Genomic DNA, 57671 nt, shown 5'->3' on the forward strand with positions numbered 1-57671 from the left:
GGCCGCACTACAATGATAACGCGCGGCCTGCCTACCGGCCGGAGCCGCAGGATGCCATTCTGCAGCACTCCGTGGTGGCAAACCAGCTGACGCTGCTTAAATACAACGCCGGTCTGGCGGATCCGAAGATCCAGACCAAAGGCGATACGCTGTACGTCACCGGCGAGCAGGTAAAATACCGCGACTCCCGGGAAGGGATCGAGCGCGCCAACCGGATCGTCATGAACGATCTGCCGGAGGGGATCCGCACGATCCGCGTGACGGAAAACCGCCTCAACCTGCCGCAGGTCACAACCGAAACGGACGTTGCCAGCCTCAAGCGCCACCTTGAAGGCGAACCGCTGGGGCATGAAACCGAGCTGGTGCAAAAACGCGTTGAGCCGATCGTGCCGGAGACCACCGAGCAGGGCTGGTATATCGACAGATCGCGCTTCGATTTCCATATCGATCCGGTGCTGAACCAGTCCGTCGGCGGGCCGGAAAACTTCTACATGTATCAGCTGGGCGTCATAGCGACGGCGGATCTGTGGCTTACCGACCACCTGCTGACCACCGGCAGCCTGTTCGGCAACATTGCTAACAACTACGACAAGTTCAACTACACCAACCCGCCAAAAGACTCGACGCTGCCGCGCGTGCGTACCCGCGTGCGTGAGTACGTGCAAAACGATGCCTACGTGAATAACCTGCAGGCCAACTACTTCCAGTACTTCGGCAACGGTTTCTACGGCCAGGCGTACGGCGGCTATCTGGAAACCATGTACGGCGGCGCGGGGGCAGAAGTGCTTTATCGCCCTGTCGACAGCAACTGGGCGTTCGGGATTGACGCCAACTACGTCAAGCAGCGCGACTGGCGCAGCGCGCAGGACATGATGAAGTTCACCGACTACAGCGTCAAAACGGGCCATCTGACCGCCTACTGGACGCCGTCGTTCGCGCCTGACGTGCTGGTGAAGGCCAGCGTCGGCCAGTATCTGGCAGGCGATAAGGGCGGCACGCTGGATATCTCCAAACACTTCGACAGCGGCGTCGTGGTGGGCGGCTACGCCACCATCACCAACGTCTCGCCGGACGAATATGGGGAAGGGGACTTCACCAAAGGGGTCTACGTGTCGATTCCGCTGGATCTCTTCTCGTCAGGCCCAACCCGCAGCCGTGCGGCGGTGGGCTGGACGCCGCTGACGCGCGACGGGGGCCAGCAGCTTGGGCGTAAGTTCCAGCTGTATGACATGACCAGCGATAAGAACGTTAACTTCCGCTGATGCCCCTCACCCTAACCCTCTCCCCAAAGGGGAGAGGGGATCGCTCGGCGCTGTCTTTTCCCCCTCGCCCCTTTGGGGTGAGGGGAATCCTCTCCGTTGCGCCAAACATAAACAAAAAATATAGATCCCCGTCACATTTTTGCGTTATACAGGAATCTCGCCCTGGAGAATGAGGTGCTGTATGACATCCCTGACTCGCCCGCGCGTTGAGTTTATCTCAACTGTCCTCCAGACCGTGCTGAACCTCGGTCTGTTGAGCCTTGGCCTGATACTGGTCGTCTTTTTGGGTAAAGAGACGGTGCATCTGGCGGATGTACTGTTCGCCCCTGAACAAACCAGCAAATATGCGCTGGTGGAAGGCCTGGTGGTCTACTTTCTCTACTTTGAATTTATCGCCCTGATTGTGAAGTATTTTCAGTCCGGCTTTCACTTCCCGCTGCGCTATTTTGTCTACATTGGGATCACCGCGATAGTGCGGCTGATCATCGTCGATCATAAATCTCCCCTCGACGTGCTGATCTACTCGGCGGCGATCCTGCTGCTGGTGATCACCCTCTGGCTGTGTAATTCGAAGCGGCTGAAGCGCGAATAAAAAATGGCGGCCCGAAGGCCGCCTAACAACAGTCACAAGTTGGGTCAATACAATACGTCTAAAGTTGAGGGTTGCAGTGGCATAACAAAATGAAACTTAACCTTTCACACCGCCCGCCGTCAGGCCGTTAACCAGCCAGCGCTGCGCCAGCAGGAACACCACGGTAATCGGGATGGCAGAGAGTACGGCCGCCGCGGCAAAGTCGCCCCACAGGTAGTTTTGCGGGTTGAGGTATTGCTGCATACCCACGGCCAGGGTGTAGCTGTTCACATCGCGCAGCAGCAGCGACGCGACGGGCACTTCGGTGATGGCGGCGATAAACGACAGGATAAACACCACCGCCAGAATTGGCACCGACAGCGGCAGAAGTACGAGGCGGAACGCCTGCCACGGCGTTGCACCGTCCAGCGCGGCCGCTTCTTCCAGCGAGCCGTCGATGGTTTCGAAATAGCCTTTAATGGTCCATACGTGCAGCGCGATACCGCCAAGATAGGCGAAGATCACGCCGCCGTGGGTGTTCAGACCGATAAACGGCACGTACTGGCCCAGGCGGTCAAACAGGGCATACAGCGCCACCAGCGACAGCACCGCCGGGAACATCTGGAAAATCAGCATCCCTTTCAGCAGCGTCGCTTTGCCCGGGAAGCGCATGCGGGCGAAGGCGTAAGCGCAGGTGGTGGACAGCGCGACGATACCCACGGCGGTAATGCCTGCGATTTTCACCGAGTTCCACAGCCACAGCAGCACCGGGAACGGCGGCGGCGTGATGCGGCCATCGGCGTGTTCCACGCTGAAGCCCAGCGCCAGCTTCCAGTGCTCCCAGGAGATTTCGTCCGGGATCAGGCTCCCGGTGGCGAAGTTACCCGAACGCAGGGAGATGGCGATAACCATCAGCAGCGGGAACATGATCGCCGCGATAAAAATCAGCAGGCCTAAGTGCGTCGCCAGGAGGCGCAGCTTTTGAGATTTGGGTTGTACCATTGCCATGATCGATGCCCTCCTTAGTCAAATTTCATACGTGTGGCTTTCAGGTTCACAATCGCCAGGGCGCCCACCAGCAGGAAGATCAGGGTGGCAATCGCCGCCGCCAGGCCGAAGTCCTGACCGCCGCCGCCTTCGAAGGCGATACGGTAGGTGTAGCTCACGAGCAGGTCGGTATAGCCCGCTGGCGTCGTGGTGCCAAGGCGGTCCGGGCCGCCGTTGGTCAACAGCTGAATCAGCACGAAGTTGTTAAAGTTAAAGGCGAAACTGGCAATCATCAGCGGCGTCAGCGGCTTGATGAGCAGCGGCAGCGTAATTTTGAAGAAGTTCTGGAACGGGCCCGCGCCGTCCATCGCCGAGGCTTCGTACAGATCGTCCGGGATAGCCTTAAGCAGCCCCATGCACAGGATCATCATGTACGGATAGCCCAGCCAGGTGTTGACGATGATAATCATCGAGCGGGCGGTGGTCGGGTCGCTGAACCAGGCCGGTTTGATACCGAACAGCGCGCTCAGCATCATGTTGATTTCACCGAAGCTCTGGTTGAACAGCCCTTTGAAAATCAGTATCGAGATAAACGACGGTACGGCATACGGCAGAATCAGCAGCACGCGGTAAATCGCTTTGCCCTTCAGGGATTCCCACTGCACCAGGCAGGCCAGCACCATGCCCACGGCCACGGTCAGTATCACCGTCAGCACCGAGAAGACCACCGTCCAGACGAAGATGGCGAAGAACGGTTTCTGAATGCCTTCGTCGGTAAAGACGCGGGTAAAGTTATCCCAGCCGATGGTGACGGTGTAGCCCGGGCTGAGCTTGTCATCACCCCATTTGCCGTCGGCGGTAATGGACTGATAGAAACCGATGTCGTTGTTCGGGCGATACTTCACGCCGCTCTGGTTATTCGTCAGCGTGCCGTCATCTGCCAGGGTATAGAGCGGCTGCGTGCCGGAGAACTGGCGCAGCGAGCTCATGGTCACTTTGCTTTCGTCTGGCAGCACGGCGGTGAGCTGGGTCAGCGCCTGGCGGTTCTGGGTAATGACGCGCAGGTTAGCACGTTCACCTTCCGGCAGGGCCGCAGCCTCTTTTAAGGCCAGCTTCTGCTCGCCGCCAAATTTGAACGCGTCAGAGACATAGTATTTGCTGCTTGCTTCGTCAGTAAGCGCTAACTTCCATTCGTTTCCTTCAGGATAAAGGCCGAAGTTATAGGTCTTGCCTGCCTGATATGAACGATCCAGCAGGACCTGCTGCGCGCGCTCTTGCGCAAGCTGGTTGGTGCTGCTGTAGTTGGTGAACGCAATGGCGATGGTGCAAATCAGCGGGAACAGGACAAACAGCCCCATCCCGGCCACGCCCGGATAGACATAGCGCCAGGCATAGGCTTTACGGTTGGCGAAAATATAGAGGCCAGCAGAGCTTAAGATCAGCGTCATGATGGCGAACAGATATTCCCCTTGTACGTACATTAAAACAACAAGGTAACCCACCAGCAGACACAGCAGACCGATCGCTGACCACTTCAGCGCGTCGCTTTGCCACCAGTGCTTCTTTTTAATGACATCCATGGGGTTCTTCCTCTACAACGTGTGATCTTTTCTCCCTCTCCTGGGGGAGAGGGCCGGGGTGAGGGCGTGCGGAAAGCGACAACCCTCACCCTAACCCTCTCCCACAGGGAGAGGGGACTACGGCATTACTTAGTAATACGACCCTGCGCATCTTTCAGCGCGGCATCAACGGTCTGACGACCGCTTGCTGCGTTGATGACCGCAGTACGGGTGGCGTACCAGAACGCTGCCATCTGTGGGATGTTCGGCATGATTTCGCCTTTCTGGGCGTTATCCATGGTGGCCGCGATACGCGGGTCTTTCGCCAGCTGATCCTGGAAGGATTTCAGCGCGACGGCGCCCAGCGGTTTGTCCTTGTTCACTTCATCCAGACCCTGATCGGTCAGCAGGTAGTTTTCCAGGAACTCTTTCGCCAGCTCTTTGTTCGGGCTGGCGGCGTTGATGCCTGCGCTCAGCACGCCAACGAACGGTTTAGACGGCTTGCCTTTGAAGGTTGGCAGCAGCGTTACGCCATAGTTGATTTTGCTCTTGTCGATGTTGGTCCAGGCCCACGGACCGTTGATGGTCATCGCGGTTTCGCCTTTGTTGAACGCCGCTTCCGCGATGGAGTAGTCGGTATCCGCGTTCATGTGTTTGTTCTTGATCAGATCGATCAGGAAGGTCAGACCCGCTTTCGCGCCCGCATTGTCTACGCCCACGTCTTTCACGTCATACTTGCCGTTTTCAAACTTGAACGCGTAACCGCCGTCGGCAGCAATCAGCGGCCAGGTGAAGTACGGCTCTTGCAGGTTGAACATCAGGGCGGATTTACCTTTCGCCTTCAGCTCTTTATCCAGTTTCGGGATCTCTTCCCAGGTTTTCGGCGGGTTTGGCACCAGGTCTTTGTTGTAAATCAGAGACAGCGCTTCAACCGCGATAGGGTAAGCGATCAGCTTGCCGTTGTAGCGCACGGCGTCCCAGGTGAACGGGAACAGCTTGTCCTGGAACGCTTTGTCTGGCGTCACTTCAGCCAGCAGGCCAGACTGCGCGTAGCCACCGAAACGGTCATGCGCCCAGAAGATGATGTCCGGGCCATCGCCGGTTGCTGCAACCTGCGGGAACTTCTCTTCCAGTTTGTCCGGATGCTCTACGGTCACTTTGATGCCGGTGTCTTTCTCGAATTTTTTGCCCACTTCGGCCAGGCCGTTATAGCCTTTGTCGCCGTTAATCCAGATAACCAGTTTGCCTTCTTCAATTTTGGCGAGCGCCGGTGCGGAAATCATCATTGCTGCGAGGGCGGACAATGCGAAAACGCGTGCGCCAGTCTTGATATTCATAGCTGCCATCCTTTTTGGTGATGTCTCGTGGTATGACTTCAGTGGTTCAACGTGTCTCAGTCTCCTTATTTGACATCCTCTTTCCATCCTCCCAATCCCTACGCCCCACCCCCCGTTTGTGTGATCTCCGTTGCATAAATTTAAGTTATGAGTGCTGGCGCACATAAAAACCCACCGAATTTTGCAGGCGGCTTCACGAATTTTGCCTCAGCCCGCCCACGGCGGTCGCAGAGCCTGCTCTCTCATCCTCCCGCCTCCTCCCCCATAAAAAAGCCGGGGGGTGGAGGATTCGGGAAAGTAATGGATACCCCATAGTGAACTTATCTTGAATGTTTCTGTCGGCGACAGGTTGTAACGAAGGGAGAAGGGCATGGCGAGCGTACAGCTGCGTAATGTAACGAAAGCCTGGGGGGACGTTGTGGTGTCGAAAGACATCAATCTGGACATCAACGAAGGCGAATTCGTGGTGTTTGTCGGCCCATCAGGCTGCGGTAAATCAACTCTGCTGCGTATGATTGCCGGTCTTGAAACGATCACCAGCGGCGACCTGCTGATCGGTGATACCCGAATGAATGACATCCCGCCCGCCGAACGCGGCGTCGGTATGGTCTTCCAGTCTTATGCACTCTACCCCCACCTTTCCGTTGCCGAAAACATGTCCTTTGGCCTGAAGCTGGCTGGCGCGAAGAAAGAGGTCATTAACCAGCGCGTGACGCAGGTGGCGGAAGTGCTGCAGCTGGCGCACCTGCTGGAGCGAAAACCAAAAGCGCTTTCCGGCGGACAGCGTCAGCGTGTGGCGATTGGCCGTACGCTGGTGGCCGAACCGCGCGTGTTCCTGCTTGATGAACCTCTCTCTAACCTGGATGCCGCCCTGCGCGTTCAGATGCGTATCGAAATCTCCCGTCTGCACAAGCGTCTTGGCCGCACGATGATTTACGTCACCCACGATCAGGTCGAAGCGATGACCCTCGCCGACAAAATCGTGGTGCTGGATGCCGGCCGCGTGGCGCAGGTCGGTAAGCCGCTGGAGCTGTACCACTACCCGGCAGACCGCTTTGTTGCGGGCTTTATTGGCTCGCCAAAGATGAATTTCCTGCCTGTCAAGGTAACCGCGACAGCCATTGAACAGGTACAGGTGGAGCTGCCCAACCGCCAGCAGGTCTGGCTGCCGGTCGACAGCGCCAACGTACAGGTGGGGGCAAATATGTCCCTCGGTATTCGTCCTGAGCATTTACTGCCGAGCCACATCGCTGATGTGACCCTGGAAGGGGAAGTTCAGGTCGTCGAACAGCTTGGTCACGAAACACAGATTCATATCCAGATCCCCGCCATCCGTCAGAACCTGGTCTACCGCCAGAACGACGTGGTGTTGGTAGAAGAGGGTGCCACATTCGCTATCGGCTTGCCGCCAGAGCGCTGCCATCTGTTCCGTGAGGATGGCACTGCATGTCGTCGGTTGCACAAAGAGCCAGGCGTTTAAGCAATCCCAAAAGAAGACACGAAGCCGACAGGTGAAGTGTTCAAAGAAAAGCAATGATCTCAGGAGATAGAATGATGATTACTCTGCGCAAACAAGTCCCTCTGGCAATCGCCGTTGCGGCAGGCATCCTGTCTGCCCAGGCGGGCGCCGTGGACTTTAAAGGTTATGCTCGTTCCGGCATTGGCTGGACCGGGAGTGGCGGTGAACAGCAGTGCTTCCAGGCAACAGGTGCTCAAAGTAAATACCGTCTCGGTAACGAATGTGAAACCTACGCCGAACTGAAGCTGGGCCAGGAAGTGTGGAAAGAGGGCGATAAGAGCTTCTACTTCGACACCAACGTCGCATATTCCGTCTCTCAGCAGAACGACTGGGAATCCACCAGCCCAGCCTTCCGTGAAGCTAACGTGCAGGGTAAAAACCTCATTGACGCACTGCCAGGTTCCACCATCTGGGCCGGTAAGCGCTTTTATCAGCGTCATGACGTTCACATGATCGACTTCTACTACTGGGATATTTCTGGTCCTGGTGCGGGTATCGAAAACATCGACCTGGGCTTCGGTAAGCTCTCTCTGGCAGCGACCCGCTCTTCTGAAGCAGGCGGCTCAGCGACCTTTGCCGATCGTGATGCGCTGGGTAACCGTATTTATGACAACCTGGTACCGAACGATGTCTTCGACGTCCGTTTAGCACAGATGCAGGTCAACGAAGGCGGTACGCTGGAGTTCGGTGTTGATTATGGTCACACCAATATTCCAGATGACTACTACCTGCAGCCTGGTGCGTCTAAAGACGGCTGGATGTTCACGGCTGAACACACTCAAAGCATGCTGAAGGGCTTTAACAAGTTCGTGCTGCAGTACGCAACTGACTCTATGACCTCCAACGGCAAGGGCCGTCCGGAAGGTGGCAGCATCAACAACAACGGCGACATGTGGCGTGTTCTGGACCACGGTGCAATCTCTCTGGGCGACTCCTGGGATCTGATGTACGTCGGTATGTACCAGGACATCAACCTGGATAACAACAACGGTACCAAATGGTGGACCGTCGGTGTCCGTCCTATGTACAAATGGACGCCAATCATGAGTACCCTGCTGGAAGTAGGCTACGACAACGTTAAGTCTCAGAAAACTGACGACACCAACAGCCAGTACAAAATTACCCTGGCACAGCAATGGCAGGCAGGCGACAGCATCTGGTCCCGTCCGGCAATCCGTGTCTTCGCAACCTATGCGAAATGGGATGAGAAATGGGGCTACGCGAACGGCGACTCCGGTGCAGGCTATGACTCTGGTATTGCGTACAGCGACACGTCCGCAAAAACCTTCAGCCGCGGCGACTCTGATGAGTGGACCTTCGGTGCCCAGATGGAAATCTGGTGGTAATTCGTTAGACCTGACGTAATGACCTAAAAGAGGGGCGCAAGCCCCTCTCTCCTTAGGGTGCTGCGCGCTATTGCCTGGCCACCGCAGTGCTCACGCTATCAGAGGTAATAACAATGAAAATGAAGAAAAGTCTCGTCGCGCTGTGCCTCTCTGCGGGGCTGATGGCCTGTGTTCCGGCGGTCACCTTTGCAGACGTGAATTTCGTACCACAAAATACCAGCGCTGCGCCGGCTATCCCGGCGGCGGCGCTTCAGCAGCTGACATGGACGCCTGTCGATCAATCTAAAACGCAGTCGACACAGCTTTCTACGGGTGGCCAGCAGCTAAACGTGCCGGGTATCACCGGACCGGTTGCCGCCTACAGCGTGCCGGCCAACATTGGTGAGCTGACCCTGACGTTGACCAGCGAAGTGAACAAGCAAACCAGCGTCTTTGCGCCGAACGTGCTGATTCTGGATCAAAACTTGACGCCATCTGCTTTCTTCCCAAGCGAGTATTTTAGTTACCAGGAACCTGGCGTCATGAGCGCCGACCGTCTGGAAGGCAAAATGCGCCTGACGCCTGCCTTGGGACAGCAGAAGATTTATGTTTTGGTTTTCACGACCGAAAAAGATCTGCAGCAGACCACGAAGCTCATCGACCCGGCAAAAGCCTACGCCAAAGGAACGGGTAACTCTGTTCCGGACATCCCGGATCCGTTAGCGCGCCACGTCACCGACGGCCTGCTTAAGCTGAAAGTCTCAACGAACAACGCGTCCAGCGTGCTGGTCGGCCCGCTGTTTGGCTCCTCCGGTACCGGCCCTGTCACCGTAGGCAACACCGCTGCACCTGCCTATACCGCACCCGCTGCCACGGCAGCCGCACCGGTAGCGACCGCAGCGCCTGCCCCGGCGAAGAAAGCGGAGCCGGTACTGAACGACACCGAAGAGTACTTCAACAACGCCATTAAGCAGGCGGTGAAGCGCGGTGATGTCGATAAGGCGCTGAAGCTGCTTGATGAAGCCGAACGTTTAGGTTCAACCACTGCCCGTTCCACCTTTATCAGCAGTGTAAAAGGCAAGGGGTAACCGTTTCCCCACAGTGCTGATTTGTCAGTAGTTTAGTGCGCCTGAGTGGGCGCACTTTTTTTCAACTCCCCCAGGCTGTTGCGCTCTTGTTGCGATCGTGATCGTTAAATAACGTTTGGCCCCCCTCAATCCGCGTTTCTGCGATACAATGCCATTACGTTATGTATCGGAGAGTCTGGCATGTCACACCCCGCGCTTTTGCGCCTGCGTGCACTGCGCTATTTCGACCAAATACCCGCGCTTGATCCTCAGCAACTGGACTGGCTGTTGCTGGAAGATTCCATGACGAAACGTTTTGAACAACAGGGTAAAACGGTCACGGTGACCCTGAGTCAGGAAGGGTTTGTCTCTGGCGAGGAGATCGCCTGCGAGCTGCCGCTGCTGCCGCAAGAGCCTCGTTACTGGCTGCGCGAAATCTTACTCTGCGCTGACGGTGAACCGTGGCTTGCCGGACGGACGGTGGTGCCTGAGTCCACCCTTTCCGGGCCAGAGCTGGCGCTGCAGCGTCTGGGGAAAACGCCGCTGGGGCGTTACCTTTTCACCTCGTCTGAGCTTACCCGGGATTTTATTGAGATTGGTCGTGATGCCGAACTCTGGGGGCGTCGTTCCCGCCTTCGCCTGAGCGGGAAACCGTTAATTCTGACGGAGCTTTTTTTACCGGCATCACCGTTGTACTAAGAGGAAGAAAAAATGGAGTGGAGCCTGTCGCAGAATAAGCTGCTGGCGTATCACCGCTTAATGCGTACCGATAAACCCATTGGCGCGTTGCTGTTGCTGTGGCCGACCCTATGGGCGCTGTGGCTCGCCACGCCGGGCGTGCCGCCGCTGTGGATCCTCGGCGTGTTCGTTGCCGGCGTCTGGCTGATGCGCGCGGCGGGCTGCGTGGTGAATGACTATGCCGATCGCAAATTCGACGGCCACGTTAAGCGTACCGCCGGTCGTCCGTTACCCAGCGGGCAGGTCACCGGGAAAGAAGCCCGCGTGCTGTTCACTATTCTGGTGCTGCTCTCTTTCCTGCTGGTGTTAACCCTCAACACCATGACCATTCTGCTTTCCGTTGCGGCGCTGGCGCTGGCCTGGGTCTATCCGTTTATGAAGCGCTATACCCACCTGCCTCAGGTGGTGCTGGGCGCGGCGTTTGGCTGGTCGATTCCGATGGCGTTTGCGGCGGTGAGTGAGTCCTTACCGCTGAGCTGCTGGCTGATGTTCCTGGCGAATATTCTCTGGGCCGTGGCCTATGACACGCAATACGCGATGGTCGACCGCGACGATGACCTGAAAATTGGTATTAAATCCACCGCCATCCTCTTTGGCCGTCAGGACAAGCTGATTATCGGTATCCTGCAGGCCGCGGTACTGGCGCTGATGGTCGCGATTGGCCGTCTCAACGGGCTGAACTGGGAGTTTTACTGGTCCGTGCTGGTGGCGGGACTGCTGTTTGCCTATCAGCAAAAGCTGATTGCGAAGCGCGAACGGGAAGCCTGCTTCAAGGCGTTTATGAACAATAACTACGTCGGTCTGGCGCTGTTTTTAGGCCTGGCGATGAGCTACTTCCTGTAAAAAAGCCGGGTGGCGGCGTTTAGCAGGACATGTAGGCCCGGTAAGCGTTAGCGCCACCGGGCGTTTTTTTACTGGCGACGCAGCAGCCGCAGCGCGTTCGCCGTTACCAGCACCGTCGCCCCGGTATCCGCCAGCACCGCCAGCCACAGCCCGGTCATGCCGAGCAGGGTGGTCACCAGGAAAATCCCCTTCAGCCCGAGCGCAATGCCGATGTTCTGACGGATATTGGCCCTCGTCGCGCGCGCCAGGCTAATCATCTGTGCCAGCCCGGTCAGCCGGTTGTGCGTCAATGCGGCATCGGCTGTTTCCAGCGCCACGTCGGTACCGCTGCCCATCGCAATACCGATGGTGGACGCTTTCATCGCCGGGGCATCGTTAATCCCGTCACCGACCATCGCCAGCGGCGCGCGTGCGTTCAGCTCCGTTACCGCGCTGACCTTATCCGCAGGCAGTAATCCAGCTTTAAACTCAAGACCCAGCTCTCCGGCAATGGCCGCCGCCGCGCGAGGGTTATCGCCGGTGAGGATCACGCCCTGCACGCCCAGCTGATGCAGCGCCGCCACGGCTTCTTTTGCGTCTTCGCGCAGGGTATCGCGGAGGGCCAGCATTCCCTTCGCCACGCCGTCCTGCATCACGGTCACGACGGTTTGTCCGGTCTGTTCTAACGCCTCAACCTCTGGACCAGAAGATTTGCCCGCCGCAGCGATCAGCACCTTGTTACCGTCAACGACGGCCTCAATCCCCGATCCTACCAGCGCCCGCTGGGCGGTTGCCGGAGGGATGCTCAGCCCGCGCGACTGCGCTTCGCGCACAATCGCCTGCGCCAGCGGGTGGGTGGAGCCCTGCTCGACGGCGGCGGCCAGTATAAGCAGCTCGTCTTCGCTGATGCCCTGCGGGTACACGCCGGTCACCTGCGGCTTGCCGACGGTCAGCGTACCGGTTTTATCGAAGGCGATATGCTGGACCTGGCTCAGCTGCTCCAGCGCCGCGCCGCCCTTAATCAGCGCCCCGCGACGTGCCGCTGCCGCCAGCCCTGAGGTAATCGCCGCCGGGGTGGAAATCACCAGCGCGCACGGGCAGCCAATCAGCAGCAGCGTCAGCCCTTTATAAATCCAGCCCTCCCAGGGCGCGCCAAAGAGCAGCGGTGGGGCAACGGTAACCAGCAGGGCCACCAGCATGATGGCAGGGGTATAAATCCGGCTGAAGCGGTCAATAAAGCGTTCGACCGGCGCGCGGCGCTCTTCGGCCTCTTCAATCAGCTTCAGGATACGGTCGATGGCGCTGTCGCCCGGCTCGGAAAGCACGGTGAGCTGTACCAGCCGGTCGACGCTGGTGGCGCCAGCTGGCACTTTTTCACCCGCGGCACGCTCAACCGGAATGGATTCCCCGGTCAGGGCACTTTCATCAAAGCTTGCGGTGGCGCTGAGCAGCGTACCGTCGGCAGGCAGGCGCCCCCCGGCGGCCACTTCAATCACGTCGCCCGGGCGCAGCGCGGTGATGGCAACCGTTTCGCGCGCGCCGTTTATCACGCGCGTGGCGGTTTCCGGCTTCAGCGCCATCAGCGCGCTGACCCCTTTACGCGCCCGGCTCGCCGCCCAGCCCTCGAGACGTTCGCCGATTAAGAACAGCAGCAGCACCATCGCCGCTTCTGCCGTCGCGCCAATGAACAGCGCGCCGATCGCCGCCACGCTCATCAGCGTTTCGATGGCAAACCAGCTGCCGCTTTTCATCAGGCGCAGCGCCTGACGGGCAATCGGGAACAGCCCGACCAGCGTGGTGGCGATAAACGCCAGGTTGCCGAACGGATGGTTAATCTGTTCCAGCCCCCAGCTCAGGGCCATCATGATGATGAGGGTGATAAGCGGCAGATTTTCCCGCAGGGATGACGTTTTTTCTGCGGGCGCGGCCTCGCTGCGCAGGCTGTAACCCGCCTTGCCTACCGCGGCTTCCACCTGCTTGCTGACGTCTTTATCGGCGCTGACCAGCAGCCTTTCGGTGGCGAACAGCACCTGAACGTGGCTTACGCCCGGCACCTGCTTCACCGCGTTTTCTACTTTGCGGGCGCAGGCCGCGCAGTCCATGCCGTTGACGACCCAGCTGTAGCGGTTGCCGCTTTCAGGAAGGGGCTGAGCTGGCGTTTCGTACGCGCCTTCGCAGCAGCAGTCGTCCTTCGACGGAGCCGGGCTGAGCTTAAGCGCCGAGAATTGAGGGACTTTTTTAGGTATTTCTGGAGTCGACATGGCAGTCTCCGGCAATGATAATTTTCTCATTAACCGCAGCATACACTCTGGAGTCGACTCCAGAGTCAAGCGCTATTTAAATATACAGCGAACGCACAATCAGGAAGTGCCCGGCAAAGTAACAGGCGGCGGCAATCGCGTTATCCGCCCGGAAGCGGCGGCGATAGTGGCTGCCCAGCCACACGATATTGCCGAGTAAGAGCAGCGCGGCGCCGAAGAACGCGGACATCGCCGGGGCGGTCGGGCGGAAGAACCACAGTTCACCGGCGAGCCACACCATTACCAGCGTCATGGCGATAAACGTACAGACCGGCAAACGCATCTCTTCCAGACGCGACCAGATCACCGCGATCAGCAGGGCGCCAATCACCAGCAGGACCAGCGGCAGCGGCCAGAAGAAGGAGAGCGTCATCTGGCTGGCAAAGTAGATGGTATACAGCAGATGCGACAGGAAAAACGCGCCAACGGCGTACAGCAGGCGCTGGCGCGGCAGCAGGGTCAAGGCATCGCCAATCAGGGAAGCGCACAGCCCGGCGAGGACCAGGTAGCTGACGGCGTTAAACATCGGCGCTTGCCAGGCAAGCAGCAGGAGCAGCAACAGCGTGACGGGTTTAAACAGCCAGCGCTGCCAGGCGGGACCACGGTACGACGCATCGACAAAGAGCCATGCGGACAAACAGACGGCGATAAATGACCAAAGCATATTAACTCCCTGTATCTGTTAAGGCTGAATTCTCAGTTTCTGATTCAGTGTAGTGACGCGTGCGGGCGTTTGGCAATGGCGGGGAAGGCAGGTATCCTGAATTCCGCAAAATCTGATGGGATTGTCGAATGAGCAAGATGCCGCTGTTTTTCATTATCGTGGTGGCGATTATCGTCATTGCCGCCTCGTTCCGTTTCGTGCAGCAGCGCCGCGAAAAGGCGGATAACGATGCCGCACCGCTGGTGCAAAAGCGCGCGGTGGTGACGAACAAACGCGAAAAACCGCTCAATGACCGCCGATCGCGCCAGCAGCAGGTGACGCCCGCGGGCGCAGCAATGCGCTATGAGGCGAGCTTTAAGCCGGAAACGGGCGGCATGGAGATGACCTTCCGCCTGGAGGCGCAGCAGTACCACCAGCTGACGGTGGGGGAGAAAGGGACGCTGAGCTACAAAGGGTCGCGGTTTGAAGGGTTTGAAGCGGAGCAGTAGTTTCCCCTCACCCTAACCCTCTCCCCAAAGGGGCGAGGGGACGATTACACCCTCTCCCCTTTGGGGAGAGGGCCGGGGTGAGGGGCATAGACCTTACTTCTTCACCTGCGCCTTAAATTTCTTCATCCACACCAGCAGCTCAAACACGCCGAAAATAAACACGCGCAGCTGCTGCCAGCCGGTCATCTGTGGGCCGTCTTTCGGCAGGCCGTTTTTCAACATCACCATCTGCAGGGCGTGCATGAACGAGGTGAAAATCAGCGCCACGTTAACGAAAATGTTCATCGGGCGCGGGAACGGGTGCACCAGATTCAGAATCAGGAACGCCCAGACGCCCAGCATCAGTAAACGTCCCAGGTTAATCAGTACCGGCATCGGAGCCTCCTTGTGCCTGACGGTGATACAGACGATAAGCAACCTGACCGGCGACCTTTTCGCGGTGCAGATCCCAGTGAGCGGGAACCGGCGGTAAACCGTTTTCCACCTCGCTTTCCACGTAAATCAATGCGTCATCCGCCAGCCAGCCGTTTTGCTCCAGCAGGGATAACGTCTCTTCCAGCAGCCCCTTGCGGAACGGCGGATCGACAAACACCACGTTATGCGGCGTGCCCTTTTGCGCGAGGAAGCTCAGCGTGTTGGTATTCACGACTTTCGCGTTGCTCGCCTTCAGCGTCGCCAGATTTTGCTGCAGCGTCTGCGCCACGCCGCGCTCCATCTCCAGCAGCGTCGCGCTGGTGGCATAGCGCGACAGCGCTTCCAGTCCGAGCGCGCCGCTTCCGGCGAAGCAGTCCAGACAGTGTGCGTCTACCATTGACGGGGCCAGCCAGTTAAACAGCGTCTCGCGCACGCGGTCGGTGGTTGGGCGTAAACCGGGGCTGTCCGGGACCGGTAATTTCCGGCCTCGCCACTGACCGCCGATAATACGAATTTGACCGGCCGGGGCGCGGTTGGGTTTCTTCATCTCAGGAAAGCTCTGTTAACAATTGGCCTGCGATTGCGGGCGGTGATGTCAATTAAGTAAAGTGTTAGACTATTTCATCATTTTTTTAGCTTCCATGTATATAGCGCCGCGAGGAGTGTAGTCGCAGATGGCAAAACAAAAAAAACGTGGCTTCTTTTCCTGGCTGGGCTTCGGTGAAAAAGAGCAAGAAACAGAACAGAAAACCGAAGAGCAACAAGCCGTTGAAGAGCAGTCACAGCCTGAAACGCCTGTAGAAACCGCCGCGGTAGTCGACGCGGAAGAAACGGCGCACAGTAAAGAAGAGATTGAATCGTTTGCTGAAGAGGTGGTTGAAGTCACGGAGCAGGTTCAGGAGAGCGAGAAGCCAGAACCGGTTGTCGTTGAAGACATTGCCGACGCGCCGCAGGCCGTTATTGAACACGAAGAGCTGCCGCTGCCGGAAGAGGTGAAAGCCGAAGCGGTGTCTGCCGAAGAGTGGCAGGCCGAAGCGGAAACCGTTGAAATCATTGAGGCGGTGGAAGAAGAGGCTGCGCTTGAGCCAGAGCTGACCGACGAAGAGCTGGAAGCCCAGGCGCTGGCGGCGGAAGCCGCGGAAGAAGCGGTCATCGTCGTGCCGGTGGAAGAAGAACCGGAAGAAGAGAGCGTTCAGGAGCAGGAAAAACCGACCAAAGAAGGTTTCTTCGCGCGCCTGAAGCGCAGCCTGCTGAAAACCAAAGAAAACTTAGGTTCCGGATTTATCAGCCTGTTCCGCGGCAAGAAGATCGACGACGATCTCTTTGAAGAACTGGAAGAACAGCTGCTGATTGCGGACGTCGGCGTGGACACCACCCGTAAGATCATCGCCAACCTGACAGAAGGAGCGAGCCGCAAACAGCTGCGCGACGCCGAAGCGCTGTACGGCCTGCTGAAAGACGAGATGGGTGAAATTCTCGCAAAAGTTGACGAACCGCTTAATATTGAAGGCAAAACGCCATTTGTTATTTTGATGGTCGGCGTGAACGGCGTGGGTAAAACCACCACCATCGGCAAGCTGGCGCGTCAGTTCGAGCAGCAGGGTAAATCGGTGATGCTGGCGGCGGGGGATACCTTCCGCGCGGCGGCGGTTGAGCAGCTGCAGGTGTGGGGCCAGCGTAACAACATCCCGGTGATTGCCCAGCATACCGGCGCGGATTCCGCATCCGTGATCTTCGACGCCATCCAGGCGGCGAAGGCGCGCAACGTGGACGTGCTGATTGCCGATACCGCAGGGCGTTTGCAGAACAAATCGCACCTGATGGAAGAGCTGAAGAAAATCGTTCGCGTCATGAAGAAGCTGGACGAAGACGCACCGCATGAAATTATGCTGACTATCGACGCCAGCACCGGACAGAACGCCATCAGCCAGGCGAAGCTGTTCCATGAAGCGGTAGGACTGACGGGGATCGCGCTGACCAAACTGGACGGCACCGCGAAAGGCGGGGTGATCTTCTCCGTGGCCGACCAGTTCGGCATTCCTATCCGCTACATCGGTGTGGGCGAGCGTATTGAGGATTTACGTCCGTTTAAGGCGGACGACTTTATTGAGGCATTATTTGCCCGAGAGGACTAACAATGATTCGCTTTGAACACGTCAGCAAGGCCTATCTCGGTGGGAGACAAGCGCTGCAGGGGGTCACTTTCCACCTGCAGCCGGGCGAGATGGCATTCCTGACCGGCCATTCCGGCGCGGGGAAAAGTACCCTGCTCAAGCTTATCTGTGGGATCGAGCGGCCAAGCGCCGGGAAAATCTTTTTCGGCGGCCATGAGATCAGCCGCCTGAAAAACCGCGAAGTGCCGTTCCTGCGTCGTCAGATCGGCATGATTTTCCAGGATCACCACCTGCTGATGGATCGCACCGTTTTCGATAACGTGGCCATTCCGCTGATTATTGCCGGTGCCAGCTATGACGATATCCGCCGCCGCGTCTCTGCGGCGCTGGATAAGGTTGGGCTGCTGGACAAAGCGAAGAACTTCCCGATCCAGCTCTCCGGCGGTGAACAGCAGCGCGTGGGCATCGCCCGCGCGGTGGTGAACAAGCCTGCCGTGCTGCTGGCGGATGAACCAACCGGTAACCTGGACGATGCCCTGTCTGAAGGGATTTTGCGTCTGTTTGAGGAGTTTAACCGCGTGGGGGTTACCGTATTGATGGCAACGCACGACATCGGGCTCATTTCCCGTCGTTCGTACCGCATGCTGACCCTGAGCGACGGTCATTTGCACGGAGGCCACGGTGAATAAGCGTGATGCAATAAACCAGATTCGGCAGTTCGGGAACCGGTTTGACCGTTTCCGCAAGCCGCAGGGCGGTGGTGACGGCAATCGTAATGCGCCGAAGCGCCAGAAGGCCGCGCCAAAACCGGCCTCCCGCAAAACCAACGTGTTTAACGAGCAGGTGCGCTACGCGTTCCACGGCGCGCTGCAGGACCTGAAAAGCAAACCGCTGGCGACGTTCCTGACGGTGATGGTGATTGCCATCTCCCTGACGCTGCCAAGCGTCTGCTATATGGTCTATAAAAACGTCAACCAGGCGGCCTCACAGTATTATCCGTCCCCGCAGATCACGGTCTATCTCGATAAAGCGCTCGACGATAACGCCGCGGCGCAGGTGGTTGGGCAAATTCAGGCCGAGCAGGGCGTGGAGAAGGTCAACTATCTCTCCCGTGAAGACGCGCTGGGCGAGTTCCGCAACTGGTCTGGCTTTGGCGGCGCGCTGGACATGCTCGAAGAGAACCCGCTGCCCGCCGTGGCGGTGGTGATCCCGAAACTGGATTTCCAGGGGACCGATTCGCTTAACACCCTGCGCGATCGTATCACGCGCATTAAGGGCATTGATGAAGTGCGCATGGACGACAGCTGGTTTGCGCGCCTTGCTGCGCTGACCGGACTGGTAGGACGCGTCGCGGCAATGATTGGCGTGCTGATGGTGGCGGCGGTCTTCCTCGTCATCGGTAACAGCGTGCGCCTGAGCATCTTTGCCCGTCGCGATACCATCAACGTGCAGAAACTGATTGGCGCGACGGATGGCTTCATCCTCCGACCGTTCCTTTACGGCGGCGCACTGCTCGGTTTTTCCGGCGCATTTCTTTCACTGATATTGTCAGAAATTTTGGTGATGCGGCTTTCATCTGCCGTGACGGAAGTGGCGCAGGTTTTCGGAACCAAGTTTGATATCAGTGGCTTAGGGTTCGACGAATGCCTGTTACTGCTGCTGGTGTGTTCGATGATTGGGTGGGTGGCAGCCTGGCTGGCAACCGTTCAACATTTACGTCACTTTACTCCCGACTAATAAAAGCGTGATATAATCTTTCCCTGCACCGAGATGTTCGCTCTGCAGGGAAAGCGTCCCTGTTGTCTCTTCCCCTGTTATCATCTCCATGTCACAATTTGTGCGTAATTTATTCACCGTTGCACCTGGAACTTGTGGATAAAATCACTGTCTGATAAAAGAGTGAATGCTAATCTCGTTGCTCAAACGCTTTGGCATGGTTGTTGCCTGACGGGGACAGCCTGGACCAGAAGAAACATTGAGAGGAATGAATGACCAAAGAAATGCAAACTTTAGCTTTAGCCCCTGTTGGTAACCTGGAATCTTACATCCGGGCTGCGAACACCTGGCCGATGTTAACGGCCGAGGAAGAAAAGGAGCTTGCTGAAAAGCTGCATTACCAGGGCGATCTGGAAGCAGCGAAAAAGCTGATCCTGTCTCACCTGCGCTTTGTTGTTCACATTGCTCGTAATTACGCGGGCTATGGCCTGCCGCAGGCGGACTTGATTCAGGAAGGTAACATCGGCCTGATGAAGGCTGTGCGTCGCTTTAACCCGGAAGTGGGTGTGCGACTCGTCTCCTTCGCCGTACACTGGATCAAAGCAGAAATTCATGAATACGTGCTGCGCAACTGGCGTATCGTGAAGGTCGCCACGACAAAAGCGCAACGCAAACTGTTCTTCAACCTGCGTAAAACCAAGCAGCGTCTGGGCTGGTTCAATCAGGATGAAGTGGAAATGGTGGCGCGCGAGCTGGGCGTATCCAGCAAAGACGTGCGTGAGATGGAATCCCGTATGGCCGCGCAGGACATGACCTTTGATATGTCCTCCGACGACGACGCATCCGACAGCCAGCCGATGGCACCGGTTCTGTATCTGCAGGATAAAACCTCTAACTTTGCCGACGGCATTGAAGAGGATAACTGGGAAGATCAGGCCGCGAACAAGCTGACCCATGCGATGGAAGGCCTCGACGAACGTAGCCAGGATATTATCCGCGCCCGCTGGCTGGACGAAGACAACAAGTCCACGCTGCAGGAGCTGGCCGACCGCTACGGCGTCTCTGCGGAACGTGTGCGTCAGCTTGAAAAGAACGCCATGAAAAAACTTCGCGCCGCTATCGAAGCGTAATTTCTGCGAAGTGCACCGATAACCCCTGGATGAGAGTCCGGGGGTTTTGTTTTTTTAGCGCCCGCTCTGGCGAATTCCCTCCCCCTGGCAAACACTTACTGATGCGCTAAGCAGGCGACATTCTCAGGGGGACAGGGTGAAAAACAACGAACTCAACGACCGGCGTTTACAGGCGACGCCGCGCGGCATTGGCGTAATGTGTAACTTCTATGCCGATAAAGCCGAAAACGCCACGGTGTGGGACGTCGAGGGGAACGAGTATATCGACTTCGCCGCGGGGATCGCGGTACTGAATACCGGGCATCGCCATCCTAAAGTTATTTCCGCCATCGAAAAACAACTCCACGCCTTTACCCATACGGCCTACCAGATTGTCCCGTACGAAGGCTATGTCTCGCTTGCCGAACGCATCAACGCACGCGTGCCAATTGACGGCCCGGCGAAAACGGCGTTCTTTTCAACGGGGGCAGAAGCGGTTGAAAACGCCGTCAAAATTGCCCGCGCGTATACCCACCGTCCCGGCCTTATCACCTTCGGCGGCGCGTTCCACGGCCGCACCTTTATGACCATGGCGCTAACCGGCAAGGTTGCGCCGTACAAGATTGGCTTCGGCCCGTTCCCCGGCTCGGTCTATCACGCGCAGTATCCGAACGATCTGCACGGCGTCAGCACGGCGGAAGCGCTAAAAAGCCTGGAGCGCATCTTTAAGGCGGATATTGCGCCGGACCAGGTCGCGGCCATTATTCTTGAACCGGTTCAGGGGGAGGGCGGCTTCAACATCGCGCCCGCTGATTTTATGCAGGCGCTGCGCGCCCTGTGCGACACCCACGGTATTTTGCTGATTGCCGACGAGGTGCAAAGCGGCTTCGCCCGTACCGGCAAGCTGTTCTCGATGGAGCACCACTGCGTGAAGCCCGATCTGATCACCATGGCAAAAAGCCTGGCGGGCGGGATGCCGCTCTCGGCGGTGTCGGGCCGTGCTGAGGTGATGGACGCGCCCGCGCCGGGCGGGCTGGGTGGGACCTACGCGGGGAACCCGCTGGCGATTGCCGCAGCGCATGCCGTGCTCGACGTGATTGACGAAGAGGATCTCTGCACGCGCTCGGCGCATCTTGGCCATCACCTGGTGGAGGTGCTGAACAAAGCGAAGGAAAACTGTCCGCATATCGCCGACATTCGCGCGCAGGGTTCGATGGTGGCGGTGGAGTTTAACGACCCGCAAACGGGGCAGCCTTCGCCGGAATTCACTCGCCAGGTGCAGGAGCGCGCGCTGCAGGAAGGCTTGCTTCTGCTGAGCTGCGGCGTTTACGGCAACGTCATTCGTTTCCTCTATCCGCTGACTATTCCTGAAGCGCAGTTCCGTAAAGCGCTGGACATTATCTCCGCCTCGCTGACACGTTAAAGCCACATGCCCGGCGGAAATCCCGGCCGGGCCTGGCATATATTCATTTCAAATTAGCTATTCCAAAATCATAAAAATCGGGTATGTTTTAGCAGAGTATGCTGAAAAAGCGCGAACAGCACACCTATAACTGACATAAAGCGCTGCACAACAACATCACAACAATCGTAATAACCATAATAATGGGGAATCTCAGGATGAACATGAAGGGTAAAGCGTTACTGGCAGGATGTATCGCGTTGGCATTCAGCACCATGGCGCAGGCAGACATTAAGGTGGCTGTGGTTGGCGCCATGTCCGGCCCGGTAGCGCAGTACGGCGACCAGGAGTTTACCGGCGCCGAGCAGGCGGTTGCAGACATTAATGCTAAGGGCGGTATTAAGGGCGAAAAGCTGCAGATCGTAAAATATGATGATGCCTGTGACCCGAAACAGGCGGTCGCGGTCGCGAACAAAGTGGTGAACGACGGGATCAAATACGTTATCGGCCACCTGTGCTCTTCTTCAACTCAGCCCGCGTCTGACATCTACGAAGACGAAGGTATCCTGATGATCACCCCGGCGGCGACCGCGCCGGAGCTGACCGCGCGCGGCTACAAGCTGATCCTGCGCACCACTGGTCTGGACTCTGACCAGGGCCCAACCGCGGCGAAATACATCGTCGAAAAAGTGAAGCCGAAGCGCATTGCCATCGTTCATGACAAGCAGCAGTACGGTGAAGGTCTGGCGCGTTCAGTGCAGGACAACCTCAAGAAAGCCAATGCTGACGTGGTGTTCTTCGACGGGATCACCGCCGGTGAGAAAGACTTCTCCACGCTGGTGGCGCGTCTGAAGAAAGAGAATATCGACTTCGTATACTACGGCGGCTACCACCCGGAAATGGGTCAGATCCTGCGCCAGGCGCGCGCGGCTGGCCTGAAAACCCAGTTTATGGGCCCGGAAGGCGTGGCGAACGTGTCCCTGTCTAACATTGCGGGTGAATCAGCCGAAGGCCTGCTGGTGACCAAGCCGAAGAACTACGACCAGGTCCCTGCGAACAAACCTGTCGTGGATGCCATCAAGGCGAAGAAACAGGATCCAAGCGGCGCGTTCGTCTGGACCACCTATGCGGCGCTGCAGTCTCTGCAGGCGGGCCTGAACCAGTCAGCCGATCCGGCGGAAATTGCCAAATGGCTGAAAGCAAACAAGGTGGATACCGTCATGGGGCCGCTGTCCTGGGATGAGAAGGGCGACCTGAAGGGCTTCGAGTTCGGCGTGTTTGACTGGCACGCGAACGGTACGGCGACTGACGCAAAATAAACGCAAATGGCAACCGTAAGGTTGCCATTTTAGTGTTTGCACCCTCTCCCCGTGGGAGAGGGCCGGGGTGATCAGCTGTGTTTAAAGTCAACAGCTGACGACTAAGCTGCCGCCCATTTTTTATTGTCCCGCACCATCGCATTCAGGATTGTTACCAGCTTTCTGACGCAGGCTGTCATCGCCACTTTAAAGGCTTTTCCCTTGCTTCTCAGTTTCTCAAAAAAAGCCTGTATGGTTGGGTTATAACGCACCGCTGACATTGCCGCCATGTACAGCGCTGCACGCACCGCACTTCGTCCTCCCCAGATACATCGTTTTCCTTTCATCTTTCCGCTGTCATGGGCATAAGGACACACGCCTACCAGTGCGCTGATTTTACGTCTGTTAAGTTGTCCCAGCTCCGGCAGCATCGACAGCAGAACCGCCAGCGTTGTCCGTCCTATACCCTTGACTTCTTCCAGCAGCTTCACTTTCTCCTGCCATAGCGGCATCACTTTTATCTGCTGGTCGATGTCGTCATCCGTGTCCTTTATCTCTGCGTTAAGCCAGTCAATATGCCGTTTGATACCCATCCGGATAAGCTCATCAGTGCAGGAGCCGTAGCGGTTCTGCTCCATGGTTCTGTTGTCCACCAACTGGCGGCGGCGGGATACCATCATGGCGAGACGCTGCGTCTGTTCGTCCGGAGCGGGTCTGATATCCGGTGTCATCCTGCGGCCAAACTCGCAGATGATGCGGGCATCGTTCGGGTCTGTCTTGAACAGCGTCCCGAGAGCGCGGGCGAAGTGTTTGACCTGAGCAGGGTTAACGACGGCGACAGGCAGCCCGGCAAGTTCAAGTGTGGCAGCAAGCAGGTTGTGGTAGCGCCCCGTGGCTTCCATCACGATGCGTGTAACGGTACGGGATGAAAGGGCGTCGAGGAGTAGCTGATGGCCCTGAGGGGTATTATCCAGATGAAGAAAAATCCCGTCAGGACTGATAAATACATCAAAGGTCTCTTTGGCGATATCGATGCCGACGGTGGTATGTTCAGTCATGTTCGAGTCTCCCGGCCTTGTAATATACGGGCTGGCACAGGCCGCCCAGGCAGCTGTTCGGGTTAACAGGAAAACTGATGCCACGCCATGAGCTCACCCGCGGGCTTGGAAACCCAGAGGGCTAACGGGCTGTGGCATCAGGTCAAACTCAGTGACAGTTTACCCGTCTGTTGACGGGTAACTGAAGTGACTTTAAACATACAAGGGCATCAGACCGCACAGCACCTCGTAGGCCGGGTAAGGCGCAGCCGCCACCCGGCTTTCTTTTAGCGCTTCTCCCACCCGCTCTCCTGCGCCGTAAACCCTAACGCCTGCATAAACGCCGCCATCACGCCGCGGTCTTCCACGCCCACGTCAGCCATCCACCATGAGGTTACGCTCGGGTTTTCGCGGATCGCTTCTTCAATTAAATACTGCCCCACGCCGCGACGACGGGTGACGTCACGCACGCGCAGCGAGTCCAGCGCCCCTTCCGTACCGCTCAGGGTGACGCGAACCGCAGCCAGCAGGCGCTCGTTAAAGCGCGCGGCATAAATGCGGTGAGTTTCGTCGACGCGCAGTGATGAAGGGGAATATTCCGGCCAGATCTTGCCCAGGTCGATATGATCCTGGTCGCTAAAGGTCACCAGACGCACGATAGTCAGTTTCATTAGCTACTTGTCCAAATCAAATTGAGTAGGGGGAGTGTACTCAATTTATTCACCCAGCGGCTTCCTCTTTTTATTCTCATTAACCAGGTGATTAGTTTTTTGGCAACGCGATGGGCAGTCTGAAAACACATGGATCGAAAAATAAGCAGAATTTTAACCTGAATGGTAGTGATTTATTCGGCGCTTTGTACCGTTATTTTATGCTGCAAACTCTACTTTTAGTTGTTTATCTCTGCCTGATTTCAGAATATTATCTTTGCTTAATCGCCTGAAAAATAGAGATTTTAGTCTGGTTTTTGACAAAAACCTGCGCTAAACCATTAAAGGCACTGGTAAAAATAGCGTTGTTCATTAAAAGTACAGAATGCTTTTTAACCATAATAAAACAAAATATAAACACGACATCACGAATGGGGATTCTGAGATGAAAAGGAACGCGAAAACATTTATCGCGGGAATGGTTGCACTGTCGATCTCGCATGCCGCTATGGCGGAGGACATTAAAGTTGCGGTAGTGGGCGCAATGTCCGGCCCCGTTGCCCAGTGGGGTGACATGGAGTTCAACGGCGCGCGCCAGGCCATCAAAGACATCAACGCGAAGGGCGGTATCAAGGGCGACAAGCTGGTGGGCGTGGAATATGACGACGCCTGCGATCCAAAACAGGCCGTCGCGGTCGCCAACAAAATCGTCAACGACGGTATCCAGTATGTGATCGGCCACCTGTGCTCATCCTCCACCCAGCCCGCGTCTGACATCTACGAAGACGAAGGCATCCTGATGATCACCCCGGGCGCGACCAACCCGGAGCTGACCCAGCGCGGCTACCAGCACATCATGCGTACCGCCGGTCTGGACTCCTCCCAGGGGCCTACCGCCGCCAAATACATCCTTGAAACCGTCAAGCCAAAGCGCATTGCCATCATTCATGACAAGCAGCAGTACGGCGAAGGCCTGGCGCGCTCCGTGCAGGACGGCCTGAAAAAAGGCGGCGCAAATATCGTCTTCTTCGACGGCATTACCGCCGGTGAGAAAGACTTCTCCGCGCTGATCGCCCGTCTGCAAAAAGAGAACATCGACTTCGTTTACTACGGCGGCTACTACCCGGAGATGGGCCAGATGCTGCGTCAGGCGCGCGCCACAGGCCTGAAAACCCAGTTTATGGGGCCAGAGGGCGTGGGCAATGCCTCGCTGTCGAACATCGCCGGGGATTCTGCCGAAGGCATGCTGGTGACGATGCCAAAACGCTATGACCAGGATCCGGCCAACAAGGCTATCGTGGACGCGCTCAAGGCGCAGAAGAAAGATCCGAGTGGTCCATACGTCTGGATCACCTACGCCGCCGTACAGTCTCTGGCCACCGCGCTGGAGCGTACCGGCAGCAAAGCGCCGCTGGATCTGGTGAAAGATTTAAAAGCACACGGGGCGAACACCGTGATTGGGCCGCTGAACTGGGATGAGAAAGGCGATCTGAAGGGATTTGAGTTTGGTGTCTTCAAGTGGCACGCCGACGGGTCTTCCTCGGCCGCCAAATAATTATCCCACCGCCCGGACCGCCGGGCGGGTATAAAAAGGTTTGCATATGTCCGAGCAGTTTCTCTATTTCCTGCAGCAGATGTTTAACGGCGTTACGCTGGGAAGCACCTACGCGCTGATCGCCATCGGCTATACGATGGTTTACGGCATTATCGGCATGATCAACTTCGCCCACGGCGAGGTCTACATGATCGGTAGCTATGTCTCCTTTATGATTATCGCCGCCCTGATGATGATGGGCATCGACAGCAGCTGGCTGCTGGTCGCCGCCGGGTTTGTCGGCGCGATTGTGATTGCCAGCGCCTACGGCTGGAGCATTGAGCGCGTGGCCTACCGGCCCGTGCGCAGCTCCAAGCGTCTGATTGCGCTGATTTCCGCCATCGGGATGTCCATCTTCCTGCAAAACTACGTCAGCCTGACCGAAGGCTCGCGCGACGTGGCGCTGCCGAGCCTGTTTAACGGCCAGTGGATTGTCGGGGCCAGTGAAAACTTCGCCGCTTCTATTACCACCATGCAGCTCGTCATCTGGGTCGTGACCTTTATTGCGATGCTCGCCCTGACGCTGTTCATCCGCTACTCGCGGATGGGGCGCGCCTGCCGCGCGTGCGCTGAAGATCTGAAGATGGCGAGCCTGCTCGGCATCAACACCGACCGCGTGATTGCCCTGACCTTCGTGATTGGCGCCGCGATGGCTGCCGTCGCAGGGGTCCTGCTCGGCCAGTTCTACGGCGTAATCAACCCGTACATCGGCTTTATGGCCGGGATGAAAGCCTTCACCGCGGCGGTGCTGGGCGGCATCGGCAGTATTCCGGGCGCGATGATCGGCGGCCTGATCCTGGGCGTGGCGGAGGCGCTCTCTTCGGCGTATCTGAGCACCGAATATAAAGACGTGGTGTCGTTTGCCCTGCTGATTCTGGTTCTGCTGGTGATGCCTACCGGTATTCTGGGCCGTCCGGAGGTAGAGAAAGTATGAAACCGATGCATTTTGCAATGGCGCTGCTCTCTGCCGCCATGTTCTTCGTGCTGGCGGGCGTCTTTATGGGCGTCCAGCTAGGTCTGGACGGCACTAAGCTGGTGGTGGATACCGCCCCCGACATCCGCTGGCAGTGGGTGTTTATCGGCACTGCCGTGGTATTCCTGTTCCAGCTGCTGCGTCCTCTGTTCCAGAAGTCCCTGAAAAACGTCTTCGGGCCGAAGTTCGTCCTGCCGGCGATCGACGGGTCTACCGTGAAGCAGAAGCTGTTCCTCGTGGCGCTGCTGGTGGCCGCCGTAGCGTGGCCGTTTGTGGTCTCGCGCGGCACCGTGGATATCGCTACCCTGACCATGATCTACGTGATCCTCGGTCTCGGTCTGAACGTGGTGGTGGGGCTCTCTGGCCTGCTGGTGCTCGGCTACGGCGGCTTCTACGCCATCGGCGCCTACACCTTTGCGCTGCTGAACCACTATTACGGCCTCGGCTTCTGGACCTGCCTGCCGCTGGCGGGGCTGGTCTCCGCCGCCGCGGGCTTCCTGCTCGGCTTCCCGGTGCTGCGCCTGCGCGGCGACTACCTGGCGATTGTGACCTTAGGCTTTGGTGAAATCGTCCGTATCCTGCTGCTGAACAACACCGAAGTGACCGGCGGCCCGAACGGCATCAGCCAGATCCCGAAACCGACCTTCTTCGGGCTGGAGTTCAGCCGTACCGCCCGCGAAGGCGGCTGGGATACCTTCAGCAACTTCTTCGGCGTGAAGTATGACCCGTCCGACCGCGTGATCTGGCTCTATCTGGTGGCGCTGCTGCTGGTGGTGATCACCCTGTTCGTGATTAACCGCCTGCTGCGCATGCCGCTGGGCCGCGCGTGGGAAGCGCTGCGTGAAGATGAGATTGCCTGCCGTTCCCTTGGCCTGAACCCGACCCGCATCAAGCTGACCGCGTTCACCATCAGCGCCGCGTTTGCCGGTTTCGCCGGGACGCTGTTCGCCGCGCGTCAGGGCTTCGTCAGCCCGGAATCGTTCACCTTCGCCGAATCCGCCTTTGTGCTGGCGATTGTGGTGCTGGGCGGGATGGGCTCGCAGTTTGCCGTTATCCTCGCGGCCATTCTGCTGGTGGTCTCCCGCGAGCTGATGCGCGACTTTAACGAATACAGCATGTTAATGCTGGGTGGTTTGATGGTGCTGATGATGATCTGGCGTCCGCAGGGCCTGCTGCCGATGACTCGTCCACAGCTGAAGCTTAAGAGTGCGGAAGCGAAAGGAGAGCAGGCATGAGTCAGCCATTATTATCCGTTAACGGTCTGATGATGCGTTTTGGCGGCCTGCTGGCGGTCAACAATGTGTCACTGGATCTGCACAAGAAAGAGATTGTCTCCCTGATTGGCCCGAACGGCGCGGGGAAGACCACGGTCTTTAACTGCCTGACCGGTTTTTACAAGCCGACGGGCGGCACCATCATGCTGCGCGATAAGCATCTTGAAGGGCTGCCGGGCCAGCAGATTGCCCGCATGGGCGTGGTGCGTACCTTCCAGCACGTGCGTCTGTTCCGCGAGATGACGGTGATTGAGAACCTGCTGGTGGCGCAGCATCAGCAGCTCAAAACCGGGTTGTTCTCCGGCCTGCTGAAAACCCCGGCCTTCCGCCGCGCCCAGGATGAAGCGCTCGATCGCGCCGCCACCTGGCTCGACCGCATCGGCCTGCTGCAGCACGCCAACCGTCAGGCGAGCAACCTGGCCTACGGCGACCAGCGTCGCCTGGAGATTGTGCGCTGCATGGTGACCCAGCCGGAGATCCTGATGCTCGACGAACCGGCGGCAGGGCTCAACCCGAAAGAGACCAAAGAGCTGGACGAGCTGATTGCCGAGCTGCGCGACAGTCACGACACCACCATCCTGCTGATTGAGCACGACATGAAGCTGGTAATGGGTATTTCGGACCGTATCTACGTGGTCAACCAGGGCACGCCGCTGGCAAACGGCACGCCGGAAGAGATCCGCAATAACCCGGACGTGATCCGCGCATACCTGGGTGAGGCATAAGATGGAAAAAGCGATGTTAACGTTCGACAAGGTCAACGCGCACTACGGCAAGATTCAGGCGCTGCACGACGTCAGCCTGCATATCAATCAGGGTGAAATCGTCACCCTGATTGGCGCCAACGGCGCGGGCAAAACTACGCTGCTCGGCACGCTGTGCGGCGACCCGCGCGCCACCAGCGGGCGGATTGTGTTTGATGGTAAAGACATTACCGACTGGCAGACGGCCAAAATCATGCGCGAGGCGGTGGCGATTGTCCCGGAAGGGCGTCGCGTGTTCTCCCGCATGACGGTGGAAGAGAACCTGGCGATGGGCGGTTTCTTCGCCCACCGCGACGAATACCAGACCCGCATCAAGTGGGTATACGAACTCTTCCCGCGCCTGTGGGAGCGCCGCATCCAGCGCGCGGGCACCATGTCCGGCGGCGAACAGCAGATGCTGGCGATTGGCCGCGCGCTGATGAGCCAGCCGCGCCTGCTGCTGCTGGACGAGCCGTCGCTCGGCCTTGCGCCGATCATCATCCAGCAGATCTTCGACACCATCGAGCAGCTGCGTAAAGAGGGGATGACCATCTTCCTCGTCGAGCAGAACGCCAACCAGGCGCTGAAGCTCGCCGACCGTGGCTACGTGCTGGAGAACGGCCGCGTGGTGCTGGAGGATACCGGCGACGCGCTGCTGGCGAACGAAGCGGTGCGGAGCGCGTATTTAGGCGGATAGGTAAAAGCAAAAAGGCAACGCAAGTTGCCTTTTTTAGTGTTTTCTCCCTCTCCCCGTGGGAGAGGGCTGGGGTGAGGGCATCAAACCGCACCGATCCCCTTCACACAACCATCATCCCCCTGACGCTTTGTTGTCACTTATCTGTAAACAAACAGTTATTTTTCTGTCATTCGAGCATGTCATGTTACCTCGCGAGCAAAAAACGCGTGATATCGCGCATCCGGCACAATAAGAGAGATGACAATGACATCGTTACGACACACAGCTTTGGGTCTGGCACTGGGTCTGGCTTTTGCGACGAACGCAATGGCTGTCACCACCATTCCATTCTGGCATTCCATGGAAGGGGAGTTGGGTAAAGAAGTTGACTCCCTGGCGCAGCGTTTCAACGACACCCATCCGGATTACAAAATTGTGCCGGTGTATAAAGGCAACTACGAGCAGAGCCTGAGCGCGGGCATCGCCGCCTTCCGTACCGGCAACGCGCCAGCGCTGTTACAGGTTTATGAAGTGGGCACCGCCACCATGATGGCCTCCAAAGCCATCAAGCCGGTGTATGAAGTGTTCAAAGAGGCGGGCATCAACTTCGACGAGTCGCAGTTCGTGCCGACCGTAGCGGGCTACTACACCGATTCCAAAACCGGTCACCTGCTGTCCCAGCCGTTTAACAGCTCCACGCCGGTGCTGTACTACAACAAAGACGCCTTCAAGAAAGCCGGTTTAGATCCGGAGCAGCCGCCAAAAACCTGGCAGGACCTGGCGGAATACACCGCGAAGCTGAAAGCGGCGGGGATGAAGTGCGGCTACGCCAGCGGCTGGCAGGGCTGGATCCAGATTGAAAACTTCAGCGCCTGGCACGGCCTGCCGGTTGCCACTAAAAACAACGGCTTCGACGGTACCGACGCGGTACTGGAGTTCAACAAGCCGGAGCAGGTGAAGCACATCGCGCTGCTGGAAGAACTCAACAAGAAGGGCGATTTCAGCTACTTCGGGCGTAAAGATGAATCCACCGAGAAGTTCTACAACGGTGATTGCGCCATTACCACCGCGTCTTCCGGCTCGCTCGCGGACATCCGTCACTACGCCAAATTCAACTACGGTGTAGGCATGATGCCGTACGATGCGGACGTGAAGGGGGCGCCGCAGAACGCCATCATCGGCGGAGCGAGCCTGTGGGTGATGCAGGGCAAAGACAAGGGCACCTACAAAGGCGTGGCCGAGTTCCTCGACTTCCTGGCGAAGCCTGAGATTGCCGCCGAATGGCACCAGAAGACCGGCTACCTGCCGATCACCAAAGCCGCATACGACCTGACCCGCGAGCAGGGCTTCTACAGCAAAAACCCGGGCGCGGATATCGCGACGCGTCAGATGCTGAACAAGCCGCCGTTGCCGTTCACCAAAGGCCTGCGCCTGGGCAACATGCCGCAGATCCGCACCATCGTGGATGAAGAGCTGGAAAGCGTCTGGACCGGGAAGAAAACGCCACAGCAGGCGCTGGATTCCGCGGTAGAGCGCGGGAACCAGCTGCTGCGCCGCTTTGAGCAGTCGACCAAATCGTAATTCAAACCTGCCCCTCACCCTAACCCTCTCCCCATAGGGGAGAGGGGACTGCACGGAGCCGTCTTTTCTCCCTCGCCCCTTTGGGGAGAGGGCCGGGGTGAGGGGTGAATACCTACAGAGCAAACCTATGTCATCATCCCGTCCGGTGTTCCGTTCCCGCTGGCTGCCGTATCTTCTGGTCGCGCCTCAGCTGGTCATCACCGTTATCTTCTTTATCTGGCCTGCGGGCGAAGCGCTGTGGTATTCGGTACAAAGCGTCGACCCGTTCGGGCTGTCCAGCCAGTTTGTGGGCCTGGACAACTTCACCGCGCTGTTCCACGACAGCTACTATCTGGACTCCTTCTGGACGACGATGAAGTTCAGCGCGCTGGTCACCGTCAGCGGTCTGGTTGCCTCGCTGTTTTTCGCCGCGCTGGTGGATTACGTGGTGCGCGGCAGCCGCCTGTATCAGACCCTGATGTTGCTGCCTTATGCCGTGGCACCCGCCGTCGCCGCCGTACTGTGGATCTTCCTGTTTAACCCCGGCCGTGGGCTGATTACCCACTTCCTGGCCGAGTTCGGCTACGACTGGAACCACGCCCAGAACAGCGGCCAGGCGATGTTCCTGGTGGTGTTCGCCTCGGTGTGGAAGCAGATCAGCTACAACTTCCTGTTCTTCTTTGCCGCGCTGCAGTCCATTCCCCGTTCGCTGGTGGAAGCCGCCGCCATTGACGGCGCGGGGCCGATTCGTCGCTTCTTCAGGCTGTCGCTGCCGCTGATCGCCCCGGTGAGTTTCTTCCTGCTGGTGGTTAACCTCGTATACGCCTTCTTCGACACCTTCCCGGTGATTGACGCGGCGACCGCGGGCGGCCCGGTGCAGGCGACAACGACGCTTATCTATAAGATCTACCGCGAAGGCTTCGCCGGGCTGGATCTCTCCGCCTCCGCCGCGCAGTCCGTCGTGCTGATGTTCCTCGTCATCATCCTCACGGTGGTGCAGTTCCGCTATGTTGAAAGTAAGGTGCGCTACCAATGATTGAGAACCGTCGCGGGCTGACGATTTTCAGCCATACCATGCTGATTTTAGGGATCATCGTCATCCTGTTCCCGCTGTACGTGGCGTTCGTCGCCGCCACGCTCGACACCAAAGCGGTGTTCGACACGCCGATGACGCTGATCCCGGGCGGGCATCTTTTCGAGAACATGAAGACCATCTGGACCCAGGGCGTAGGCGCCAACAGCGCGCCGTTCTGGCTGATGATGCTCAACAGCTTCATCATGGCGTTCGGCATTACCGTCGGCAAAATCACGGTGTCGATGCTCTCGGCCTTCGCCATCGTCTGGTTCCGCTTTCCGCTGCGCAACCTCTTCTTCTGGATGATCTTTATCACCCTGATGCTGCCGGTGGAGGTGCGAATCTTTCCGACGGTGGAGGTGATTGCCAACCTGAAGATGCTCGACAGCTATGCGGGCTTAACCCTGCCGCTGATGGCCTCGGCGACCGCCACCTTCCTGTTCCGCCAGTTCTTTATGACCCTGCCGGACGAGCTGATAGAAGCCGCGCGCATCGACGGCGCGTCACCGATGCGCTTCTTCCGCGATATCGTCCTGCCGCTGTCGAAAACCAACCTTGCGGCGCTGTTTGTGATCACCTTTATCTACGGCTGGAACCAGTACCTGTGGCCGCTGCTGATTATTCAGGACGTCAACCTCGGCACCGCCGTGGCGGGCATCAAGGGCATGATCGCCACCGGCGAAGGCACCACCCTCTGGAACCAGGTGATGGCGGCGATGCTGCTCACCCTTATCCCCCCGGTCGTTATCGTTTTAGCCATGCAGCGTGCGTTTGTGCGTGGTTTAGTGGACAGTGAGAAATAAGATGGCAGGCTTAAAACTTCAGGCAGTAACCAAAAGCTGGGACGGCAAAACCCAGGTCATTCAGCCGCTCACGCTCGACGTGGCGGACGGGGAGTTTATCGTGATGGTCGGCCCGTCCGGCTGCGGCAAATCTACCCTGCTGCGCATGGTGGCGGGGCTGGAGCGCGTCACCTCCGGGGATATCTGGATTGACCGCCAGCGCGTCACCGAGATGGAGCCGAAAGACAGGGGCATCGCGATGGTGTTCCAGAACTACGCCCTCTATCCGCACATGAGCGTGGAGGAGAACATGGCCTGGGGGCTGAAAATCCGCGGCATGGGCAAAGGCCATATCGAGGAGCGGGTGAAAGAGGCGGCGCGCATTCTGGAGCTGGACGGCCTGCTCAAGCGCCGCCCGCGCGAGCTTTCCGGCGGCCAGCGCCAGCGCGTGGCGATGGGGCGCGCCATCGTGCGCGACCCGGCGGTATTCCTGTTCGACGAGCCGCTCTCTAACCTCGACGCCAAGCTGCGCGTGCAGATGCGTCTTGAGCTGCAGCAGCTGCACCGTCGTCTGAAAACCACATCGCTGTACGTGACCCACGATCAGGTCGAAGCCATGACCCTCGCCCAGCGCGTGATGGTCATGAACAAAGGCATCGCCGAGCAGATTGGCACCCCGGTGGAAGTTTATGAAAAACCGGCCACTCGCTTTGTGGCGAGCTTTATCGGCAGCCCGGCGATGAACCTGCTGGAAGGGCGCATCAGCAGCGCGGGCACGCATTTTGAGCTGGAAAGCGGGATGGCGTTGCCGATCAGCTGGTACTATCGTGGCTACGCCGGGCGTAAGATGACGCTCGGGATCCGCCCGGAACATATTGGTTTAACCACTCAGGCGGACGGTGGCGTGCCGCTGGTGATGGACACGCTGGAGATGTTGGGTGCAGATAACCTGGCGCACGGGCGCTGGGGCGAGCAAAAAATGGTGGTGCGCCTGGCACATCAGGAGCGCCCGAAAGCAGGCAGCACGCTGTGGCTGCACCTGCCGGAAAATCATCTGCACCTGTTTGACGGTGAAACAGGACAACGAGTATGAGCAACTGGCCTTATCCCCACGTCGTCGCCCACCGCGGCGGCGGTAAGCTGGCGCCGGAAAACACGCTGGCGGCGATTGACGTCGGCGCGCGCTACGGCCACACGATGATCGAATTCGACGCTAAGCTGTCGAAGGACGGCGAGATTTTCCTGCTGCATGACGACAACCTCGAACGCACCAGCAACGGCTGGGGCGTGGCGGGAGAATTGCCGTGGCGCGACCTGCTGAAGGTGGACGCCGGAAGCTGGTACAGCGGCGAATTCAAAGGTGAACCGCTGCCGCTGCTGGCGGACGTGGCGGACCGCTGTCGTCAGCACGGCATGATGGCAAACATTGAGATCAAACCGACCACCGGCACCGGGCCGCTGACGGGTAAAGTGATTGCTCTGGCCGCGCGTGAGCTATGGGAAGGGATGACGCCGCCGCTGCTGTCATCATTTGAAATCGACGCGCTGGAGGCGGCTCAGGCGGCGGTGCCGGAACTGCCGCGCGGGCTATTGCTGGACGAATGGCGTGAAGACTGGCGCGAGCTGACGACCCGTTTAGGCTGCGTCTCGATCCATCTGAACCATAAGCTGCTGGATGAGGCGCGGGTGAAAATGCTCAAAGACGCGGGTCTGCATATTCTGGTCTATACCGTCAACAAACCCCAGCGCGCAGCCGAGCTGCTGCGCTGGGGCGTGGACAGCATCTGTACCGATGCGATTGACCTGATCGGCCCGGACTTTAGTTCTGCGGATTAAGCATACTGCCGTTCGACTGCGGCGGCAGCATATGCTGCTGTCCGCTGCCTGACGACGTCATCCCGCCTAACATCCCGCCGTTTTTATTCGGCAGTGGCTGCTCGCGTATCTGCCCCTGCTGCACGCGCTGGGTGTTGGCGTTCATCTGGTTTTGCAGGCTCTGCTGCTGCATCTGGGTCTGCGTTTTCAACTGCTGGTTGAGCATCCCTTTTTGCTGCTGCTGCTGGCTCATCATCTCCGTCTGCATGCGCTGCTGGCTCGGGATGACATACCCCTGCTGATTCGGGTTGTTCATGGTGTTGAGGGGCTGTGCGAGCGCGGCAAACGGGATCAGCGCCGTAAGAATCAGTAAACGTTTCATTGTCATTTCCTCCTGTTGAGGTCTCTCTTAAGTTTACCCCGATTTCACCATGACAATGATTTTTTAGGAGTTGTGAACCAGGCTTAAGCGGGGAATATGGATCCCTTCACCTGGAGAACAATAATCATGAAACCAACGTTTTTGCGCTGGGTCGCCCTCGCCGCGCTGATGGCAGGCGGGACATTTAGCGTGGCGGCCAACCCGCCCGCTGCACCTCCGGTCTCTTACGGCGTGGAGGAAGATGTTTTTCATCCCGTGCGGGCAACCCACGGCATGGTAGCGTCCGTGGATGCGCTGGCAACCCAAGTGGGCGTTGAAATTCTCAGGCAGGGCGGTAACGCGGTGGATGCCGCGGTCGCCGTCGGCTATGCGCTGGCGGTTACGCACCCGCAGGCGGGGAACCTGGGCGGCGGCGGCTTTATGATGCTGCGCACCAAAGACGGCAAAACCACCGCCATCGACTTCCGCGAGATGGCGCCTGCTCAGGCGTCCCGCGATATGTTCCTCGACGACCAGGGTAACCCTGACAGCAAAAAATCCCTGACTTCACATCTCGCAAGCGGCACCCCGGGCACCGTGGCGGGCTTCTCGCTGGCGCTGGAGAAATACGGCACGATGCCGCTGAACAAAGTGGTGCAGCCTGCCATTAAATTGGCCCGAGACGGTTTTGTGGTCAACGACGCGCTGGCGGACGATCTCAAGACCTACGGCAGCGAAGTGATTCCGAACCACGAAAACAGCAAGGCCATCTTCTGGAAAGACGGCGAGCCGCTGAAGAAGGGCGATAAGCTGGTGCAGAAGAACCTCGCCAAAAGCCTGGAGCTGATTGCGGAGCACGGTCCGGACGCCTTCTACAAAGGAGCGATTGCCGACCAGATTGCGCAAGAGATGCAGAAGAACGGGGGGCTCATCACCAAAGCGGATCTGGCGGACTACAAGGCGGTGGAGCGCGAGCCGATTAGCGGCACCTATCGCGGCTACGAAGTCTTCTCCATGCCGCCGCCGTCCTCCGGGGGCATTCACATCGTGCAGATCCTGAATATTCTCGAAAACTTCGATATGCATAAGTTCGGCTTCGGCAGCGCGGACGCCATGCAGGTGATGGCGGAAGCGGAAAAACGCGCCTACGCCGACCGCTCGGAATACCTCGGCGATCCGGACTTCGTGAAGGTGCCGTGGCAGGCGCTGACCAACAAGGCGTATGCCAAATCCATTGCCGAACAGATCGACATCAACAAGGCGAAGCCGTCCAGCGAGATCCGCCCCGGCAAGCTGGCGCCGTATGAAAGCAACCAGACCACCCACTTCTCGGTGGTGGATAAAGACGGTAACGCGGTGGCGGTGACCTATACGCTCAACACCACCTTCGGGACCGGGATTGTGGCGGGCAACAGCGGCATTCTGCTTAACAACGAGATGGATGACTTCTCCGCCAAGCCTGGCGTGCCGAACGTCTACGGTCTGGTCGGCGGCGATGCGAATGCGGTCGGGCCGAAGAAGCGACCGCTGTCGTCCATGTCGCCTACTATTGTCGTGAAAGACGGGAAGACCTGGCTGGTCACCGGCAGCCCGGGCGGCAGCCGGATTATCACCACCGTACTGCAAATGGTGGTGAACAGCATCGACTTTGGGATGAACGTCGCCGAAGCCACCAATGCGCCGCGCTTCCATCACCAGTGGCTGCCGGACGAGCTGCGCGTGGAGAAGGGCTTTAGCCCGGACACCATTAAACTGCTGGAGCAGCGCGGGCAGAAGGTGGCGGTAAAAGAGGCGATGGGCAGCACCCAGAGCATTATGGTTGGGCCGGACGGGGCGCTGTTTGGCGCGTCGGATCCGCGTTCGGTGGATGATTTGACGGCGGGGTATTGATTATTCCCCTCACCCTAACCCTCTCCCCATAGGGGAGAGGGGATTGCACGGTGCGGTTTTTTCTCCCTCGCCCCTATGGGGAGAGGGCCGGGGTGAGGGGAGTGTGTCACTTCATCCGCGCCATATAATACGCGTCCACATACTCGCCGTTGCGCAGGGCAAATTTCCTGCCGGTGCCTTCGATTTCAAAACCGAAACGCTGATACAGCGCAACGGCGGCCGCGTTATCCGCAAAAACCGTGAGCTCGATGCGTTCAACGCGCAGCCAGTTGTCGCACAGGTTGATCATCTCAGTCATCAGCCTGCTTCCGACGCCGCGCCCCTGCATATCTGCCGCCACGCTGATGCCAAAGGTGGCTACGTGGCTGCGGCGCGGGTTTTCCATGATGTCCAGCGCCATATGCCCCACCACGCGCTCGTCCAGACACGCAACCAGATGCCGTCTTCCCGGTTTCACCGCGACGCGTTCATGCCACATGGCCATAGAGGGATGAGGAATTTGTAGCGTGTCGTGATAAACCCCAGGATGCGACATGATGTCACGTAACGCTTCTGCATCGCTGGCTTCGATATGGCGTATCACTATCTCACTCATTCCTTTATCCTCAGTCAGTTAAAAGTCCCTTCCAACATCAATGACTTTAAAATGTGCGTCAACTGCTAATTTTTGCAAAAAGTATTGGACAAGTGCGAATGAGAATGATTATTATTGCTTTGCATTCAGGAAGACCGCTACGGGAACCTGAAAGCACGACATTGCTCACATTGCTTCCAGTATTACTTTAGCCAGCTTATAGCTGGCTTTTTTTTGTCTTTTTTCTCCCTCTCCCCGTGGGAGAGGGCTGGGGTGAGGGCAAAACTTGCGCTATGGTTGCAGTCAGTAACCTTCCAAAAGGACTGAGCCATGACGTTACATTGCGCATTTATTGGATTTGGTAAAAGTACGACCCGCTACCACCTGCCGTATGTTTTCAACCGTAAAGACAGCTGGCACGTGGCCCATATCTACCGCCGCCGCGCGAAGCCGGAAGAGCAATCCCCGCAGTATTCCCACATCCACTTCACCAGCGATCTCGATGAGGTGCTTAACGACCCGCAGGTCGCGCTGGTGGTTGTCTGTACCCATGCCGACAGCCATTTTGAGTATGCGAAACGCGCGCTGGAAGCGGGTAAAAACGTGCTGGTGGAAAAGCCCTTTACCCCGACCATCGCCGAAGCAAAAGCGCTGTTCGCGCTGGCGAAAAGCAAAGGCCTGACCGTTACGCCGTATCAGAACCGTCGCTTTGACAGCTGCTTCCTGACGGCGAAAAAAGCGATTGAAAGCGGCAGGCTCGGCGACATCGTGGAAATTGAAAGCCACTTCGATTACTACCGCCCGGTGGCGGAGACCCAGCCCGGCCTGCCGCAGGACGGCTCGTTTTACGGCCTGGGCGTTCACACCATGGACCAGATCATCTCCCTCTTTGGCCGACCGGACCACGTGGCGTATGACATCCGCAGCCTGCGCAATAAAGCCAACCCGGACGACACCTTTGAAGCGCAGCTGTTCTACGGTGACCTGAAGGCCATCGTCAAGACCAGCCACCTGGTGAAGATCGACTACCCGAAATTTATCGTTCACGGCACCCGAGGCTCGTTCATCAAGTACGGTATTGACCAGCAGGAGACCAGCCTGAAGGCCAATATCATGCCCGGTGAGCCGGGCTTTGCCGCGGACGATTCCGTGGGCGTGCTGGAGTATGTGAACGACGAGGGCGTAACGGTCAGGGAAGAGCTGCAACCGGAAACCGGCGACTATGGCCGCGTGTACGATGCGCTGTATGAAACCCTCACATCCGGCGCGTCGAATTACGTCAAGGAATCTGACGTTCTGACCAACCTGGAAATCCTTGAGCGGGCCTTCGAACAGGCTTCTCCTGCCACGGTAACCCTCGCGAAATAAGCAAAAACGGCTCCTCTGCGCTTGTTCATAATTTTTGAACAGAGGAGTCAATTTTCACCCTCTATCATCCCAGACCGTTTGCGTCCACACTTACTCCATCGAAACGAACTGAGGGTGAAAACAATGATCTACTTACGCAAAGCAAACGAACGTGGTCACGCGAATCATGGCTGGCTGGACTCATGGCATTCATTCTCGTTTGCCGACTACTACGACCCGAACTTCATGGGCTTCTCCGCACTGCGCGTGATTAACGACGACGTGATCGATGCAGGACAGGGCTTCGGTACCCACCCGCACAAAGACATGGAAATCCTGACCTATGTGCTGGAAGGGGCGGTTGAGCACCAGGACAGCATGGGCAACAAAGAGCAGGTTCCGGCGGGCGAGTTCCAGATCATGAGCGCGGGTACCGGGGTGCGTCATTCCGAGTACAACCCGAGCAAAACGGAAAAACTGCACCTGTATCAAATCTGGATCATTCCAGAAGAGACCGGCATCACCCCGCGCTACGAGCAGCGCCGCTTTGACGCCAAACAGGGCAAACAGCTGGTGCTGTCCCCGGATGCGCGTGAAGGTTCCCTGAAAGTGCATCAGGACATGGAGCTATACCGCTGGGCGCTGGCGAAAGATGAACAGTCCGTGCATCAGATTGCCGCTAACCGCCGCGTCTGGATCCAGGTGGTGAAAGGCGAAGTGTCCATCAACGGCACCAAGGCAACCACCGCCGATGGCCTGGCCATCTGGGATGAGCAGGCGCTCTCCGTGCATGCGGACAGCGAAAGCGAAATTCTGCTGTTTGACCTGCCGCCGGTCTAAATAATTTCTCAACCTTCCCTTTAAACGGGGAAGGTTGAGCTTTGTCCGTGATAAACTGAGCAAATCTCTCTCTTCAAGATTTCTCAGGACGATGAAAAAGAAACGCCCCGTACTTCAGGATGTCGCCGATCGCGTCGGTGTGACCAAAATGACGGTCAGCCGGTTTTTACGTAACCCGGAACAGGTTTCCGTGGCGTTGCGTGGCAAGATTGCCGCAGCCCTTGATGAACTGGGTTATATCCCCAACCGCGCACCCGATATTCTCTCCAATGCGACCAGCCGCGCGGTGGGCGTTCTGCTCCCTTCCTTGACCAACCAGGTTTTCGCCGAAGTATTACGCGGAATCGAAAGCGTCACCGATGCGTTTGGCTACCAGACCATGCTCGCCCACTACGGGTACAAGCCGGAACTGGAAGAGGAACGTCTTGAATCGATGCTTTCCTGGAACATTGACGGCCTGATTCTAACCGAACGAACCCACACTGCCCGCACGCTCAAAATGATTGAAGTGGCCGGTATCCCGGTGGTGGAGCTGATGGACAGCCAGTCGCCGTGCCTCGACATCGCCGTCGGCTTTGATAACTTCGAAGCGGCGCGCCAGATGACGGCGGCCATCATCGCCCGCGGGCATCGTCATATCGCCTACCTGGGTGCGCGTCTTGATGAACGTACTATCATCAAACAGAAGGGATACGAGCAGGCGATGCTCGACGCGAGCTTAACCCCGTACAGCGTGATGGTGGAGCAGTCCTCTTCCTACACGTCGGGTATTGAGCTGATGCGTCAGGCGCGACGCGAGTATCCGCAACTGGACGGTATTTTCTGTACCAACGATGACCTTGCGGTCGGCGCGGCGTTTGAATGCCAGCGTCTGGGGCTCAAGATCCCTGATGATATGGCGATCGCCGGTTTCCACGGCCACGACATTGGCCAGGTGATGGAGCCGCGTCTGGCGAGCGTCCTGACCCCGCGTGAACGTATGGGCCGCATTGGCGCAGAACGCCTGCTGGCGCGCATTCGTGGCGAGACGGTGACGCCAAAAATGTTAGATTTAGGTTTCACCTTGTCACCGGGTGGATCTATTTGAACTGACAAATTTGAAGTAGCTCACACTTATTCACTTCGCGCACGTTTGGATATTGCTTCTCTTTTGCCCCGGCAGGACAATGTTACCGATAACTGTTACCCGTAACAATTGACTGAGGGACACCCTTTGAGCACGACTAATCACGATCACCACGTCTACGTCCTGATGGGCGTTTCCGGTAGCGGGAAATCAGCCGTAGCCAGCGAAGTGGCGCATCAACTCCAGGCTGCGTTTCTTGATGGCGACTTCCTCCACCCGCGCAGCAACATCATGAAAATGGCCTCCGGCGAGCCGCTGAACGACGACGACCGCAAACCGTGGTTGCAGGCGCTGAACGACGCCGCGTTTGCTATGCAGCGCACCAACAAAGTTTCGCTGATCGTCTGCTCCGCGCTGAAAAAAACCTACCGCGACCTGCTGCGCGACGGCAACCCGAACCTCTCTTTCATCTACCTGAAAGGGGACTTCGAGGTCATTGAAAGCCGCCTGAAGGCGCGTAAAGGGCACTTCTTCAAAACCCAGATGCTGGTGACGCAGTTCGACGCGCTGCAGGAGCCGGGTGAAGACGAGAAAGACGTTTTAGTGGTTGATATCGATCAGTCACTGGAGGGTGTTGTTGCCAGCACCATCGAGGTCATCAATAAAAGGCAGTAAGTTTTGAGTACATTAACGTTAGTTTTGACAGCAGTGGGTTCGGTTTTGCTGCTGCTGTTTTTAGTAATGAAGGCGCGTATGCACGCCTTTGTTGCTTTGATGGTGGTGTCTATTGGTGCAGGTCTCTTTTCCGGTATGCCGCTCGACAAGATCGCCGCGACGATGGAAAAAGGGATGGGCGGCACGCTGGGCTTCCTGGCGATTGTGGTCGCGCTCGGCGCGATGTTTGGCAAGATTTTGCACGAGACGGGCGCGGTCGACCAGATTGCCGTCAAGATGCTGAAATCCTTTGGCCACAGCCGCGCGCACTATGCGATTGGCCTGGCGGGCCTGATTTGCGCCCTGCCGCTGTTCTTCGAAGTGGCCGTTGTGCTGCTCATCAGCGTCGCGTTCTCCATGGCGCGCCATACCGGCACTAACCTCGTGAAGCTGGTCATTCCGCTGTTTGCGGGCGTGGCGGCGGCCGCAGCGTTCCTGCTGCCGGGGCCTGCGCCGATGCTGCTGGCATCCCAGATGCACGCCGACTTTGGCTGGATGATCCTGATTGGCCTGTGCGCCGCAATTCCGGGGATGATTATCGCCGGTCCGCTGTGGGGCAACTTCATCAGCCGCTACGTTGAGCTGCACATTCCGGACGACATCACCGAGCCGCACCTTGGCGAAGGCAAAATGCCGTCCTTTGGCTTCAGCCTGTCGCTGATCCTGCTCCCGCTGGTGCTGGTGGGCCTGAAAACCATCGCTGCACGCTTTGTGCCGGTAGGCTCTACCGCGTACGAATGGTTTGAGTTCATCGGTCACCCGTTCACGGCGATCCTGGTGGCGTGTCTGGTGGCGATTTACGGCCTGGCGATGCGTCAGGGGATGCCGAAAGACCGCGTGATGGAGATCTGCGGTGCCGCGCTGCAGCCTGCGGGGATTATCCTGCTGGTGATCGGTGCCGGTGGCGTGTTCAAGCAGGTGCTGGTGGATTCCGGCGTGGGTCCGGCTTTGGGCGAAGCGCTGACCGGAATGGGCCTGCCGATTGCGGTCACCTGCTTCGTGCTGGCGGCGGCGGTGCGTATCATCCAGGGTTCCGCCACCGTGGCGTGTTTAACCGCCGTGGGTCTGGTGATGCCGGTGATTGAACAGCTGAACTACTCCGGTGCCCAGATGGCCGCGCTCTCTATCTGTATCGCGGGCGGTTCGATTGTGGTCTCTCACGTAAACGACGCGGGCTTCTGGCTGTTCGGTAAATTTACCGGCGCCACCGAAGCGCAAACCCTGAAGACCTGGACGCTGATGGAAACCATCCTCGGCACGACGGGTGCGATTGTCGGGATGATTGCTTTCACGCTGCTGAGCTGAATGCGGTGATTTAAGAAGGCTCAAAAATAAGGCCCGGTAGCGTTAACGCTTACCGGGCCTTTATATTATGCGGAATGTCAGGCCGGGTCAGGTGAAGCCACCACCCGGCTTTTTTACATCACTCGCCCTGCGTCGCGCTCTCAATCGTCAAGCGCACGTCTGAGGTAATCAGCTCTGCCAGCATCTGGTAAACCTTCAGCGTCTCTTCCGGCTCGGCATCGCCCGTATCGCTGATGAAGCCTTCATCACGCAGCGTCAGCACCAGGGAACTGAAGACCGCTTTGTCGAAGAATTCAGGGGCGTTAATGCCGTGCAGAACGGACAGGCGCTGGGCCAGCGTCCGGCTCTCTTTCTCCAGCGTACCGCGGTTAATAGACGGGTTCGCACTCAGCAGCCAGAACGTGATGGCGTAGCGCTGCAGCGTTTCGCGCGCACCTGCTGCCAGCAGCTGCAGGGTTCGGGAGCGAGACGGATTAATGTGCAGCTCGTCATTCGTAACGGTGATCAGCCCCTGACGACGAAGCTCTTCCGTCAGTTTGTCCAGCTCGCCCGCCAGCTCGTCTTTACTCCAGCGCAGGAACAGCTCCGCTTTCAGCATCGGGTAAAGCGTCTCAACGTGACGCAATAGCTCCTGACGTGAAATACGGCGATGCTGGGTGATGATAGCCGCCATGAGCGACGGCAGCATCAGCATGTGGGTGATGTTGTTGCGGTAGTAGGTCATCAACACTGCCTGCTCGCGCGGCAGAATGATGATGTCGCCGATGGTGTCCTTTTCGACTTCAAACTTGTTCATCTGCAGCGCGTGATCGATAAGCTCGCTGGCGGTCGCAGAAGGCACGGTTGAGTCAACGGAATACGGCACGTTGCGCATCATGTCTAGGTAGCAATCCAGCTGCTCTGTAAGCTGTTCGCGGGTCAGCGAGCGCTGACGCGAAGCCAGCAGCGCCGTACAGCACAGGTTCATGGCGTTAGCCGCACCCGCGTTGTTAATGCGCACCATCAGTTCGGACGCAATGCCGTTGACCGTTGGTGTCAGCCAGGCAGGGCGAATCGCTTCGATAGGATCGATGGACTCGCGCCACTCCGGAACGTGATGGTTCAGGTACGTCATAAGCGGCATCGGTTCGCCGAAGTTTACGTAGCCCTGACCCAGGTTACGCAGCTTGCTCAGGCCGCGCAGCATCTGCGGCAGGCTCTCTTTCTCTTTGGTCGCCCCGCGTAGCTCTTTGGCGTAGGTGCCCACTTCCATTACGTGCTCATAGCCGATGTAAATAGGCACCAGCGTGATCGGACGGGTTCCGCCGCGCAGCATCGCCTGGATGGTCATCGACAGCGTGCCGGTCTTCGGATCGAGCAGACGTCCGGTGCGCGAGCGACCGCCCTCAACAAAGTACTCAACGGAATAGCCGCGGCTAAACAGCTCGCCCAGATACTCGCGGAACACGGTGGAGTAGAGCTTGTTGCCCTTGAAGGTACGACGGATAAAGAACGCGCCCAGGCGGCGGAAGATCGGGCCCGCTGGCCAGAAGTTCAGGTTGATACCGGCTGCGATGTGCGGCGGTACAAGCCCCTGGTGATAGAGCACGTATGAGAGAAGCAGGTAGTCCATGTGGCTGCGGTGGCAGGGGACATAGACAATCTCATGGCCATCATGCGCCAGCTGACGCACGCGCTCGGCGTTATGAACGTTGATGCCCTGGTAGAGGCGGTTCCACGTAAAGCCGAGAATACGATCGGACAGGCGAATCATCTCGTAAGAGAAGTTCGCGGCAATCTCTTCCATCAGCGCAATGGCGTTCTGCTGGGCTTTCTCATGCGAAATTTTCTTGCTGCGCGCTTCGTCTTCAACGGCGCGGGCAATCGCTTTGGAGGCCAACAGCTTGTTGAACAGATCCTGACGCGCCGGGAGGCGTGGTCCTACTGCCGCCAGGCGCTGACGGGCGAAGTGCATACGCGCTACGCGCGCCAGTTTTTGCGCGATGATTTTGTCGGTCCCGTGCTCGTCCGCCATGCGACGTAGCGAAACCGAAGGGGAGAAGCGCACAAAGCTGTCGCGCCCCAGCCAGGAGACCGCGAAGAACTTCTGGATGCCGTTAAGCATGCGCAGCGGCGGATTCTCTTCACCTTTTTCACGGCCCGGACGACGACCAAACATCACCGATACCGGCACCATCTGCACGTCCAGATCGGGGTTGCTGCGGTGCAGGTCGAGATAGTCATGGAACAGCTTGATGGACTCTTCTTTCGGCGTGTAATAGGTAAACACGCGCGGTCCACCGTGAATGAACACGTAGCGCGGCAGCAGCGTGCCGTCGACTTCCAGCGGTTCAAGCGGGTCAGGTAAATCATGCGCCAGACACTGGGCGCGAAGCGTCAGTAAGTCTGCCTTCGAGTTGTAAGGCAAAACGTACATAATAGGACGCGACGTATCGAGTCCCAATTCCAGCGCGGGTTCTGCTGGGATAGACTTGCTTTTTACCAGGATGCTTAATGGTAAATTAAGTAATTTGTAGTAAATTCGTGGCCAGCCGGACATAAACGATGTAAAGCCTCTGGTTAATAATGCAATTGCGGCGCAAGGATAACAGAAAGCGCGCAAAATTTCTGTTGTTACCCGTCATACTTCAGGCTGTGGCGAAACGCGCTACAGTTCCTGTTACTGACGCTTTTTTTCTTAAAAGGTTCTTTTAATGGCCAATAATACCACTGGGTTAACGCGTATCATTAAAGCCGCCGGCTATTCATGGAAAGGTTTCCGTGCCGCGTGGATCAACGAAGCCGCCTTTCGCCAGGAGGGCGTCGCCGCTATCATCGCGGTGATCATCGCCTGTTTCCTTGATGTAGATGCCGTTACCCGCGTGCTTCTCATCGGTTCCGTACTTCTGGTGATGATAGTGGAAATTCTCAATAGCGCTATTGAGGCCGTGGTCGACCGTATCGGCTCTGACTTCCACGAACTTTCCGGCCGCGCGAAGGATATGGGTTCTGCCGCTGTGCTGCTGGCGATTATCACTGCTGCCATTACCTGGGTCACGCTGCTTTGGTCACATTTCCGATGAGCCTCGAGGAATAATTAAGTCCCTGGTTTTTTGTGCAGTTTTTGATTCCAAAATCACCTTTGACTGTATATACTCACAGCATAACTGTATATACACCCAGGGGGCGGAATGAAAGCGTTAACGACCAGGCAGCAAGAGGTGTTTGATCTCATTCGGGATCATATCGGCCAGACGGGTATGCCACCCACGCGTGCGGAAATCGCGCAGCGTCTGGGTTTCCGTTCTCCAAATGCTGCCGAAGAACACCTGAAAGCGCTGGCGCGTAAGGGCGTGATTGAGATTGTCTCGGGCGCGTCACGCGGTATCCGCCTGCTGGTGGAAGAAGAGACCGGCATTCCGCTGATAGGCCGTGTTGCTGCCGGTGAGCCTTTACTGGCTCAGCAGCATATTGAAGGCCACTATCAGGTCGATCCTGGCATGTTCAAACCGAGCGCTGATTTTCTGCTGCGCGTCAGCGGCATGTCGATGAAAGACATCGGTATCCTCGATGGCGATCTGCTTGCAGTGCATAAAACTCAGGATGTGCGAAACGGCCAGGTGGTTGTGGCGCGTATCGATGACGAAGTGACCGTTAAGCGTCTGAAAAAACAGGGTAACAGCGTACAGTTGCTGCCTGAAAACAGCGAGTTCTCACCCATTTTGGTCGACCTCCGCGAACAGAACTTCTCTATCGAAGGACTGGCGGTTGGGGTCATTCGCAACGGTGAATGGCTGTAACCTCTTCCTGACAGGCTATGGCGCCGCTGTAGCCTGCTTCATTCCCCACTTCCGGTATTTTTCATGTCACTGCTGACGGCATCCGATAAGGCATTGTGGCGTCTTGCACTGCCGATGATTTTCTCCAATATTACCGTGCCTCTGCTTGGGCTGGTTGATACTGCCGTTATCGGCCATCTGGATTCACCAGTTTATCTTGGCGGCGTGGCGATTGGCGCGACGGCAACCAGCTTCCTGTTTATGCTGCTGCTCTTTTTGCGCATGAGCACCACCGGACTCACGGCGCAGGCGTATGGTGCGAAAGACCCGCTGCGTCTGGCGCGCGCGCTGGTCCAGCCGCTGATCCTTGCGCTTGGCGCGGGGACGTTAATCGTTTTATTGCGTGCGCCCCTCATCGACCTGGCGCTCCAGGTTGTTGGCGGCAGCGAGGCGGTGCTGACGCAGGCGCGACGTTTCCTCGAAATCCGCTGGCTCAGCGCCCCCGCCTCGCTGGCCAACCTGGTTCTGCTGGGGTGGCTGCTGGGCGTACAGTACGCCCGCGCCCCGGTGATTTTGCTGGTGGTGGGCAATCTGCTCAACATTGTGCTGGATGTCTGGCTGGTGATGGGCCTGCACATGAACGTGCAGGGCGCGGCGCTGGCGACGGCAATCGCCGAATACGGAACCTTTATTATTGGCCTGTGGATGGTCTGGCGGGTGCTGGCGATGCGCGGGATCTCCCTGGCGCTGCTCAAAACCGCATGGCGTGGCAATATCCGTAAGCTGCTGGCGCTTAACCGGGACATCATGCTGCGTTCGCTGCTGCTTCAGCTCTGTTTCGGTGCGCTAACCGTCTTTGGGGCCCGGCTAGGGCCAGAAATCGTCGCGGTCAACGCGGTACTGATGACGCTCTTGACCTTTACCGCCTACGCGCTGGACGGCTTTGCCTATGCGGTAGAAGCGCATTCCGGGCAGGCGTACGGCGCGCGGGAAAGCGGGCAGCTTCGGGACGTCTGGCGGGCAGCCTGCCGGCAGTCTGGGCTGGTGGCGCTGGCATTCGGCCTGGTTTACGCCTGCTTTGGCGAGCAGATTGTCGCGTCGCTTACGTCTCTCCCTGCGCTGCGCGAGCTGGCGAGCCACTATCTCATCTGGCAAGTCATTTTACCGGTGGTCGGCGTCTGGTGTTATCTGCTGGACGGCATGTTTATTGGCGCAACGCGCGGGGCGGAGATGCGTAACTGCATGGCCGTTGCGGCGGCAGGGTTTGGCCTGACGCTGCTGACGCTCCCCTGGCTGGGCAATCACGGTTTATGGCTGGCGCTTGCGGTGTTTCTCTCTCTGCGAGGCCTGTCGCTGGCCTTTATCTGGCATCGCCACTGGCAAAACAATACCTGGTTCTCCTCCCGCCACGATATATCGTGACGGTTAAAGATTCCGAATATGAAATTAACCGCCGAATCCTTAACTACAATAAATATCACGTCCAGCAGAAAAGAACGTAACGGACGTTACGACCCGACGCTTAACTAAGAGGACACGATGATGAATAAAGACGAAATCGGCGGCAACTGGAAGCAGTTCAAAGGTAAAGCGAAAGAAAAGTGGGGTAAGCTGACCGATGACGATATGACCGTCATTGAAGGTAAACGCGATCAGCTTGTCGGTAAAATTCAGGAACGTTACGGCTATGCGAAAGATCAGGCGGAAAACGAAGTCAAAGACTGGGAAACCCGTAACGACTACCGCTGGTAACGCGAAATAACCCACAGGGCGGCTCTAAGCCGCCTTTTCTTTTGCCGTTAACGCGGCTTTTTCTTCACCAGTATAGAGTGGTCATGTTGGCACGCATCCTGGTGCCGACAGGCTTCCACCTCAACACACGCTGAACACAACCCGTGTGCTTCAATCACATTATGCCGCAGGGCAAAGCCCATTCTTGCCGCCAGCGTATGCATAATGTCTTCCACGCCTTCCGCAGCTTCTTCTTTCACCACGCCACAACGGTCGCAGATAAACATAGCGGATGTGTGAGTGGGCTGATCGAAAAGATGACACAGCACGTAGCTGTTTGTGGACTCGACTTTGTGGACAAAACCCTGTTCCAGCAGGAAATCCAGCGCGCGATACACCGTGGGTGGTTTCGCCTGCGGCTCGCTTTCACGGAGCAGATCTAACAGGTCATAGGCGCTGATTGCACCCTGTTGCAGACTCATCAGGCGTAACACTTCAAGGCGCTGCGGAGTCAGGCGCACATTGCGTTGCGCGCACAGCTTTTCGGCCTGCGCTAACAGCTCTTTTGTGGACTTATCCATGTAGCACCCCGGATGTAATAGGACGGAAAACCCCCACTTTACCATGTTCTGGTAAAAACACCGAGATCCGCCAGTCTGTGCTATACCTGACCCATCGCAAACCGGGAGATTCATAATGAAAAGACCTGACTGTATTCGGCACTGGCGCGACGTGGAAGGCGCGGATGATTCGACCTATCCAGATAGCGATGAGCGGTTTTCTATCGGCGCACCGCTGGCTCGCAAGCTCGGGCTCGGGCGCATCGGCATTCATCATGAGCGGCTACCGCCCGGGCGCAGAACGTCCTACCCGCACGCGGAAAGCGATGAAGAAGAGTTCGTTTATGTGCTCGAAGGTTATCCGGAAGCGTGGATTAATGGCTATTTATGGAAACTTGAACCGGGCGATAGCGTGGGATTTCCTGCCGGAACGGGCGTCTGCCACACCTTTATCAATAACACGGACGACGAGGTGCGGTTGCTGGTCGTTGGCGAGGCCAGCAAGAAGCACAATCGCATCTACTATCCGCTTAACCCGGTCTATGCCGCCACCCGCGAGGATCGCTGGGTAGACCACCCACCCCAGTTTTTTGGACCGCATGATGGAAAACCTGGGAAAAAATAATTTCCTCTTCTATAAATATTGAGGGCCGTCACAAAATATAACAGGCCGTAAGGGAGTTTTACTTAGGGACAGAAATAGCGGGTCTTTTACTCCTTATTCACAGCAATAGTTCGTTCCTGTTTGGGTGATAACAGACAGGGGTTATTTCATAACAGACTATAACGGGCATACTGTGAAAAAAAATTTTAAATTTTCGGTGGTTAGCATCGCTGTTTCCTTGTTTATGGCAAATCAGGCGGGAGCAGCCAATACCTGGACAGAAGCGCGCAGTGATGCGATGGGGGGGACGGGCGTTGCGGCAGGAAGCTATGGCAGTGCAGTATTGATAAACCCGGCACTGCTGGCAAAGGCAAAGCCCGATGATGATGTCACGGTTATTCTGCCATCAATTGGCGCTCAGATTTCGGATAAGGACAATCTGCGCGATAAGATTGATGATATCAGCGACGATGTCAGCAAATATCGCAGCACGCTGGAAAGTATCAATCTTTTCGATCTCTTAAATCCCGCAAGCCAGGCCTCCAGGCAGGTCTCCGCAGCGGCGGGCGATCTTGCTAATCAACTAGCTTCGCTGAAAGGAAAAACCGCCAGCGGTAAAGCGGGCGCAGGGATCGCTGTCAGCATTCCTAATGACGTGTTATCCGTAGCATTCGTCGCAAAAGCGAATGCGCGTGCCCGCGTGAGTTCTTACATCGATCAGGGCGATATTGACACATTACGCGGTATTGAGGCCGTTCCAGCCACCGCGTTAGCGGCAAATCCGAATGATTTGAAGTCAAAAGGCTTTGGTCGCGCGGCGATCGTTTCGGACTATGGTGTGGCGGTGGCGCGTCAGTTCGACATTAGCGGCGTACCGGTCTCGGTCGGTATCACGCCTAAGCTGCAAAAAACCTGGCTCTATAACTATACGGTTTCCATCTACAACTTCGACAGCGGGGATATCAATAGTAGCCGCTATCGCAATGATGATACGGGCTTTAACGTCGATGCCGGTCTTGCTGCTGACTTTGGCGAGAGCTGGACTGTCGGTTTAACCGGAAAAAATCTCTTCTCCCGTGATATTGATACGAAGAAAGTGGATGGCGTGCGCGATACTTATCAAATCAGTCCTGTGGTGACCGCCGGTGCCGCCTGGCACAACGATCTCGTCACGCTGACCGCCGATGGCGATCTGACGGAAACCAAAGGCTTCAAGAGCGAAGATACGTCGCAGTATGTTGGCGTCGGTGCCGAGGTAACGCCGCTGAGCTGGCTGGCGGTGCGTGCAGGCTATCGCGCGGACGTGAAGGGGAACGACAGCAACGTCTTTACCGGCGGTGTTGGCTTCGCGCCGTTTAATACCGTGCATGTTGACCTGATGGGCCTGTACGGTGAAGACGAAACCTGGGGCGCCGGGGCTCAGCTGAGCATGACGTTCTAAAGTCTACCGGAGGCGCTGCGCCTCCGGCTTTTCTTTGTGCTATAGTAGCGCCCCTTTTCCACCGGATGCTTAAAACTTCGCCATGTCGTCAGAATCACAGACCGCTTTCCCTGCACACCGTTTCTCCATTGCGCCGATGCTCGACTGGACGGACAGACACTGCCGCTATTTCCTGCGCCAGCTCTCCCGCCATACGCTGCTCTACACCGAAATGGTGACTACGGGCGCAATCATCCACGGGAAGGGCGACTATCTGGCCTATAGCGAAGAGGAGCATCCGGTAGCCCTGCAGCTGGGCGGCAGCGATCCGGCCGCGCTGGCGCAGTGTGCGAAGCTGGCGGAAGCGCGCGGCTATGACGAGATTAACCTCAACGTTGGCTGCCCGTCCGACCGCGTGCAAAACGGCATGTTTGGCGCATGCCTGATGGGCAACGCGCAGCTGGTGGCGGACTGTATCAAGGCGATGCGCGATGTTGTTTCCATTCCGGTGACGGTCAAAACCCGTATCGGCATTGACGACCAGGACAGCTACGAGTTCCTGTGCGATTTCATCAACACGGTGTCCGGCAAAGGCGAATGCGAGATGTTTATCATCCACGCCCGTAAAGCCTGGCTCTCCGGCCTCAGTCCGAAAGAGAACCGTGAGATCCCACCGCTGGACTATCCGCGCGTGTATCAGCTAAAGCGTGACTTCCCGCACCTGACGATGTCGATCAACGGCGGCATTAAGTCGCTGGAAGAGGCCAAAGCGCATCTGGCACATATGGATGGCGTGATGGTCGGACGCGAGGCGTATCAGAACCCGGGCATTCTGGCGATGGTCGATCGCGAAATCTTTGGCGTTGAAGGCGCAGACACCGATCCGGTTGCCGTCGTGCGCGCCATGTACCCTTACATTGAGCGCGAGCTGAACAACGGCACGTATCTCGGCCACATTACCCGCCATATGCTGGGCCTGTTCCAGGGCATTCCGGGCGCGCGGCAGTGGCGTCGTTACCTCAGTGAAAATGCGCATAAAGCCGGTGCCGATATTGAGGTTCTGGAGCATGCGCTGCGACTGGTCGCAGATAAGCGATAACTTTCGCTAAAAGTTCGTCAAATTCACCACGCCCTGCCTGTTGTTGCAGGGCGTTTTGCTTTCATAACAATGGGTTAAGTTTGGCATGATTCTTGTAATACAAACTGTATTACTCGGGAACTCGTGGGAGATCGCCATGCTGGAACTACTTTTTGTGATTGGCTTTTTTGTCATGCTGTTAGCGACAGGCGTTTCGCTGCTCGGCATTCTGGCTGCGCTTGTCGTGGCGACGGTGGTGATGTTTATCGGCGGGCTGTTTGCCCTGACCATTAAGCTGCTGCCATGGCTGCTGCTGGCCATTGCGGTGGTGTGGGCGATACGGGCGATTAAATCGCCAAAACTGCCGACTTATCAGCGCAATAACCGCTTCCGTTACTAAGGTATTGAGGGGTTCGTCACATACTTGTAACTTTCCCGGCAGCATGGCTTAGAACAGAATAGGATTTACTTATCGAATCTGTCACTATGGCTGCCGCTACAGAATTCATCGTGCTGTACCCTACATACAGCCGAACTAAAAAAAGAAAGGGCTTCCCACGGGAAGCCCAATTTCTTTTTGGGGCTTAGGGAATCAGCAGGCTCGATCCCTGGGTCGCCCGACTCTCCAGCACCTCATGCGCGCGCTGCGCATCGGTCAGCGCGAATTTCTGCGCGTCGGCTACGTCCACCTTAATTACGCCGCTGGCGATCAGCGAAAACAGCTCGTTGCTGGCTTCCTCGAGTTCTTCCCGGCTGGTGATGTAACCCTGCAGGGAAGGGCGCGTCACGTAGAGCGAGCCTTTCTGGTTCAGAATGCCCAGGTTAACGCCCGTCACCGCGCCAGACGCGTTCCCGAAGCTCACCATCAGCCCGCGACGCTGCAGGCAGTCCAGCGACGCCTCCCAGGTATCTTTGCCCACCGAGTCATACACCACGCGCACTTTTTTGCCGCTGGTGATCTCCTTCAGCCGCTCAACGATGCTCTCTTCACGATAGTTAATCACCTGCCAGGCACCCGCCTGCAGCGCGCGCTGCGCTTTTTGGGCGTTGCCCACGGTGCCGATCAGCTTCGCGCCCAGGGCTTTTGCCCACTGACAGGCGATGAGCCCGACGCCTCCCGCCGCGGCATGAAACAGGAACTGCTCGTCGGGTTTAATTTCATAGGTTTTGCGCAGCAGGTAGTAAACCGTCAAACCCTTCAGAAACGACGCCGCCGCCTGTTCAAAGGAGATAGCGTTGGGCAGCAGGGCGGCTTTATCCGCCGGAACGTTGTGGACGGAGCTGTAAGCGCCCAGCGCAGATTGCGCATACACCACGCGGTCGCCCTCTTTAATATGCTTCACCGCGCTGCCCACTTTAATGACGACACCGGCCGCTTCGGTGCCCAGGCCGCTCGGCATTGACGGAGGCGGGTAGAGACCGCCGCGAATGTAGGTGTCGATGTAGTTTATGCCGATGGCTTTGTTTTCAACCTGGATTTCGTTCTCGCCGGGCGCGGCAGGGGTAAACTCCACCGCTTTAAGTACCTCAGGGCCACCATGCTTGTGAAATTCAATACGTGTTGCCATGATCTCTCCAGAAAGAAATTAGCTGGGGTGACATTAGGGTCGGGTGTCATATTTCAACTTGTATGATAAAGTTTCGACCCACTCTTTATCTCGGTAACTCCATTCACTATGGCAGGAAACAAACCCTTCAACAAACAGACTGAACCTCGCGAGCGTGATTTCCAGGTCGCAGGGTTAAAAGTCCCGCCGCACTCGATTGAAGCGGAACAGTCGGTGTTGGGCGGTTTAATGCTGGATAACGAGCGCTGGGACGACGTCGCCGAGCGCGTCGTGGCGGAAGATTTCTACACCCGCCCGCACCGCCACATCTTTACCGAAATGGCGCGTCTGCAGGAGTCGGGCAGCCCGATCGATCTGATCACGCTGGCTGAATCGCTGGAACGTCTTGGGCAGCTCGACAGCTGCGGCGGGTTTGCCTATCTGGCAGAACTGTCAAAAAACACACCAAGTGCGGCAAACATCAGCGCTTACGCCGATATCGTGCGCGAACGTGCCGTTGTCCGCGAGATGATCTCGGTGGCGAACGAGATCGCCGAAGCCGGTTTTGATCCGCAGGGCCGCACCAGCGAAGACCTGCTCGACCTTGCCGAGTCCCGCGTCTTCAAAATCGCCGAAAGCCGCGCCAACAAAGACGAAGGCCCAAAAAACATCGCCGATGTCCTCGACGCCACCGTTGCCCGTATCGAACAGCTGTTCCAGCAGCCGCACGACGGCGTCACCGGCGTGAACACCGGCTATGACGATCTCAACAAGAAAACCGCTGGCCTGCAGCCGTCGGATTTGATTATCGTCGCCGCGCGTCCGTCGATGGGTAAAACGACATTTGCGATGAACCTCGTCGAAAATGCGGCGATGCTGCAGGATAAGCCGGTACTCATCTTCAGTCTTGAGATGCCCTCCGAGCAGATCATGATGCGTTCCCTGGCGTCGCTGTCGCGCGTGGACCAGACCCGCATCCGTACCGGCCAGCTCGACGATGAGGACTGGGCGCGTATCTCCGGCACCATGGGCATTCTGCTGGAAAAACGTAATATCTACATCGATGACTCCTCCGGCCTGACGCCGACGGAAGTCCGTTCCCGCGCGCGCCGTATCGCCCGCGAACACGGCGGCATCGGCCTTATCATGATCGACTACCTTCAGCTGATGCGCGTCCCGTCGCTCTCCGACAACCGTACGCTGGAAATTGCAGAAATTTCCCGCTCGCTCAAGGCGTTAGCCAAAGAGCTGCACGTGCCGGTGGTGGCGCTGTCGCAGCTTAACCGCTCTCTGGAACAACGTGCCGACAAGCGCCCGGTCAACTCCGATCTGCGTGAATCCGGCTCCATCGAGCAGGATGCCGACTTAATCATGTTTATCTACCGTGATGAGGTTTATCACGAGAACAGCGACCTGAAAGGGATCGCCGAAATTATTATTGGTAAACAACGTAACGGCCCGATCGGGACGGTGCGTCTGACCTTTAACGGACAGTGGTCGCGTTTCGACAACTACGCCGGTCCTCAATATGATGATGAGTAATTTCTAAGGAATTCAAATGCAAGCGGCAACTGTAGTCATTAACCGCCGCGCTCTGCGACACAACCTGCAACGTCTGCGTGAACTGGCGCCCGCCAGCAAGCTCGTTGCAGTCGTGAAAGCGAACGCTTACGGACACGGTCTTCTTGAGACCGCGCGAACGCTCCCCGATGCCGACGCCTTTGGCGTCGCCCGTCTTGAAGAAGCCCTCCGCCTGCGCGCGGGAGGGATTACCCAACCGATTCTGCTCCTCGAAGGCTTCTTCGAAGCCGGCGATCTGCCGACCATTGCCCAGCAGCATCTGCACACGGCGGTACACAACGAAGAACAGCTGGCCGCGCTTGAAACCGCCGAGCTGAGCGAGCCGGTGACGGTGTGGATGAAGCTCGACACGGGCATGCACCGTCTGGGCGTACGTCCGGAAAGCGCGGAAGCGTTTTATCAGCGTTTATGCCAGTGCAAAAACGTGCGCCAGCCGGTGAATATTGTCAGCCACTTCGCCCGTGCCGATGAGCCCGAGTGCGGCGCGACCGAGCGGCAGCTGGATATCTTTAATACCTTCTGCGAAGGCAAGCCGGGGATGCGCTCGATTGCGGCTTCCGGTGGGATCCTGCTGTGGCCGCAGTCGCATTTCGACTGGGCGCGGCCTGGCATCATTCTTTACGGCGTGTCGCCGCTGGAGAACAGGCTCTGGGGGCCGGACTTTGGCTTTAAGCCCGTCATGTCGCTGGTTTCAAAGCTGATTGCCGTGCGTGAGCACAAAGCGGGAGAGCCGGTGGGCTATGGCGGCACCTGGACCAGCGAGCGCGACACGCGTCTCGGCGTGGTGGCAATGGGCTACGGCGACGGTTATCCGCGTGCCGCACCGTCGGGTACGCCGGTTCTGGTCAACGGGCGCGAAGTGAAAATCGTCGGCCGCGTGGCGATGGATATGATTTGTGTGGATCTGGGTCCGGAAGCCCAGGATAAAGCGGGCGATGATGCGGTGCTGTGGGGTGAAGGACTGCCCGTTGAGCGCATTGCTGAAATCACGAAAGTGAGTGCTTACGAACTTATTACGCGCCTGACGTCTCGTGTCGCGATGAAATACATTGATTGAACCGCCAATGGAGTGAGGTTATTAACCTCGCTCCAACTTTATTAACATTCTCTCGACCTTCTTCCGCTTCCGGTTTATTGTTGAAATCCCTGCCTCATCGAATTCCGGAGAACCATCGCGTGTTTCAGAAAGTTGACGCCTATGCCGGCGACCCTATCCTCTCCTTAATGGAGCGTTTCAAAGAAGATCCTCGCAGCGACAAAGTGAATCTCAGCATCGGTCTGTATTACAACGAGGAGGGCATCATTCCTCAATTAAACGCCGTTGCTGAAGCCGAAGCGCGTCTGAATGCGGCTCCACACGGTGCTTCTCTTTATCTGCCGATGGAAGGGCTGAACGCCTATCGCAACACCATTGCGCCGCTGCTGTTCGGCGCCGATCACCCGGTGCTCGCGCAAAAACGCGTGGCGACCATCCAGACGCTGGGCGGCTCGGGTGCGCTGAAGGTGGGGGCGGACTTCCTGAAAAAATACTTCCCGGATTCAGGCGTGTGGGTCAGCGATCCGACGTGGGAAAACCACGTTGCGATCTTCGAGGGCGCAGGCTTTAAGGTCGGGACCTATCCGTGGTTCGACAGCGAAACTAACGGCGTGCGCGTTGAGGCGCTGCTGGAAAAACTGCACACCCTGCCGGAGCGCAGCATTGTGCTGTTGCATCCGTGCTGCCATAACCCGACCGGGGCGGATCTCACCCACGATCAGTGGGATGCGGTGATAGAGGTGCTTAAGGCCCGCAACCTGATCCCGTTCCTCGACATCGCCTATCAGGGCTTTGGCGCGGGTATGGAAGACGATGCTTATGCCATCCGCGCGGTGGCCAGCGCCGGGCTGCCTGCTCTGGTGAGTAACTCCTTCTCTAAAATTTTCTCCCTCTACGGCGAGCGCGTTGGCGGTCTGTCCGTGGTGTGTGAAGACACAGAAGCGGCAAGCCGCGTGCTGGGCCAGCTGAAGGCGACGGTGCGCCGTATTTACTCCAGCCCGCCAAACTTTGGTGCGCAGGTGGTGGCGACGGTTCTCGGTGACGAAAAGCTGAAAGCCAACTGGCTCGCCGAGGTGGAATCCATGCGCAAGCGGATTCTGTCGATGCGTCAGGAGCTGGTTAACGTGCTGAAAGAGGCCGTGCCTGGGCATAACTTCGACTATCTGCTCAAGCAGCGCGGGATGTTCAGCTATACCGGACTGAGCGCGGCGCAGGTCGATCGCCTGCGCGAAGAGTTCGGCGTCTACCTGATCGCCAGCGGCCGTATGTGCGTGGCGGGCCTGAATGCCAGCAACGTTCACCGCGTAGCGCAGGCGTTTGCCGCAGTGATGTAAGTATTCACTACTCTTTTCTCCCTCTCCCTGTGGGAGAGGGTTGGGGTGAGGGCA

Annotated in this window: 55 protein-coding genes (1 of these 55 running past the window's edge); 41 read left to right on the forward strand and 14 right to left on the reverse strand. The window is 57.6% G+C overall.

What is annotated here, in order from left to right:
* Positions 1-1262, forward strand: partial view of a YjbH domain-containing protein gene (locus tag FY206_RS01345; RefSeq protein ID WP_032644667.1) — the 3' portion only. It extends 835 nt beyond the left edge of the window; the window shows 1262 of its 2097 coding nt (coding positions 836-2097); its start codon lies beyond the left edge, outside the window; the stop codon is at positions 1260-1262.
* A 181-nt stretch (positions 1263-1443) separates the two neighbouring features.
* On the forward strand, positions 1444-1854 hold the full coding sequence (gene psiE, locus FY206_RS01350) for a phosphate-starvation-inducible protein PsiE (protein ID WP_021242727.1): 411 nt from the start codon (positions 1444-1446) through the stop codon (positions 1852-1854).
* Positions 1855-1950: 96 nt separating this feature from the next.
* Here the strand turns inward: psiE and malG are convergent, their stop codons facing one another.
* The 3 genes from malG to malE form a co-directional block, all read right to left on the reverse strand.
* Positions 1951-2841: a maltose ABC transporter permease MalG gene (gene malG, locus FY206_RS01355; protein WP_032644668.1), complete on the reverse strand. Its 891-nt coding sequence runs from the start codon at positions 2839-2841 to the stop codon at positions 1951-1953.
* Positions 2842-2855: 14 nt separating this feature from the next.
* Positions 2856-4400 (reverse strand): maltose ABC transporter permease MalF, encoded by a 1545-nt coding sequence (gene malF, locus FY206_RS01360; RefSeq protein WP_032644669.1) that lies wholly within the window; start codon positions 4398-4400, stop codon positions 2856-2858.
* 125 nt (positions 4401-4525) lie between these two features.
* Positions 4526-5716, reverse strand: coding sequence for a maltose/maltodextrin ABC transporter substrate-binding protein MalE (gene malE / locus FY206_RS01365; protein ID WP_032644670.1), 1191 nt, complete (start codon positions 5714-5716; stop codon positions 4526-4528).
* Positions 5717-6086: 370 nt separating this feature from the next.
* Here malE and malK point away from each other — a divergent pair, with 370 nt between their 5' ends.
* The 5 genes from malK (at position 6087) to ubiA (ending at position 11208) form a co-directional block, all read left to right on the forward strand.
* Positions 6087-7196, forward strand: a complete 1110-nt coding sequence (malK, locus tag FY206_RS01370) for a maltose/maltodextrin ABC transporter ATP-binding protein MalK (protein ID WP_032644671.1) — start codon at positions 6087-6089, stop codon at positions 7194-7196.
* A gap of 71 nt (positions 7197-7267) precedes the next feature.
* Positions 7268-8581: a maltoporin gene (locus tag FY206_RS01375; RefSeq protein WP_023334134.1), complete on the forward strand. Its 1314-nt coding sequence runs from the start codon at positions 7268-7270 to the stop codon at positions 8579-8581.
* A gap of 113 nt (positions 8582-8694) precedes the next feature.
* Positions 8695-9648: a maltose operon protein MalM gene (malM, locus tag FY206_RS01380; protein WP_032644672.1), complete on the forward strand. Its 954-nt coding sequence runs from the start codon at positions 8695-8697 to the stop codon at positions 9646-9648.
* A gap of 180 nt (positions 9649-9828) precedes the next feature.
* Positions 9829-10326, forward strand: coding sequence for a chorismate lyase (gene ubiC, locus FY206_RS01385; RefSeq protein ID WP_032644673.1), 498 nt, complete (start codon positions 9829-9831; stop codon positions 10324-10326).
* 12 nt (positions 10327-10338) lie between these two features.
* Positions 10339-11208, forward strand: coding sequence for a 4-hydroxybenzoate octaprenyltransferase (gene ubiA, locus FY206_RS01390; protein ID WP_032644674.1), 870 nt, complete (start codon positions 10339-10341; stop codon positions 11206-11208).
* A 68-nt stretch (positions 11209-11276) separates the two neighbouring features.
* On the opposite strand, the gene zntA is transcribed toward ubiA, so the two are convergent.
* Both zntA and FY206_RS01400 read right to left on the reverse strand, forming a co-directional pair.
* Positions 11277-13448, reverse strand: a complete 2172-nt coding sequence (gene zntA, locus FY206_RS01395) for a Zn(II)/Cd(II)/Pb(II) translocating P-type ATPase ZntA (protein WP_032644675.1) — start codon at positions 13446-13448, stop codon at positions 11277-11279.
* Between the two features lie 76 nt (positions 13449-13524).
* Positions 13525-14151: a lysoplasmalogenase gene (locus FY206_RS01400; protein WP_032644676.1), complete on the reverse strand. Its 627-nt coding sequence runs from the start codon at positions 14149-14151 to the stop codon at positions 13525-13527.
* A gap of 128 nt (positions 14152-14279) precedes the next feature.
* Here FY206_RS01400 and FY206_RS01405 point away from each other — a divergent pair, with 128 nt between their 5' ends.
* A complete protein-coding gene (locus tag FY206_RS01405) occupies positions 14280-14639 on the forward strand; it encodes a DUF2500 domain-containing protein (protein ID WP_032644677.1) in 360 nt (119 codons plus the stop codon).
* 93 nt (positions 14640-14732) lie between these two features.
* Here FY206_RS01405 and FY206_RS01410 read toward each other — a convergent pair whose 3' ends face one another.
* A complete protein-coding gene (locus FY206_RS01410) occupies positions 14733-15014 on the reverse strand; it encodes a DUF1145 family protein (protein ID WP_010436509.1) in 282 nt (93 codons plus the stop codon).
* Complete coding sequence (gene rsmD / locus FY206_RS01415; protein WP_032644678.1) at positions 14998-15600, reverse strand: 16S rRNA (guanine(966)-N(2))-methyltransferase; 603 nt, start codon at positions 15598-15600, stop codon at positions 14998-15000. The genes FY206_RS01410 and rsmD overlap by 17 nt, the downstream gene beginning before the upstream one ends.
* A 127-nt stretch (positions 15601-15727) precedes the next feature.
* On the opposite strand from rsmD, the gene ftsY reads away from it, so the two are divergent.
* From ftsY to livJ, 6 genes are all read left to right on the forward strand, one after another.
* The gene (gene ftsY, locus FY206_RS01420; protein ID WP_032644679.1) at positions 15728-17188 is read left to right on the forward strand and encodes a signal recognition particle-docking protein FtsY; all 1461 of its coding nucleotides are present in this window, start codon (positions 15728-15730) and stop codon (positions 17186-17188) included.
* 2 nt (positions 17189-17190) lie between these two features.
* Positions 17191-17856, forward strand: a complete 666-nt coding sequence (ftsE, locus tag FY206_RS01425) for a cell division ATP-binding protein FtsE (protein WP_025758973.1) — start codon at positions 17191-17193, stop codon at positions 17854-17856.
* On the forward strand, positions 17849-18904 hold the full coding sequence (gene ftsX / locus FY206_RS01430; protein ID WP_023326488.1) for a permease-like cell division protein FtsX: 1056 nt from the start codon (positions 17849-17851) through the stop codon (positions 18902-18904). The genes ftsE and ftsX overlap by 8 nt, the downstream gene beginning before the upstream one ends.
* 251 nt (positions 18905-19155) lie before the next feature.
* Positions 19156-20013, forward strand: coding sequence for an RNA polymerase sigma factor RpoH (gene rpoH, locus FY206_RS01435; protein WP_028015143.1), 858 nt, complete (start codon positions 19156-19158; stop codon positions 20011-20013).
* 136 nt (positions 20014-20149) lie between these two features.
* Positions 20150-21415 carry a 4-aminobutyrate--2-oxoglutarate transaminase gene (locus FY206_RS01440; protein ID WP_032644681.1) on the forward strand — a complete coding sequence of 422 codons (1266 nt, stop codon included), beginning with the start codon at positions 20150-20152 and terminating at the stop codon, positions 21413-21415.
* A 197-nt stretch (positions 21416-21612) separates the two neighbouring features.
* Positions 21613-22713, forward strand: coding sequence for a branched chain amino acid ABC transporter substrate-binding protein LivJ (gene livJ, locus FY206_RS01445; RefSeq protein ID WP_143349551.1), 1101 nt, complete (start codon positions 21613-21615; stop codon positions 22711-22713).
* 101 nt (positions 22714-22814) lie between these two features.
* On the opposite strand, the gene FY206_RS01450 is transcribed toward livJ, so the two are convergent.
* Positions 22815-23750: an IS110 family RNA-guided transposase gene (locus FY206_RS01450; protein WP_032644683.1), complete on the reverse strand. Its 936-nt coding sequence runs from the start codon at positions 23748-23750 to the stop codon at positions 22815-22817.
* A 266-nt stretch (positions 23751-24016) separates the two neighbouring features.
* Positions 24017-24400, reverse strand: a complete 384-nt coding sequence (gene panM, locus FY206_RS01455; RefSeq protein WP_032644684.1) for an aspartate 1-decarboxylase autocleavage activator PanM — start codon at positions 24398-24400, stop codon at positions 24017-24019.
* 424 nt (positions 24401-24824) lie between these two features.
* Between panM and livK the strand changes: the two genes are divergently transcribed.
* From livK to ugpQ, 10 genes are all read left to right on the forward strand, one after another.
* Positions 24825-25934, forward strand: coding sequence for a high-affinity branched-chain amino acid ABC transporter substrate-binding protein LivK (livK, locus tag FY206_RS01465; protein ID WP_032644686.1), 1110 nt, complete (start codon positions 24825-24827; stop codon positions 25932-25934).
* Between the two features lie 46 nt (positions 25935-25980).
* Positions 25981-26907, forward strand: a complete 927-nt coding sequence (livH, locus tag FY206_RS01470) for a high-affinity branched-chain amino acid ABC transporter permease LivH (protein WP_008500099.1) — start codon at positions 25981-25983, stop codon at positions 26905-26907.
* Complete coding sequence (locus tag FY206_RS01475; protein ID WP_032644687.1) at positions 26904-28181, forward strand: high-affinity branched-chain amino acid ABC transporter permease LivM; 1278 nt, start codon at positions 26904-26906, stop codon at positions 28179-28181. Before livH ends, FY206_RS01475 begins: the two co-directional genes overlap by 4 nt.
* The gene (gene livG, locus FY206_RS01480) at positions 28178-28945 is read left to right on the forward strand and encodes a high-affinity branched-chain amino acid ABC transporter ATP-binding protein LivG (RefSeq protein ID WP_032644688.1); all 768 of its coding nucleotides are present in this window, start codon (positions 28178-28180) and stop codon (positions 28943-28945) included. The genes FY206_RS01475 and livG overlap by 4 nt, the downstream gene beginning before the upstream one ends.
* A 1-nt stretch (position 28946) precedes the next feature.
* Positions 28947-29660, forward strand: coding sequence for a high-affinity branched-chain amino acid ABC transporter ATP-binding protein LivF (gene livF / locus FY206_RS01485; RefSeq protein WP_006812273.1), 714 nt, complete (start codon positions 28947-28949; stop codon positions 29658-29660).
* A 243-nt stretch (positions 29661-29903) separates the two neighbouring features.
* Positions 29904-31220 carry a sn-glycerol-3-phosphate ABC transporter substrate-binding protein UgpB gene (ugpB, locus tag FY206_RS01490; RefSeq protein ID WP_032644689.1) on the forward strand — a complete coding sequence of 439 codons (1317 nt, stop codon included), beginning with the start codon at positions 29904-29906 and terminating at the stop codon, positions 31218-31220.
* Positions 31221-31347: 127 nt separating this feature from the next.
* The gene (gene ugpA, locus FY206_RS01495; RefSeq protein WP_023618241.1) at positions 31348-32235 is read left to right on the forward strand and encodes a sn-glycerol-3-phosphate ABC transporter permease UgpA; all 888 of its coding nucleotides are present in this window, start codon (positions 31348-31350) and stop codon (positions 32233-32235) included.
* Positions 32232-33077, forward strand: coding sequence for a sn-glycerol-3-phosphate ABC transporter permease UgpE (ugpE, locus tag FY206_RS01500; protein WP_028015153.1), 846 nt, complete (start codon positions 32232-32234; stop codon positions 33075-33077). Before ugpA ends, ugpE begins: the two co-directional genes overlap by 4 nt.
* A 1-nt stretch (position 33078) precedes the next feature.
* The gene (locus FY206_RS01505) at positions 33079-34149 is read left to right on the forward strand and encodes a sn-glycerol-3-phosphate import ATP-binding protein UgpC (protein WP_032644690.1); all 1071 of its coding nucleotides are present in this window, start codon (positions 33079-33081) and stop codon (positions 34147-34149) included.
* Positions 34146-34892, forward strand: a complete 747-nt coding sequence (gene ugpQ / locus FY206_RS01510) for a glycerophosphodiester phosphodiesterase (protein WP_032644691.1) — start codon at positions 34146-34148, stop codon at positions 34890-34892. Before FY206_RS01505 ends, ugpQ begins: the two co-directional genes overlap by 4 nt.
* Here ugpQ and FY206_RS01515 read toward each other — a convergent pair.
* Positions 34876-35253, reverse strand: a complete 378-nt coding sequence (locus FY206_RS01515; RefSeq protein ID WP_032644692.1) for a DUF2756 family protein — start codon at positions 35251-35253, stop codon at positions 34876-34878. The genes ugpQ and FY206_RS01515 overlap by 17 nt on opposite strands.
* A gap of 126 nt (positions 35254-35379) precedes the next feature.
* Between FY206_RS01515 and ggt the strand changes: the two genes are divergently transcribed.
* On the forward strand, positions 35380-37122 hold the full coding sequence (gene ggt / locus FY206_RS01520) for a gamma-glutamyltransferase (RefSeq protein WP_080500346.1): 1743 nt from the start codon (positions 35380-35382) through the stop codon (positions 37120-37122).
* 106 nt (positions 37123-37228) lie between these two features.
* On the opposite strand, the gene yhhY is transcribed toward ggt, so the two are convergent.
* Positions 37229-37717 (reverse strand): N-acetyltransferase, encoded by a 489-nt coding sequence (yhhY, locus tag FY206_RS01525; RefSeq protein WP_032644694.1) that lies wholly within the window; start codon positions 37715-37717, stop codon positions 37229-37231.
* A 309-nt stretch (positions 37718-38026) separates the two neighbouring features.
* Between yhhY and FY206_RS01530 the strand changes: the two genes are divergently transcribed.
* The 5 genes from FY206_RS01530 (at position 38027) to gntU (ending at position 42968) form a co-directional block, all read left to right on the forward strand.
* Complete coding sequence (locus FY206_RS01530; protein WP_032644695.1) at positions 38027-39064, forward strand: oxidoreductase; 1038 nt, start codon at positions 38027-38029, stop codon at positions 39062-39064.
* A gap of 123 nt (positions 39065-39187) precedes the next feature.
* The gene (locus FY206_RS01535; RefSeq protein WP_000639796.1) at positions 39188-39883 is read left to right on the forward strand and encodes a pirin family protein; all 696 of its coding nucleotides are present in this window, start codon (positions 39188-39190) and stop codon (positions 39881-39883) included.
* 91 nt (positions 39884-39974) lie between these two features.
* Positions 39975-40970: a gluconate operon transcriptional repressor GntR gene (gene gntR, locus FY206_RS01540; RefSeq protein ID WP_032644696.1), complete on the forward strand. Its 996-nt coding sequence runs from the start codon at positions 39975-39977 to the stop codon at positions 40968-40970.
* A 126-nt stretch (positions 40971-41096) separates the two neighbouring features.
* Entirely contained in the window at positions 41097-41624 is a 528-nt protein-coding gene (gene gntK, locus FY206_RS01545) for a gluconokinase (protein WP_014882134.1), read from the forward strand.
* Positions 41625-41627: 3 nt separating this feature from the next.
* Entirely contained in the window at positions 41628-42968 is a 1341-nt protein-coding gene (gene gntU / locus FY206_RS01550; protein WP_014833577.1) for a gluconate transporter, read from the forward strand.
* Positions 42969-43086: 118 nt separating this feature from the next.
* Here the strand turns inward: gntU and plsB are convergent, their stop codons facing one another.
* Positions 43087-45507: a glycerol-3-phosphate 1-O-acyltransferase PlsB gene (plsB, locus tag FY206_RS01555; protein WP_024906708.1), complete on the reverse strand. Its 2421-nt coding sequence runs from the start codon at positions 45505-45507 to the stop codon at positions 43087-43089.
* Positions 45508-45661: 154 nt separating this feature from the next.
* Between plsB and FY206_RS01560 the strand changes: the two genes are divergently transcribed.
* From FY206_RS01560 to FY206_RS01575, 4 genes are all read left to right on the forward strand, one after another.
* Positions 45662-46030 (forward strand): diacylglycerol kinase, encoded by a 369-nt coding sequence (locus FY206_RS01560; protein ID WP_032644697.1) that lies wholly within the window; start codon positions 45662-45664, stop codon positions 46028-46030.
* A 108-nt stretch (positions 46031-46138) separates the two neighbouring features.
* Positions 46139-46747 carry a transcriptional repressor LexA gene (gene lexA / locus FY206_RS01565; RefSeq protein WP_032644698.1) on the forward strand — a complete coding sequence of 203 codons (609 nt, stop codon included), beginning with the start codon at positions 46139-46141 and terminating at the stop codon, positions 46745-46747.
* 63 nt (positions 46748-46810) lie between these two features.
* Positions 46811-48148: an MATE family efflux transporter DinF gene (dinF, locus tag FY206_RS01570; protein ID WP_032644699.1), complete on the forward strand. Its 1338-nt coding sequence runs from the start codon at positions 46811-46813 to the stop codon at positions 48146-48148.
* Positions 48149-48268: 120 nt separating this feature from the next.
* Complete coding sequence (locus tag FY206_RS01575; RefSeq protein WP_024906712.1) at positions 48269-48478, forward strand: CsbD family protein; 210 nt, start codon at positions 48269-48271, stop codon at positions 48476-48478.
* A 47-nt stretch (positions 48479-48525) separates the two neighbouring features.
* Here FY206_RS01575 and zur read toward each other — a convergent pair whose 3' ends face one another.
* The gene (gene zur / locus FY206_RS01580; RefSeq protein WP_032644700.1) at positions 48526-49038 is read right to left on the reverse strand and encodes a zinc uptake transcriptional repressor Zur; all 513 of its coding nucleotides are present in this window, start codon (positions 49036-49038) and stop codon (positions 48526-48528) included.
* Between the two features lie 115 nt (positions 49039-49153).
* On the opposite strand from zur, the gene FY206_RS01585 reads away from it, so the two are divergent.
* From FY206_RS01585 to pspG, 4 genes are all read left to right on the forward strand, one after another.
* Positions 49154-49642, forward strand: a complete 489-nt coding sequence (locus FY206_RS01585) for a cupin domain-containing protein (protein ID WP_032644701.1) — start codon at positions 49154-49156, stop codon at positions 49640-49642.
* Between the two features lie 172 nt (positions 49643-49814).
* Entirely contained in the window at positions 49815-51062 is a 1248-nt protein-coding gene (locus tag FY206_RS01590) for a conjugal transfer protein TraF (protein ID WP_032644702.1), read from the forward strand.
* A gap of 82 nt (positions 51063-51144) precedes the next feature.
* Positions 51145-52140 carry a tRNA dihydrouridine(20/20a) synthase DusA gene (gene dusA / locus FY206_RS01595; protein WP_032644703.1) on the forward strand — a complete coding sequence of 332 codons (996 nt, stop codon included), beginning with the start codon at positions 51145-51147 and terminating at the stop codon, positions 52138-52140.
* Between the two features lie 136 nt (positions 52141-52276).
* Complete coding sequence (gene pspG, locus FY206_RS01600) at positions 52277-52519, forward strand: envelope stress response protein PspG (protein WP_014882144.1); 243 nt, start codon at positions 52277-52279, stop codon at positions 52517-52519.
* A gap of 184 nt (positions 52520-52703) precedes the next feature.
* On the opposite strand, the gene FY206_RS01605 is transcribed toward pspG, so the two are convergent.
* The gene (locus tag FY206_RS01605) at positions 52704-53687 is read right to left on the reverse strand and encodes a quinone oxidoreductase (RefSeq protein ID WP_032644704.1); all 984 of its coding nucleotides are present in this window, start codon (positions 53685-53687) and stop codon (positions 52704-52706) included.
* A gap of 108 nt (positions 53688-53795) precedes the next feature.
* Between FY206_RS01605 and dnaB the strand changes: the two genes are divergently transcribed.
* From dnaB to tyrB, 3 genes are all read left to right on the forward strand, one after another.
* Entirely contained in the window at positions 53796-55208 is a 1413-nt protein-coding gene (gene dnaB, locus FY206_RS01610) for a replicative DNA helicase (protein WP_023310046.1), read from the forward strand.
* Positions 55209-55224: 16 nt separating this feature from the next.
* The gene (gene alr / locus FY206_RS01615; protein ID WP_032644705.1) at positions 55225-56304 is read left to right on the forward strand and encodes an alanine racemase; all 1080 of its coding nucleotides are present in this window, start codon (positions 55225-55227) and stop codon (positions 56302-56304) included.
* Positions 56305-56423: 119 nt separating this feature from the next.
* A complete protein-coding gene (tyrB, locus tag FY206_RS01620) occupies positions 56424-57617 on the forward strand; it encodes an aromatic amino acid transaminase (RefSeq protein WP_032644706.1) in 1194 nt (397 codons plus the stop codon).
* The last annotated feature ends 54 nt before the right edge of the window (positions 57618-57671 follow it).

It is taken from the genome of Enterobacter chengduensis (assembly GCF_001984825.2).
GTDB lineage: Bacteria > Pseudomonadota > Gammaproteobacteria > Enterobacterales > Enterobacteriaceae > Enterobacter > Enterobacter chengduensis.

Bases quoted from the DNA above. Each gene is read 5' to 3' on its own strand.
- rsmD (WP_032644678.1), bottom strand. From the start codon at position 15,600: ATGAAGAAACCCAACCGCGCCCCGGCCGGTCAAATTCGTATTATCGGC.
- zur (WP_032644700.1), bottom strand. From the start codon at position 49,038: ATGGATAAGTCCACAAAAGAGCTGTTAGCGCAGGCCGAAAAGCTGTGC.
- ftsY (WP_032644679.1), top strand. From the start codon at position 15,728: ATGGCAAAACAAAAAAAACGTGGCTTCTTTTCCTGGCTGGGCTTCGGT.
- livH (WP_008500099.1), top strand. From the start codon at position 25,981: ATGTCCGAGCAGTTTCTCTATTTCCTGCAGCAGATGTTTAACGGCGTT.
- ftsE (WP_025758973.1), top strand. From the start codon at position 17,191: ATGATTCGCTTTGAACACGTCAGCAAGGCCTATCTCGGTGGGAGACAA.
- FY206_RS01560 (WP_032644697.1), top strand. From the start codon at position 45,662: ATGGCCAATAATACCACTGGGTTAACGCGTATCATTAAAGCCGCCGGC.
- malG (WP_032644668.1), bottom strand. From the start codon at position 2,841: ATGGCAATGGTACAACCCAAATCTCAAAAGCTGCGCCTCCTGGCGACG.
- alr (WP_032644705.1), top strand. From the start codon at position 55,225: ATGCAAGCGGCAACTGTAGTCATTAACCGCCGCGCTCTGCGACACAAC.
- malE (WP_032644670.1), bottom strand. From the start codon at position 5,716: ATGAATATCAAGACTGGCGCACGCGTTTTCGCATTGTCCGCCCTCGCA.
- FY206_RS01575 (WP_024906712.1), top strand. From the start codon at position 48,269: ATGAATAAAGACGAAATCGGCGGCAACTGGAAGCAGTTCAAAGGTAAA.
- panM (WP_032644684.1), bottom strand. From the start codon at position 24,400: ATGAAACTGACTATCGTGCGTCTGGTGACCTTTAGCGACCAGGATCAT.
- lexA (WP_032644698.1), top strand. From the start codon at position 46,139: ATGAAAGCGTTAACGACCAGGCAGCAAGAGGTGTTTGATCTCATTCGG.
- gntR (WP_032644696.1), top strand. From the start codon at position 39,975: ATGAAAAAGAAACGCCCCGTACTTCAGGATGTCGCCGATCGCGTCGGT.
- FY206_RS01375 (WP_023334134.1), top strand. From the start codon at position 7,268: ATGATGATTACTCTGCGCAAACAAGTCCCTCTGGCAATCGCCGTTGCG.
- FY206_RS01505 (WP_032644690.1), top strand. From the start codon at position 33,079: ATGGCAGGCTTAAAACTTCAGGCAGTAACCAAAAGCTGGGACGGCAAA.
- FY206_RS01400 (WP_032644676.1), bottom strand. From the start codon at position 14,151: ATGCTTTGGTCATTTATCGCCGTCTGTTTGTCCGCATGGCTCTTTGTC.
- FY206_RS01605 (WP_032644704.1), bottom strand. From the start codon at position 53,687: ATGGCAACACGTATTGAATTTCACAAGCATGGTGGCCCTGAGGTACTT.
- FY206_RS01535 (WP_000639796.1), top strand. From the start codon at position 39,188: ATGATCTACTTACGCAAAGCAAACGAACGTGGTCACGCGAATCATGGC.
- ggt (WP_080500346.1), top strand. From the start codon at position 35,380: ATGAAACCAACGTTTTTGCGCTGGGTCGCCCTCGCCGCGCTGATGGCA.
- FY206_RS01405 (WP_032644677.1), top strand. From the start codon at position 14,280: ATGAGCAAGATGCCGCTGTTTTTCATTATCGTGGTGGCGATTATCGTC.
- FY206_RS01475 (WP_032644687.1), top strand. From the start codon at position 26,904: ATGAAACCGATGCATTTTGCAATGGCGCTGCTCTCTGCCGCCATGTTC.
- dinF (WP_032644699.1), top strand. From the start codon at position 46,811: ATGTCACTGCTGACGGCATCCGATAAGGCATTGTGGCGTCTTGCACTG.
- malM (WP_032644672.1), top strand. From the start codon at position 8,695: ATGAAAATGAAGAAAAGTCTCGTCGCGCTGTGCCTCTCTGCGGGGCTG.
- malK (WP_032644671.1), top strand. From the start codon at position 6,087: ATGGCGAGCGTACAGCTGCGTAATGTAACGAAAGCCTGGGGGGACGTT.
- livJ (WP_143349551.1), top strand. From the start codon at position 21,613: ATGAACATGAAGGGTAAAGCGTTACTGGCAGGATGTATCGCGTTGGCA.
- ugpE (WP_028015153.1), top strand. From the start codon at position 32,232: ATGATTGAGAACCGTCGCGGGCTGACGATTTTCAGCCATACCATGCTG.
- FY206_RS01585 (WP_032644701.1), top strand. From the start codon at position 49,154: ATGAAAAGACCTGACTGTATTCGGCACTGGCGCGACGTGGAAGGCGCG.
- dnaB (WP_023310046.1), top strand. From the start codon at position 53,796: ATGGCAGGAAACAAACCCTTCAACAAACAGACTGAACCTCGCGAGCGT.
- dusA (WP_032644703.1), top strand. From the start codon at position 51,145: ATGTCGTCAGAATCACAGACCGCTTTCCCTGCACACCGTTTCTCCATT.
- plsB (WP_024906708.1), bottom strand. From the start codon at position 45,507: ATGTCCGGCTGGCCACGAATTTACTACAAATTACTTAATTTACCATTA.
- ubiC (WP_032644673.1), top strand. From the start codon at position 9,829: ATGTCACACCCCGCGCTTTTGCGCCTGCGTGCACTGCGCTATTTCGAC.
- ugpA (WP_023618241.1), top strand. From the start codon at position 31,348: ATGTCATCATCCCGTCCGGTGTTCCGTTCCCGCTGGCTGCCGTATCTT.
- FY206_RS01450 (WP_032644683.1), bottom strand. From the start codon at position 23,750: ATGACTGAACATACCACCGTCGGCATCGATATCGCCAAAGAGACCTTT.
- livF (WP_006812273.1), top strand. From the start codon at position 28,947: ATGGAAAAAGCGATGTTAACGTTCGACAAGGTCAACGCGCACTACGGC.
- livK (WP_032644686.1), top strand. From the start codon at position 24,825: ATGAAAAGGAACGCGAAAACATTTATCGCGGGAATGGTTGCACTGTCG.
- FY206_RS01410 (WP_010436509.1), bottom strand. From the start codon at position 15,014: ATGCCGGTACTGATTAACCTGGGACGTTTACTGATGCTGGGCGTCTGG.
- psiE (WP_021242727.1), top strand. From the start codon at position 1,444: ATGACATCCCTGACTCGCCCGCGCGTTGAGTTTATCTCAACTGTCCTC.
- ugpB (WP_032644689.1), top strand. From the start codon at position 29,904: ATGACATCGTTACGACACACAGCTTTGGGTCTGGCACTGGGTCTGGCT.
- rpoH (WP_028015143.1), top strand. From the start codon at position 19,156: ATGACCAAAGAAATGCAAACTTTAGCTTTAGCCCCTGTTGGTAACCTG.
- ubiA (WP_032644674.1), top strand. From the start codon at position 10,339: ATGGAGTGGAGCCTGTCGCAGAATAAGCTGCTGGCGTATCACCGCTTA.
- zntA (WP_032644675.1), bottom strand. From the start codon at position 13,448: ATGTCGACTCCAGAAATACCTAAAAAAGTCCCTCAATTCTCGGCGCTT.
- livG (WP_032644688.1), top strand. From the start codon at position 28,178: ATGAGTCAGCCATTATTATCCGTTAACGGTCTGATGATGCGTTTTGGC.
- FY206_RS01530 (WP_032644695.1), top strand. From the start codon at position 38,027: ATGACGTTACATTGCGCATTTATTGGATTTGGTAAAAGTACGACCCGC.
- ugpQ (WP_032644691.1), top strand. From the start codon at position 34,146: ATGAGCAACTGGCCTTATCCCCACGTCGTCGCCCACCGCGGCGGCGGT.
- yhhY (WP_032644694.1), bottom strand. From the start codon at position 37,717: ATGAGTGAGATAGTGATACGCCATATCGAAGCCAGCGATGCAGAAGCG.
- malF (WP_032644669.1), bottom strand. From the start codon at position 4,400: ATGGATGTCATTAAAAAGAAGCACTGGTGGCAAAGCGACGCGCTGAAG.
- pspG (WP_014882144.1), top strand. From the start codon at position 52,277: ATGCTGGAACTACTTTTTGTGATTGGCTTTTTTGTCATGCTGTTAGCG.
- FY206_RS01515 (WP_032644692.1), bottom strand. From the start codon at position 35,253: ATGAAACGTTTACTGATTCTTACGGCGCTGATCCCGTTTGCCGCGCTC.